The sequence below is a fragment of the Arhodomonas aquaeolei DSM 8974 genome (assembly GCF_000374645.1).
Lineage (GTDB): Bacteria > Pseudomonadota > Gammaproteobacteria > Nitrococcales > Nitrococcaceae > Arhodomonas > Arhodomonas aquaeolei.
Window position 1 is genome coordinate 1 of the sequence record NZ_KB894807.1, and the last position, 55851, is coordinate 55851.

Genomic DNA, 55851 nt, shown 5'->3' on the forward strand with positions numbered 1-55851 from the left:
TCATGGCCACATGCCACTTCGTGGTGCTGCCACGATGCTCGGCGCGCTTGCTCACGCCCTGATAGGCCGAGTCGCCGAAGGCGTGTTGCTCGGCGCCATGGAGCAGGTGGTGCGCCTGGGTGATGTCGGCGGCATTGGCGGGCGTGGCGACCATCGAGTGCACCAGCCCCGAGCCGGCGTCCACGCCGATATGCGCCTTCATGCCGAAGTAGTACTGCTTGCCTTTCTTCGTCTGATGCATCTCGGGGTCGCGCGCCTTGTCCCTGTTCTTCGTCGACGGCGGTGCAGCAATGAGTGTGGCATCGACGATGGTGCCCTCGCGCAGCATCAACCCCTGCTCGGCGAGGTGGGCGTTGATCGCCTCAAAGATCCGCCGCGTGAGCCCGTGGCGCTCCAGGAGCCGGCGGAACTTCAACAGCGTGGTCGCATCCGGCGCCGCCTCCCGCGCAAGGTCGATGCCCACAAACCGCCGGATCGCCTGGCTGTCGTAGATCGCATCCTCGATGCCCTCGCCGGAGAGCCCGAAGCACTACCCCCGCCCGGTACAGCCGGGAGGGAATAAATCAGTGTTTCCTTAGGGCTCGATCAACGTAGTATTTTCTTAGCACCTGTTAAATATTTTGCTTACGCCAGTTACCCACTGCAATTGACAGGCGTTTATCCTTGGCGGGCTGTTGCCATTCATCCCAAAAGTCGACCGTGCCGCTGTTTGGTTTATTGTGAGGCTCGCCGACTCTGATCCGGCTTGGTAGCAAGCTAGCATCACCAACAACAAGCGCTTCACCCGTATCGAGGGTCGGCAGAATGTCGCTAAATCCGCCTAGACTATCCGGAAGGAGACGCTTTATAACGCCCTGATCCTCGGCGTTGGTCAACCTCATGGATACGAAGTTGCTGCATTGGCTGAGCATAGTTTTATTTACCTCAGACGGACGCTGACTGATCACCACCAAACTCACGCCGTATTTACGCCCCTCCTTCGCGATTCGCTCGAAAATATCGAGTGAGATGTCGTCAGCAGATTCAGCCATGTTGCGTTGAGGCATGTAGAGATGCGCCTCGTCACACAAAAGCGCTATAGGATGACGTAACTCCGATGGCGTCCACTGTTGGACGGAGAACGTGACCCGCGCAACCAGAGATACGATCAGGGGCAGAACGTCAGAAGGCACTTCAGAGAAGTTAATTATCTTTATGCCTGCCTTGCCATTCTCGTCGGTACTCCCAAGTACCGCCGTGACGAATTTATCGAGCCAAGTGAAGTCCAGGACGTCGGCACCACCATTGAACATAAAGCCAAGACGTCTATCGGAGATCTTGTTCTCAAGGCGAGAAATCATACGGGCGAGTTTTCCGTAGAATTCACCTTGCTTCTCGCTGCCAGATCTTGCTCCAGGAACCATTTCGACGTTGATTTCATTCAGGCGTGCCATCAGGACATCCAGCTCGAATGGGACCGGACTATCAACCGTGAAGTGCTTCAACACATCGTTCTGACTATTTTCTTCGAGGTACCTTTGCTTCGCCTGATTGATTTCGCGAGCCATGATCATGGCTTGGTTGGGAGCATTTTGGTCGCTTCGATCGACGAACATAGATACCAGCGCCTCGTACGAAAGAAGCCAGTATGGTAGGTAGAACACACCGTCGGCGATAGTTTTCTTGTCCTCAACGTCTGCTGGCCCAGCGACTTTAAAGTGCTGGATGCCTTCCCCTACCAAGGGCGAATATTCGCCATGGAGGTCGAATACGATGGCATTAGCTGAAGAAAGCGCCGACATCTGCTCGATGATTTTGGCAGTCGTCCAGGATTTACCCGAGCCGGTGCTTCCACCAACAAAAGCATGGCGCTGGAAAAACTTGTTACCGTTGAGATAAGCAACCGCGTTTTCATCCAGAGTATATTTACCGAGGGTCAAGGCATTTCCATCGGCCGAGATACTGGAGAGCGTGCGCATAAACCCAGTGAGGTTTTCGCCTTCGAGTGAGAAACAATTCGCGTCGATTTCGGGAACGCTTTCTAGAGTGCGGCGGAATACATTTTCCTTTTCACCATCACGATCCAGCATAGTGCCAATCAGAGCTATACGACACATATTTAGCTCTGATGCTTGGTCGTTGATACCGTCACCAACAACTTCCTCAATGCCACGCTTACGGGTGACTTGCGTGATAACACCGATGAGGTGTTGCCCCGGTTTGCTACTTTGGAGCACGGCTAGATGGTTAACCTGCAACCTTTTTAGCTGGTCAACATTCTCAACCTCTACGATCACATTTGTTGTGTCGACGGAAGCTACTTTCCCAAGTGTCTCCTCATCGCTAAAGTTAAATATCGCCATATCTTCTTCCTACATAATGAGTGATAGGTAGCCTTCAAGAGTCCAGAGATTCTCTTCTACCTTCAGCGGATTATTATCCAGAGAGGAATAGACGATGGATTGATCGTCTGTTTCGCCCCGTTCTATCGCCAAGTAGTTCTGTGCTTTTCCCTCAATAATTAGCTTCTTGGCAGAATCAGAAAGGGCGTATGTGATGATGGTGATCGGAACATTCTTCCGGAGGCAATTTACCATCAGTTTCGGCTGAATGTGCTCGTCATTAAAACCGTAACCAACACAAAGATAAGAGCCCGCCTCGTTGAGAGCTTGATCAGCGTTACGAATAATGGAACGGAATGGCTCAAGATGGGTTTTTTGGTATTTTTGTGTTCCAGGAGTTACGATCTGCGGCTGGTAGTTATCAGGTACGTCATTGATACTTGAGAGAGCAACAGTATCTCCCAAAGGGGACTGAAACCAATCCAGAGACCCATGGACTTTCCAAATGTTAGCTCTACGGGCTGAGGTTATTTCTGTAGGGTCGGCCAACTGACGAAAGAAGCCGTGGGTAAACCCGGTAAAATGGTGGATCCGCCCTTGATCGCAGGCATACTCTGCTAGACGATCATAGTTTGTAGTGACAATGTTCACAGTTTTAAGGCTGCTTTTGAACATATGCTGAATAAGGCGAGTCAATGGAAACATCGCATTATCTTCAAGGCCATTTCTAAATATTCCGTTATCTTCAGATTTAATCAGTACCCAGGTCGACTTGACTATTCTTGATGTCAGCTCTTCAGAAGCTGTTACGCGATATAAGGCAGATTCCAAGTCAACATCATCTTTTAACAACTGGCAGAATTCGTCCCATGTCTTGATATCGGTACTATTTAGCCCCGAAATTTCAGTATTCTCAACCAGATGGTTAGCCAGTGCCGACATTCCAGACATGCCGTGCGCAGCCGAGGCACCACTGCCCAAAATGAGGACAGGTGCTTTTCCATAGAAGTCCTGAGCTTGTTTTTGGTAGTTCAAACCAGACATATCACTCTCTCAATTATTGCACCTGTATCCTTCGTTTTAACGTACGGCATGTCGAAAGCCCCAGTAGCCCTAACGCTAATGCTCAGCCGACGCGAAACCGCGTAGCGGTTGAGCGGTCGGCTGCAGCGCGTGGTTGGGCCAAATCACGTCGATCCGGCACCCCATGCCCAGTCGCCGCCAACAACGACGAAAATCTCAGAGCTAAAACCTCTCCGCTTAAAAGCAGCCTGCACTTGATTTCTGATGTCGTCTCGAACCGACGTCGAACTGTTTCCGTTGAAGGTTCCCATGACTGATGTCGTCGGAATCACAACATCCCCTCCCTGGTCCGATTTTATGACCTTTTTCAGGCCGATAGTTGCCAAATCGGAGTACGCGTTCTCGTAATCCTGCCTAGACGCGTTCTCTAAATCGAACATGCAAAACACTAGGTAACTCATGAGGGATCTCCACGTACGGCCTAACGCCGAAGCTGAGAGGCGTTTGTGGAGTGGAGCGCGAAGCGCGTAACGGAACAAACGTCCCTCTCCAGCGATTTGTTATGCCTCATCAATATCGATAACTCGGGCATTGTTTCGTTGCACCCAAGGCTCAACTTCGCTTTCGATCCAAGAGAGAACCACGATTGCTGACGCTAACCTACAAGCATCGACTTTTTTTAGCATTTTGTCGCCGCCCCAAAGAGCCAGAACAACTCCTCGCTCCGATAGCGGATTTACCGTCTGCATTGATTTGATGTTTACGGGGCGATCATGGAACGTGCAATGCTGGCCCTTAACCATGTTCTTAACGAATTTTTCCCCAAGAACATCCGCAAGCACCGTGTTTTCGCAATGCTTAAGCGCGGGAACCAGAAGCGTGATGTTGAGGGAGCGATCTTCTGCGAGTACGGCAGCAGCACCCAGGGCGGTATTTAGCTTCGCCTTATCTGGACCATAAGCAAGTACTGCGAATAAATCACGCATAAGATTTCCTTGTGGCATAACGCTTGGCTTTGCGGCACACCGGAGCGCAGCGTAGGCGTGTCCGACAACAGCCACTGGTTATGCGGGTACATGCACCGAATTTATGGGGACAATTCTCTCATGATCGACAAGAATCTCTCTCCCAGACCATACAAGCGCACCGATGCCATGGTTTGATAACACCTTCATTATCTGCTTATCCACTCTGGGTCTGACAACATCACCAACCTTTTGGGAAAGCTCTAGAAGACAATCATCCCCAATATCCACCATCACAATATCGTCCTTTGCAAAAAACTCCGTGCAGTGAATTTCAAACTTACCCTGACACCTTGAAAAGTTTCTATACTTGTACGACTCCTCAAGTAAATCGCTAACCCACATTGGTCGATCAAGGGTATGCAGGTGACAAGCATAGACTCCGTAGTGGTGAAGTTTGGTGCTCTTGGCGATGATTTCTCGTGGTCTAGTTTGTAAATCCAAAAATCTTTCGATTATTTCGAGCGCTTCCACAATTTCCTCTACGTATAACGCCCGCAACAGCGGAAAATTAGGAGCGCCAGCGAGTAATTTGTCCGACTGCTTGCGCTGGTTAAATTCATCTATAGATCTGGCAGGACAGTTGGGTCAAAGCCCCACATATGATCAGGATTTCGTGTACACCTAACCACTGTAGTTTTATTGTTTTTTGGGCCTATCGATCTAAGCTTGAGCCTGCCCGTGCACTTAGGGCAGCTGCCTTCTATTTTAGTGACGTATATTTCGCCCTTAGAACCAGATTCAAGGTTGAAAAACGGCGGAAAGCTTATGTGCTTGGTTTGCACTAACACCATGCCAATAGGAAATAAAATCGCGCCTATTGCCATAGATACAATAAAGAAGAACTGATATCCAGTACCTATAAACCCAAGAATACTCGCGACACTACCAAAAAAACCAATTAAGCCGGAAATAACCAGCCACGAAGCTTTCAGCTGGGTCCCTGCCAGGGACAGGGGTCTGACTTTTGTACGATCGATATACGCTTTTTCGGAACCATCTTGATTCGAATTAATATTAATCGTATTGCCAGTAACCCGGTTTTTATTGCCGAAGTTTACTGAATTATCTCCAGTCGATATTTTAACGCTACCGGCAGCATTCAAAGTGTGACCACATTCGGAGCAAAACTTTGCTTGTTCAGTAGCTTCCGTTCCACATTCAGTACAGTGCATCGTTACTATTTCTCCTCAAATTTAACAGTGATTAGGTAGCGCGCACGGATATTCAATAAACGTGCGCGCACGATATTGCAGGCTGCGGGCTTGCGTTTTCCACTGTAACCTACTGATTTTATAGACCATCCGTCTCCGCGCCGCCAGGCCTGCCGCAATATCGTGCGCGCAGTTTGAGTCCGCGTCATTGATACTGTATATATATACAGTATTCAACATGGAGGTGATGTCATGGACTCGACACGCAAGCGCCGGCTGATGGATCAGGTCCGCCGGGCGTTGCGGGTGTTCCTCGAATACCTGGCGGTGGAGCGCAAGGTGGCCGCGGCGACTGCGTCGGTGATAGCGGATTCGGGAGACACCCTCTCCCCCAGCCCCTCTCCCGTGAAGGGAGAGGGGTGAACAGTGGGTCGCGCCTTGCTGGGGCGGGCCGGTCGTTCGGCTGCCGGGTGAGTGTGTGCGGATTCGGGCGACACCCTCTCCCCCAGCCCCTCTCCCGTGGAGGGAGAGGGGTGAACAGTGGGTCGCGCCTCGCTGGGGCGGGCGGGTCGCTCGGCTGTCGGGTGAGTGCCTGCGGATTTCGGGGACGCCCGCTCCCCTGGCCTCTCTCCCTTGCAGGGAGGGGGGTGAACGGCGGATCGCGCTCTGGTGGGGCGGACGGGCTGATCGGCTGCCGGGTGGGTGGGTGCGGATTTCGGAGAGCCCCTCTCCACCGGCCCCTCTCCCTGAAGGGAGCGGTGAGCGGCTGCTCGGCAGTCTGTCCACCGGGGACTGGCGTCCCCCGGCTAGTTGTGCGCGCTGCCGTCCGTGGCTGGTGTCCATTCCCTCATCCCCTCACCCCTCGGCGTGCCGGCGCACGCCCGGTTAGCTCAAGGCTGCCCCGGCCGGCATGGTGTTGTCCAGTCGGCCGGGGCGATCCCGCGCGGGATCGTCACCCGCACTTGCTGTCGCCGCAGTTGAGGCAGGTCAGGCAGCCGTCCATGACGACCATGGCCTTGGTGTGGCACTTGCCGCAGAGCTGGGCGCCCTCGGGGTAGGCGTCGGTGCTGTCGTCGCAGTCGGCGGCGGTCGGCTCCGGGGCGGCCTTGGCCTCGGCCTCGGCGCGCTTCTGCTCGATGAACGCCTTCTGGTGCTCGTCGAGGCCGTCCTGCTCCATCATGCCGATCTTCTTGAGGTGCTGGTCGATGACGTCGCCGATCTCGGCCACCAGCGAGGGCATGAACCGGCCGCCGCGCTTGAAGTAGCCGCCGCGGGGATCGAATACGCTCTTGAGCTCCTCGACGAGGAAGGTGCAGTCGCCGCCCTTGCGGAACACGGCGGAGACGATGCGCGTGAGCGCGACGATCCACTGGAAGTGGTCCATGTTCTTGGAGTTGATGAAGATCTCGAACGGCCGCCGGATCTCGTGCTCCGTGCCCTGGTTGAGCACCACGTCGTTGATGGTGACGTAGAGTGCGTGCTCGGACAGCGGGGTCTTGATCTTGTAGGTCGACCCCTCGAGCATTTCCGGCCGCTCGATACGCTCGTGCATGTGCTGGATCGACGACTCCGCCGGCGCTTCGGACTGCTGTCCCTGAGTCTGGTTCGCCGCCTCGGGTTTCACCACCTCGTAGTCAACGATCTTGCTGCCGATGTGGATCGCCATGGTCTCTTCCCCGTCGGGCGCGTCCGCGCCGATGTTGTCCTGTCGTGCTGCCATCGTACTCGCTCGCTCGGTTGGCCCGCACCCAGCGGGGGCGGGCCGTATGTGCGTCAGAAACGGCCGTAGTAGCCTTCCTTGAGGGCGTCGTAGAGGTTCGCCGCGGTGTGGATCTCGCCGTCGTACTCCACCTCGTCGCCGCCCTTGGCCTCGACGACGCTGCCGTCATCGAGCACGAAGCGGTAGGTGGTGTTGGCGAGGTCGCTGTCCTTGACGAGCACGCCCTGGAACGCCTCCGGGTTGAAGCGGAAGGTGGTGCAGCCCTTCAGCCCCTGCTCGTAGGCGTAGCGGTAGATGTCCTTGAAGTCCTGGTACGGGTAGTCCGTGGGGACATTGGCCGTCTTGGAGATCGAGGAGTCGATCCAGCGCTGCGCGGCGGCCTGGATGTCGACGTGCTGCTTGGGCGTGACGTCGTCCGCGGTGATGAAGTAGTCCGGGAGATTGCGCGTCTCCGGATCGGTGCTCGGCAGCGCCTCCGGGTCAACGAAGTAGCGGTACGCGAGCAGCTCGAAGCTGTAGACGCCCACGCTTTCCTTGGACTTTTTGCCCTCGCGGATGACGTTGCGCGTGTAGTGATGCGCGAAGCTCGGCTCGATGCCGTTGGCGGCGTTATTCGCCAGCGACAGCGAGATCGTGCCCGTGGGCGCGATGGAGCTGTGGTGGGTGAAACGCGCGCCGCGCTCGGCGAGCTCGTCGACGAGCTCCGGCTCGGCCTCGGCCACGCGCTGCATGTAGCGGCTGTAGCGCGCCCACAGGACCTTGCCGGCGATGGTGTCGCCCGGGGCGTAGCCGTCCTTCTCCATCTCCGGGCGCTTGGCGAGCATTTCCCTGGTGACGGTGAACTCCTCGTCCATGAGCGGCGCCGCACCCTTCTCGTCCGCCAGCGACAGGCCGGTGCGCCAGCCCTCCAGCGCCATCTCCTTGGCGGCGCGCTCGGTGAACTCCAGCGAGGCCTCGTCGCCGTAGCGCATGCGCAGCATGGTCAGTGTCGAACCCAGGCCGAGGAAGCCCATGCCGTGGCGGCGCTTGCGCATGATCTCCTCCTGCTGCCTGGGCAGCGGGAGGCCGTTGATCTCCACCACGTTGTCGAGCAGCCGCGTGAAGATGCTCACCACCCGGCGATACTCCTCCCAGTCGAAGTGAGCCTTCTCGGTGAAGGGCTCGCGCACGAACTTGGTGAGGTTGATCGAGCCGAGCAGGCAGGCGCCGTAGGGCGGCAGCGGCTGCTCGCCGCAGTTGTGGGCGTGCAGGCCGTTGGCATCGAAGGTGTTAATCCCCGGCACCTGGACGTCATAGACGTCCTCCACGCCGTCGTCCTCGACACCCGTGACGCGGGCGACGAAGCGCTCCCGGTTCAGCCGCCGCGAGTAACTGTCGAGCAGCGCGTCGAGGCGGCTCATCTTGTCGCTGTCAGAAAAACCGATCCGCTCGCGGAACCGGGCGATGCCCTCGCCGGCGAGGACCAGCTCATGCTGCGGCCGGATGGCGTAGTCCGCGTGGCCGCCACGGCCGTCGGGCATGCGCGCCGCGTTGGCACGGCGGCGGTCGCGGTAGATCGTCGCCGTAATGCCCAGGCGCAGGAGCATCCGCTGAACGGCCTCGAGACGCGAGAGATCGGACTGGGCGAGCCGCACGCTCACACCCTTCGCCTGGGTGCCCTGCACGGAACCATCCGCGTCGAACAGGCCGCGCAGGAAACCGCGATAGCCATCGCTCGATGCCTGCTCGAGCGCCGGGGTGATCGCCTTGTCGCCGGGAGACATGCCGAGCGACTCCGCGAGCTGCTTGAGTGCACCGAGCGCAAGGCGATACTCGCCACGGCCGGCGACCTGCTGCCAGCCCGCGAAGTCCGCGCGGTGCGGGAGCGTCCCGGCGGCGCGCATGCCGGCGTCCATCACGGCACGGGCGCCGGCGCTCAGCCCGCCCTCATCGCCGTTGCCGACGGCGGCCGACTCCCACACGGAAAGCACGGCCTTGTCCGCCTTGAGCGTGCCGTCGCCCACGAGCAGGCCAAGGAGGTAACCCTCGTCCTCGTTGACGGCACCGCCCCACTCGGCATTGTCGCGGTGATCGTTGAGCAGCACCCGGTCGCCGGCACGGAGCTCGCCGGCGGCGCACCATTCCGTCTCGGTGGTGTAGCGGGTGAAGCGGCTCACGCGGCGCACGCGGTGGTCCTCGGTGAGCCGAAGGCTGTAGCCCTCTGCGGTCTGCAGCCGCACGACCGGTTTGGTGGCCGTGCGGAAGAAGCCCTCCTCGCCGGAGGCATGTGCCTGTCCGTCGACCCGGGCGACGAACGAGCGGCCGATGAGATTGCGCACCTGGCGCGGCCCCTCATCGGTCTGCACCCAGGTATCCGCCGTCACGCACGGGTTGGTGGCGCGGATCTCCTCGCAGAACCAGTTGTTGTTCATCTCGTTGACGCGGTCGATGAGGATGAACCCGGGCTCGGCGTAGTCGTAGGTGGAGGTCATGATCATGTCCCAGATGCGCTGGGCCTTGATCCGCTTGTAGATCCGGCAGGCGACGAGGCCGTCCTCGCGGGTGATGTAGCCCTCGCGCCGCGGCCACTCGCGCCAGACCACCTGCTCCGGGTCGTTGAGGTCGACGCCGTCCATCTCCGCCTCCTTGGGCGAGAGCGGGAAGGCGAGCGGCCACATCTCGCCGTTCTCCACGGCCTTCATGAAGCCGTCGGTGATCAGCAGCGAGAGGTTGAACTGGCGCAGGCGCCCGTCCTCGCGCTTGGCGCGGATGAAGTCGAGCACGTCCGGGTGGCCGACGTCGAAGGTGGCCATCTGCGCGCCGCGCCGCCCGCCCGCGGAGGAGACGGTGAAGCACATGCGGTCGTAGATGTCCATGAACGACAGCGGCCCGGAGGTGTAGGCGCCGGCGCCGGAGACGTACGCCCCGCGCGGGCGCAGGGTGGAAAACTCGTAGCCGATGCCGCAGCCGGCCTTCAGCGTCAGCCCCGCCTCGTGGACCTTGTCGAGGATGTCGTCCATCGAGTCGCCGATGGTCGAGGACACGGTGCAGTTGATCGTGGAGGTGGCCGGCTTGTGGTCCCAGGCGCCGGCGTTGGAGGTGATCCGCCCGGCGGGGATCGCGCCGTGACGCAGCGCCCAGAGGAAGTTCTCGTACCACTCGTCCCGCTTCTCGGGCACCTCGACCTCGGCGATCGCGCGCGCGATGCGCTTGTAGGTGTCGTCCACGGTCTCGTCCAGGACGGTGCCGTCCTTGGTCTTGAGCCGATACTTCTTGTCCCAGATGTCCTGGGAGGCGGGCTGTATCGGGATCTCGTTAACGCTCTTGGGCAGCACGCGCACCTTCGCAGCGGAACTCATGTGGCCATTCCCCCTGAATCGGGTTGACAGATTCGAACAGTGGAGTAGTCAACGGCTTATGCCGTTTTTCCACAACATATAAACACGGCCATCCCCAGTCGGCCCCATATGTTGTGGTTGGTACCGAAATGGTATACCAGAAATCGTCGCTGTCAACGCCGCGCCGGATGGCGGTGATGTGACGTTTGTGTACAGGTATTTGACAGTAATAAACAAACCCTATACGCTTTGTACAACCTTACGGACGGGGTTGCGTTCAGAACGGTTGTCTCTTCCCTTCCTCGACAACGACGAGGAGCCGCGCAAGCGGCGTGGCCGGGCCTTCGGACCCGGCCGTTTTTTTTGGTTCAGCGCAAAGCGGCGGGAGGCCCCGACCACGACCGGCGCCGCCATTCAGCCGGCAGGTTGTGCGCCGAAGGCATGCAACGTTTCGTGCTTTGCCAGAGGAACGCCGCATACGGCCTGGTGGCTGTGCCCGACCTACGCGGCAACGGGCAATGCGTACGGACCGGGGCGCTGCGGCAACCCGGTCCTGTCGGTTGCCAGGAGCAACCGATCTACCGGAACGAGACAGCGGGCATAACCGCACAGCCGTGACGTCGGGTAGGTCGGTTGCTCGAAGGCAACCGACAGCCAAGTGGCGGTATCGCCCGGTGTACCGTGGCGACACCCGCGCACGACCTCCGGCGTAACACCGCCCACGCGGCGTCATACCCCGAACAATGCCCACGGACCGGGGCGCTGCGGCAATCCGGTCCTGTCGGTTGCCAGGAGCAACCGACCTACCGGAACGAGACAGTGGGCATAACCGCACAGCCGTGACGTCGGGTAGGTCGGTTGCTCGAAGGCAACCGACAGCCGAAGCGGCATATCGCCCGGCATACCGGCGCGGCAGCCCGTGCACGCCATCCCGGCGCGACACCCGCGGCCGCAGGCGTTACCCTTGCGCCTCAGCGAACTAGGGAGGGCGACGCCTTGGCAGGCACCACGCAGACCACGGCACACGAGCACTGGGGCTCCAGGCTGGCATTCGTTCTCGCCGCGGTGGGATCCGCGGTCGGACTCGGCAACGTCTGGAAATTCCCCTACATCACCGGCGAGAACGGCGGCGGCGCCTTCGTGGTGGTGTACCTGGCATGCATCGCGCTGATCGGCCTGCCCATCCTGATCGCCGAGATCCTGCTCGGGCGCCGCGGCCGCATGAGCCCGATCAACGCCGTGGCGGCGACCGCCCGCCGCGAGGGCCGCTCGCCGGCCTGGGCCGGGGTCGGCCTGCTCGGCATGGCCGGCTCGTTCGTCATCCTCTCGTTCTACAGCGTCATTGCCGGCTGGGCCCTCGCCTACGTCGGCCGCACGGCCACGGGCACCTTCGCCGGGGCCGACGCCGCGACGGTGAAGGCCGCCTTCGACGCGCTCAAGGCGAGCCCGTGGCAGCTCGTGCTCTGGCACACGGCGTTCATGGCGCTGACGGCGGTGGTGGTGGGCCGCGGGGTGCGCCACGGCCTGGAGCGCGCCGCCAAGATACTCATGCCCGGACTGGCGCTGCTGCTGGTGATCCTGATCGGCTACGCCGCCACCACGTCCGGCTTCAGCGCCGGCGTGGACTTCCTATTCACCCCGGACTTCTCGAAGCTCAGTACCCATTCCGTGCTGATCGCGCTGGGCCACGCCTTCTTCACCCTGAGCCTGGGCATGGGGATCATGATCGCCTACGGCTCCTACCTCGCTCCGGGGACCTCCATCGCCGGCACGGCGCTGTCCGTGGTGGTGCTCGACACGGTCATCGCGCTGATGGCGGGCACCGCGATCTTTCCGGTGGTGTTCGCCAACGGCCTGGAGCCCGCCGTAGGCCCGGGCCTGATCTTCCAGACCCTGCCCCTGGCCTTCGGGTCGATGCCCGGCGGTGCGCTGTTCGGGGCGCTGTTCTTCCTGCTGCTGACCTTCGCGGCGTGGACGTCCACGATCTCGCTGCTGGAGCCCACGGTGGAGTGGCTGCAGGAGCGCGGCCAGGGCCGCTGGCCGGCGACGATCAAGGCGGCGGTGACGATCTGGGCCCTGGGCGTGGCCTCGGCGCTGTCGTTCAACGTGTGGTCCGGCTACACGGTGTTCGGCCAGAACCTGTTTGGCGCGCTCGATTTCCTCACCGCGAACGTCATGCTGCCCCTCACCGGGCTCGGCGTCGCGCTGTTCGTGGGCTGGGGCATGTCCACGGCCAGCGCCAGCGAGGAGCTGGGCCTGGGTGAGACCCTGGGCTTCCGGCTCTGGCACCTGGCGATCCGCTTCGTCGCGCCGGTCGCGGTGGTGGTGGTGTTCGTCTACAACCTGCTCTAACACCGTTCCGCCGGCGAGTGGGCGGCGGGGCGGACGACGTGATCGCCCCGGCCGGGACCGCCCGCCCCCCGTGGGGCGGGCCCGCCCGCCGGGGCACCATGGATGCCGGGCGGCGCGTTGCCCGGTTTCCCCCGCCGTCGCTATAATCGCTAGCCGAGAATCGGAGGAAGCTGCGGCCCAGGGAAATGGGCTTCACCCGCCGTGCCCCCGGAAACGCGCTTTCCCGAAGGTCGCGTCGGGCCTCGCAGGCTGTCCTTCCGTCCCCATCAGGGACTGATCTCTCCCGGCTCATAGAGCTGCAATGGACGCTGCAACGGGGAAACAATGACGTCAGTCCCTTCTTCGGGCCCATCGCTCACACGCCCGGCCTCTACCCAGCCGATACCGGAAACTGCGGGTGTCGCCGGCGACACCTCGACATGGGCCGCCGATCGCAATCCGTCGCCGTTACCGCCCACCGCCGGATTCAACCGGGCAATTCAGGATTTCGGGTCGCGCCTTCAGCGTATTATCCCGACGACCGCACATCGCGCGCCACGCATGGACACCCTGTCGGGCCCGCTCGCCGGTGTGGCGGGCCCGTGGCGCATTGACTCCCGTCGGGACCAGGGCAACGGACACCCCATTGCCCGTTTCGCGGGTCTCACCAACGCCGCTTAGCCGGCCCCTTTACCTGTTCCGGAGTTCTTCGTGTCTACCAGAACCATCGTGCTGTCCGTGCTCTCGGTCGCCGTGCTCATCGGCGTCGGCACCACCATCGTGGAGCTGTCCGCACCGGACGAGATCCGCTTCAGCCCCGCCGTCGGCGAGCAGCGCGACTACCGCATCGACGTGAGTGCGGTGATGCGGGAGGACGACAGCCAGTCTTCATCGTCGGACACGCAGGCGGTGACCGTGCAGAGCGTCATGCGTTACCGGGTCGACTCGGCCCGCCCGTCCCTGACGGTGCATCTCGACCCGCGTTTCATTCGGGCCCGGGAAGGCCGGCAAACCTTCTTCTCGAGTGCCCGCTCGGGTGGTCTGTTCCGCGGCCCCGTGCGCGACCTGATCACCGGGGGATTCGACCTGACCATGGAGCCCGACGGCGAAACACGGCTGACCGCCACCAACCACGCCGCCTGGAACCTGATCACCAAACAGTTGACCGGCACGCTGGGCAGGCAGCTGGAACAGCACATGCTCGCACCGTCGGTGCCGTTGAGCCTGCCGGCACGCGAGGGCGCGCAGGTCACGCTGGACGGATTCCAGGGCATGCCGGGGCTGCGTCTGACCGTCGCCGATATCGACGAGGACGGCGTGTTCGTCGACATCACCAGGGCCGAAGACGGGTCCACCAGGGTGGACCCCCTGCGCATCATGGGTCACAACCTGTTCATACAGTTCACCAACGTATCCGGACGCATGCGCCTGGAGCGCGACAGTGGTTGGATCCAGTCGCTGACACTGATCAGCGATCAACGGATCGACGGCTTCGGCACGGCGCTGAACGTTCACACGCAGCTCGCCATGAACGCCGACGATGACCCGACAACCGGCGCCTGGGCGGACAGCCTGGAATGGTTCACCTGGACGAGCGGACTGGCGGGCGTGAGCGATGGCTACTCGCTGTTCCTGCCGCAAACCGACGGCGAGGCCACCGACCTGCCGCTGATCGAACCGGCGGAGGCCCCGCTCGCCGACGCCGGCACCACTTTCCGTATCGACGGCAAGGACAACGCGCTCGCGCTGACCATCGATCACGGCATCAACGGCGACGGGAAGCTCGGCCAACTGACCCTCCAGGAATTGACACTGCGAGACGCCGATGGACAGGCCCTCACGATTCCGCTGGTACTCGAGTCCATCGGCATCGACTACGGCGACGACGACCGGCAGAACACCGTCATCCGGCTACTCCCGCTCGGCTGGGCCGACCCGGGGCTGGAACGCATCGCCAGCGTCGATGCCACCGTTATCTATAGGCCGGCGGAGGAACCCACGCATACACAACTCCCCCTGGCCGACGAACCGACGGAAATCCGCGACGGGTCGGTCTCCGCCCGGGCAGTGCCGGTCGACGGCCAGCCCGGTCACTGGCGCATCCTGTTCGCCGGCAAAGACAACCGTTACTACACCTACGACAGGACGCGGAACTACGCTGGTCTCTCCGGACGCCTCATCGACCAGGCCGTCGACGGCGGCCTGTCGGCCTCCGACCGGACGCTCATGCAGCGCGTGGACGATCCCGACCGCTGGTTTCAGCAGTACGCTGTCGAGGGGGACGGGGACACCTTCGGCCTGGCGCTGTTCACCGAAAGCACCGAGAGCAGCAGGCACATCCTCCATTTCACCAGCCGCGCCCTGCGGTTCTCCAATCGCGATATGCCGCCCCCTGAAACCCGTTACCTGGACCGGTCCACGACGCCGGGCAAGGCACCGCTGAACCTGGACGATCTCGCCGTCCGCGACGCAGACCGGAATCAGCTCCGCCTGACGCTGCCGCGCGGTATCGGTTCGGCCTGTGAGCTCACCGCCAGCGCGCCGCCGCTGGAGGGGCACGAACTGGTCTGGCAGCCCGCCTTTCAGCGCCACCCGGATTTCATCAGCGAGACCTGGACCCCGGACGGCGAGACCACGGACTGGCTGTTGATGACCGACGACGGCGTGCGCGTGTTCTTCTACGGGATCGAGGTGGACACCCGCCTGAGCTGCCCCGGCCAGCCGGCGTGGCACACGGAACCAGCCCCCACACCGCCGGACAGGCCCTGGCTGGTGGACATCGCCGCCGCCGTCGGCGATGACGTCGACCCCGAAACCCCGGCCGCGCTCTTCTTCCGCGGCACGCGTTTCCTTGACGCCAGCGGCCGGCCACTACGTCCCATGCCGCTGGATGCCTCCCCCGATGCCCCGTCCACCCCGTGGTCCAGGGAGCAGATGCAGACCACGCTTGCCGACTACCTGGCCGACGACGGCACGATCCGTTTCTGGGGGAAAGTGACGGCGGTTGAGACCATTACGTTCTCCGGCGAGCCCATCGAGCGGACCTGGCACAATCGGCTGGAAGGCCTGCAGGAATGACGTATCCCCGGTTCAGATTCCGACTGCTCGGCCCGCTGGCCGTCGTTGCGCTGTGCCACGGCGGCGTCGCGGTCGCCGCACAACGGCCCGCCGCCGAGGGGGCGGCCAACGCTAACCCGGCGGCGGCACCCACCGCCGGAACAGGGGCCGTTCACGACGCCGCGGCGCCGCGCTCGCGTATACGCACCGTCGGTACCGGCAGCGACCGCCGCGAGATCCACGAGGAGATCGACGGCTACGGCTACGTAAACGCGCGGCACACGGTCTTCCCCGGACTGGCGCGCGAGATCGACGTGCGCTTCGCGCCCAACGGGCGGGTCAGCCATCGCCGCGAGCGCCGCGACGGCCATCGGGTGGGCCTGTTCATCGAGACCGTTTCACCGGGGCACTACGTCCGCCGCCACTACGACGCGCAGGGTCGCCGCCATGGCACCGAGACCGAGGTCATCGATGGCCGCACGGTCACCTCGGTGACCTACGTCCACGGCAGTCCTGTCGGTCCATTTCACCGGACCGACACCGAGGGGCGTCGCACTGAAGGCCACTACGTCGACGGTGAGCTGGATGGTGCCTACCGAATCACCAGGGACGGCCGCACCGTCGAGCGCAGTCACTATGACCACGGCGTCAAAGACGGCCCCCACGTGCGCTACGACAGCGAGGGCAACATCCTCGAGAAGGGCCGTTACGTCGACGGCGACCGGGAAGGCCCCTGGATCGAGCCGGCCCGGCTCGGCGATCACTGGCGGGGCGACTACCGCCACGGCAAGCGTCGCGGCCGCTGGCGGATCGTCGATGCCCGGGGCTATCCGGTGGAGGAAGGCGTATACGACGACGCCGGCCGACGCACCGGTCTGTGGGCCGTCTACCGCGACAACGGTGAACTCCGGGACTGCCCGCTATACCGCGACGACGAGCGGGTCGAACACCCCGACTACGATTACGATTCCGGGCAGACCGCCATCGAATACTGCAACGGTCAGCTCGAGGCCGCGCCGGAACGCTAGACCGCGGTAGCGCGGGGCACGGCTACCAGAGGTCCGGCGGCACCGCGCCGCCGGGCCCGCGGCTGACGGCGGGCTCGTAGCCGAGGAAGCGCATGATCTCCGCCTCGCGCGCGAGTGCATCGCTGTAGCCCAGGCGAATGGCCGCACGGCAGAAGCCGGCCTCGAAGAGCAGGTAGCTCATCACCACCGACCCCGGGTCGTCCGCACCGCTGCCGCGGAGGTAGAAGCGCATCGCCCGCGGCAGCTCGGCGGCATGGGCGGCGGCCAGGCCGGTGAGCGAGGTGCTGGGCTGGATCACCAGCGTCTCCACCGGGCGCAGGCCGGTTTCGCCGTGGCGCCGCGCCCGGCCGGGCACCAGCGAGAGGGTGCGGTTGATGCGTTCCAGGCGCTCGACATCCGCCGCCAGTGAGTCCAGGAAGGCGCTGTCGAGCATGTGGCCGGCGATCTCCGCCACCGACGGCGGATGCGACGCCACCGTCTGTGCCGGCGCGGCCGCCTCGTTGTCCGCCACGCCCACGACCAGGATCCGGTCCGCGCCCAGGTGCAGTGCCGGGCTAAGCGGCGCGAGCTGACGCACCGCACCGTCGCCGTAGTACTGCGTGCCGATGCGCACCGGCGGGAAGATCGCGGGGATGGCGCTGGAGGCCATCAGGTGAGCGACGCCGATGTGCGCCGGCCGCCCCTCCCGCCGGGCCCGCCGCCAGCCCGCCAGGTCCGGCGCGCCCTGGAAGAAGGCCACGGACTCCCCGGTCGTGTACGACGAGCAGGTGATGCTGAGCGCGCGCAGATCGCCGCGGTCGATGGCCTCGCGCAGCCACGAGAACCGGATGGTCCGCGCCAGCAGCCCGCGCAGCGGGGCGTTGTCCAGCAGCGCGTCCGGGCGCTGCGTGCCCAGCCCGGAGAAGAACAGCGCCGCGAGCCAGCGCGCCGCGCTGCGGGTCAGCCGCATGCCGCCGGCCTCGTAGACCTGGCCCACACGGAAGTGCCGCCACACACGCTCCAGCCCCCGGGCACCGGTGGAGAAGCGCCGGGCGTGGGTGGCGATGGCGGCGGCATTGATCGCCCCGGCGGAGGTCCCGGAGATCACCGGGAACGGGGACGGCGCCCGCGGCGGAAGCATGTCCGCGATCGCACGCAGCACCCCCACCTGGTAGGCGGCGCGGGCACCACCCCCGGTGAGCACCAGCCCCGCGGTGGGGCGCTCCGTCGAGTGACGGCGGCCGATCACCGTCAGCGGCGGATGAACAGCAGCGCACCCGCGACGATGGCCAGCGCGCCCATGGCGAGGTCGTCGTAGCGGAACGTGAGGTGGATGATGTCGCGCAGGCCGTGAACGATCAGCCAGACGCCGAGGAGTATCGAGCCGAGATGTCGCATGTCATCCCCACGGTTGCGACGGGTTTGTGATTGTCTCCGTGGGGATTATACCGGTGTCGAACGCGCCTGCGGGGCTTCAGACGTGTTCGTGCAGGCCGCACTCGCGCTTGAGCCCGAAGAAGCGCGTCTGCTCCTCGGTGAGGTCATCGCTGAGCGGGCGGCTGGTGTGCCAGTCGCCGATGGACACGTACCCCTCGTGCCACAGCGGGTGGTACGGCAGCCCGTGGCGGCGGAGGTAGTAGTAGACGTCCCGGTCGCTCCAGTCGATGATCGGGTGGACCTTGTAGCGCCCGTTCTGCACCGCGACCACGTCCAGCTCCGCGCGGGAGCTCGCCTGCTGGCGGCGCAGGCCGGCGAGCCAGGCATCCGCGCCAAGCTCGCTGAGCGCGCGCTGCATGGGCTCGACCTTGTTCATGCGGTTATAGCGCTCTATGCCCTCGACCCCCTGCTCCCAGAGACGGCCGTATCGCGCCTCCTGCCAGGCCGCGCTCAGCGGGCTGCGGTAGACGTGCAGGTTGAGCGCCAGCCGCTCGGTGAGCTCGTCTACGAAACGGTAGGTCTCGGCAAAGAGATAACCCGTGTCGATCAGCACCACCGGGATGTCCGGGCGCTGGCGGGTGACCAGGTGCAGCATGACCGCCGCCTGGGCGCCGAAGCTCGACGAGAGCACCAGTCGGCCGGGGAAGTGCGCAAGGGCCCAGGCGACCCGCGCGGTGGCGTCCGCACCGGCGAGCTCCCGGTTGAGCGCCTCCAGCTCGTCCGCCCCGGGGGCGTCGTGGCGGGTGTGCGTATCGATGGCCGTTGCTGCCGTCATCCTGATCCTCCGCATCGCCTGAAGGGGCGGTTCGCGTGAGGGTCACGATAAGCAACGGCCCTTAATCGATAAAGGAATCAATACCTCTATATTCAAACTATATCGTTATAAACCTCACCGCACCGGCTTCACCGGCAACGCCCCCCAGGACTGGCTGACAGGCATGATCTCCATGCTGTTGATGTTCACGTGGGGCGGCAGGTGCACCACCCAGTGAATGATCTCGGCGAGGTCGTCGGCCACGATGGGGTCGTTGCCGCGGTACAGTGAGGCCGCGCGCTCGGCATCACCGCGGAAGCGCTGGATGGAGAACTCGGTCTCGCACAGCCCCGGCTCCAGGTTGGTCACCCGTACCCGCGTGCCCAGCAGGTCCGCGCGCAGGTTGCCCGAGAACTGTGCGACGAACGCCTTGGTCGCGCCGTAGACGTTGCCGCCGGGATAGGGCCAGCGCCCGGCGATGGAGCCGAGGTCGACGACATGGCCGCGATTGCGCTCCACCATCCCGGGCAGCACCGCACGGGTGGCGTACATCAGCCCCTTCACGTTGGTGTCGACCATCGCCTCCCACTCGTCCACATCGGACTCCCAGGCGGGCTCCAGTCCGCGCCCGATGCCGGCGTTGTTCACCAGCACGTCCGGCTCGTCGAAGGGCGCGGGCAGCGCGCCGAGGCGCTCCATCACCGCCTCGCGGTCACGCATGTCGAGCTCGACGGCGTGCACATGCTCGGGCCCGCCGAGCTCCTCGGTGAGCCGCGCCAGGCGCTCGCGCCGGCGGGCCGTGGCGACGACGCGCCAGCCCTCGGCGGCAAAGCGCCGGGCGGTGGCCTCGCCGAAACCGGACGACGCCCCGGTGATCAGAATGGTCCGTGTCATCCGCCTCTCCTCAGCATTCGATCTCGTCCTCGAGCACGGGCTGGAAGCGCGTGCCGTCGAGCTCCGGCTGCAGCACCACGATGTCGCCCTTGGCGAACACCCCGGGCCCGAGCCCCTGGCTGGCATGGGACAGGGCCTCGGCGGTGGCGCTCTCGTCCTCCACCCCGGGCGGCAGGACGATGAAGAACCCGACCACCTTGTCGTCCGCGCCGGCGAGGGCCCAGCGGGCCTCGCGGCGGGCACGGTCGACCTCGCGCTGGAGGTCGCGGTCGTCGGGGTGACGCATGGCGCCGGCCCGTAACGCGCGGATCAGCCGCTCGCCGAGCGCCCGGGCCTCGTCCCCGGCGTCCGGCCGGCCGGGGATCTGCACCCCGCCGGCGCCCACGAACGCCCGCGCAAACGCGAGCACGCCGCCCTCCGGGTCGGCGCGCACCGCGTCGCGCCCGGACGCGACGGCATCTCGGATCGTCGCGATCTGCCGGGCCCGGTAGTGGCCCGCGCCGGTATCACTCGAAATGGTCGTACTCGTTCATGTAGCTCGTGGAGTAGGCCTGCTGCACACGGATCTTGGCCGCGATGAAGTCGCGGTGCTGGACGTGCAGCAGCTCGGCGATCTTGCGCACGAGCTGTTCCTCGTAGCGGTTCATGTCCTCGTCGGCGAGGCACACGCGCCAGAGCAGCTCGACCACGCCGCACTTGCGCTCGTAGTCGAAGTTCTCGTTGATCAGGCGGGTGAACTCGAAATGATCCGTCGCCTCGTGGGCCTCGTGGTCGGCCAGCTCGATGAGGGCGGTGGTGTCCTCGTCGGACAGGCCGAACACCTCGCGGATGCCCTCGTGGATGGCCTGGAATTCCATGCTGTGCCGCTCGTTGTCCTCCTGCGCCATCTCGATGAGCAGCGCGGCGGTGGCGAGCTGCAGGCGGTGCTGAGGGTCGTTTTCGGGGTGGTCGTTGAGCTGGATCCGCTCCTGGTAGAAGCGCTTGATGGCCTCGAGCATGTCGGCTCCCGGTTTCCGTGCATGCACGGCCTGCCCCGTGTGCCACCACGGGCGGCAAGCCGCCGGGCCAGCTTTCTGGCCCTTCGCCCCCCGGCGGACCGGCCACCGGGGCCTGGGAGTCCGGGCAGCGGGACTCCTGACTCTAATATCGGACGCCGGTTTGCTCAGTGCAAGTCATGGAACCGCCCCGCCGGCGCAGAACCGGCGGGGCGGGAAGGGCGGACGGCCCGGGCGGGAGACCCGCGTGACGCCGTCGGCTCCCGCCGCGCGGCCTAGTAGTTACCGGCAACCCGCGTCGGCAGCGGGGCCTCGCGGACCACAAGCTCCTGGCCGGGCCGGATCAGGTCGGGATCGCCGATATCGTTGGTGGCGATCAGGTCGTCGACACCCATGTCGTAGCGCCGGGCGATGGCGGCCAGGGTGTCGCCGCTCTGCACGGTATAGACCGCGCCGCCCTCGTCCACCGAGAGCTTCGACAGCGGCTTCGGCGGCTTGCCGGCCATGGGTACGCGCAGGCGCTGGCCGATGCGGATGTGGTCGGGCCGGGTAATGCCGTTGACCGCCGCCAGCGCCAGGGTGGAGACGTCGTGCCGCGCGGCGATCGCCGACAGGCTCTCGCCGGAGCGCACGCGGTGGTGCTGATCCGGCCACTGCTCGGCGTAGCGCTGGTCCAGGGATACCCCGGCCAGGGCCTGGCGCACATCGCCGGGCTCGCGGGCGGGCACGCGCAGGGGATAGCCCTCGGGGACGAACTTCTCGCCGGCCCAGATCCCCCGGCCCAGGCCGAGGTTATAGCGGCGCAGGGTATCCTCGTCGATATCCAGGGCGCTGGCGATGGCCTTGGCGGGCATGAAGTCCGGCACCTTGACGATCACCGGCTCCCAGGCGGACTCCGGCTTCACGTCCGCGAAGTAGCGCCCGGGCGCCTGGGCGACGTCCACGGCGGCCAGGATCGCCGGATAGAAATTACGCGAGGCGAAGCCGAAATACGGGCCGTCGTACTGGTGGATGATGGCGCCGATATCACTGCTGCCGACCGTCTCCACCGCACGCTGCATGCCGTTGGCGCCGTGGTTGTAGGCGGTGACGGCCAGCGGCCAGCTGCCCAGGCGGGCATAGTTGTCGGCGAGCAGCCGGGCGGCCGCCTCGGAGGCGCTCCAGGGATCGAGGCGCTCGTCGATGACGCCGTCGATGCGCAGATACTGGCGGCCCGTGCCCCGGGTGAACTGCCACATGCCGGCGGCACCCGCGTGGGAGCGGGCCGCCGGGTTGAACGAGGACTCCACGTGGGGCATCGCCGCCAGCGCTTCGGGCACCCCGTGCTCGCGCAGGGTCCGGCGGATGTAGCCACGCCAGCGCCCGGAGCGGACCAGTCCCTCGCGGAAGCGGTCGCGCAGACCGCCCTGCACCCGGAGGCGGTCCGCGGCCTCGCGGAAATCATCGGCGACGGCATCGCGGGGGAAGACCGCCCGCACCCGCCGTTCCAGCGCCGAGTCCGGGGCATCCGGGTGCGCCGCCAGGCGTTCGAGCACGCCGCGGTATACCGACACCGCCGCCTTCACCGCATCACGCCGGGGCTCCGGCTCGCTGCGCGGCGGCAGATCGATAACGGCATAGATGCGCCCGAGCTCGCGCCGGTCGTGGATTATCGCCTGATCACCGGACACCTGGGTGTAGACGCGTTTCCAGAAGGCGATCTCCGGCGCGAGGTTGTCCGGCCGCGGCAGCTCCGTGGCCGACACCCGCAAAGCCAGCCCCATCAAGGCGGTCACCACCGCCGTCACAAGGACCCTTCTCATCGCCCCCTCCCCCAGGACGTGCACCATTTCGCAAGCATAACCGCGATTTAGCGCTACGCCTACAAGTTCTGTCATAGCTGTGACGCCGATCACGACAGCCCTGCGACCGGGCGCTGTGCTACCGTCGCGCCATGACCGAGACCGTCAGCCCTGGCCTTGCCGGCTGGCTGGTGATCATCGCCTCCGGGCTGATCGCCACCGCCGCCGCCCTGCACGCGCTGCTGCACAAGCGCGATCCGGCCGCCGCATTCGGGTGGGTGGCGGTGTGCCTGCTCTTCCCGCTGGCCGGGCCGGTGCTCTATTTCCTCTTCGGAGTCAACCGCATACGTACCCGGGCGCGGGTCCTGCGCGCCGAGCAGCTGCCGCCGGCAAGCGGCGTACCGGCGGACGAGCATCTCGCCGTGCATCCCGAGTTCACCCAGCAGGCGCGCATCTCCGGGGCGGTCACCGGCGTGCCGCTGACCGCGGGCAACGCAGTGACCGTCCTCCACGACGGCGAGGAGGCCTACCCCGCCATGCTCGAGGCCATCGAGCAGGCCCGCGATCGGATCTACCTCGCCACCTATATCTTTGAGAGCAACCGCACCGGCATACGCTTCGTCCGGGCACTGGCCCGGGCGGTCGAGCGCGGCGTGGACGTGCGCGTGCTGCTCGACGGCGCCGGGGAATGGTACTCCTGGCCGCGCATCCGTCACCGGCTGCGCCGCGAGGGGGTGCCGGTGGCGCGGTTCCTGCCACCCGGGCTGCTGCCGCCACGGCCGTTCGTGAACCTGCGCAATCACCGCAAGATACTGGTGGTGGACGGTGTGACCGCCTTTGTCGGCGGCATGAACATCGGCGACCGCCACCTGGCCCGCAGCCGCGGCGGCACCCGCGACGCCCACTTCCGCCTGCGCGGCGCGGTGGTGGAGCAGATCGAGACGGTGTTCCTGGACGACTGGCAGTTCACGACCGGTGACCGCCGGCGGCCCCCGCCGCGGCCCGCCGCCGAGGAAGGCGAGGCCATGTGCCGCACCCTCATCGACGGCCCCAACGAGGACCTGGACCGCCTGAGCATGGTGCTGGTGGGCGCCATCGCGGCCGCCCGCCAGCGCGTGCTGATCATGACGCCCTACTTCCTGCCGCCGCGGGAGCTCACCGCCGCGCTGCAGGCGGCCGCGATCCGCGGCGTGCACGTCGACATCGTGCTGCCCGGACACAACAACCTGCCGTTCATGCACTGGGCGACACGCAACGTGCTCTGGGAGCTGGTCAAGTGGGGCGTGCACGTGCACTACCAGCGCGGGCCGTTTGCGCACACCAAGCTGCTGGTCGTGGACGACCACTACGCCCAGATCGGCTCGGCGAACCTCGACCCGCGGAGCCTGCGGCTGAACTTCGAGCTGGTGGTGGAGGTGTTCGACGCCGCCTTCGCCCGGCGCATCGCCGCCCATATCAGGCACGCCGTGGAACACGGCCACAACATCACGCTCACGGAGCTCTCGGGACGGCCGTTCCTCGCCCGGGTGCGCGACGCCTTCTTCTGGCTGTTCACGCCCTACCTTTGAAAACCCTCGCCCCGCCCCCATCCCGGGGCAGGTCGATCATACAGCCAACGACTCAAGGAGGACTGCATGTCCCGTCACTTCGAGCAGGCCCCGGGACTGTGCGAGAGCCCGGACCCGGAGACGCAGCAGTACGTATTCAACCAGACCATGGTGCGCATCAAGTCGCCGGAGCGCTCACTGGACTTCTACACCCGGGTGCTGGGCATGCGCCTGGTCCGCAAGCTCGACTTCCCGGAGATGCGCTTCACGCTGTACTTCCTGGGCTACGTGGACGGCAACGACGCGGCCGGCGTGCCCGCCAACGACGACGCGCGCACCACCTGGACCTTCGGGCGCGAGGCGATGCTCGAGCTCACCCACAACTGGGGCACCGAGGACGACCCGGAGTTCAGCTACCACAACGGTAACGACGAACCCCAGGGGTACGGGCACATCGGCATTACCGTGCCGGACGTTTATCAGGCGGCCGAGCGGCTCGAGCGCCTGGACGTGCCGTTCGTCAAGCGCCCGGACGACGGCCGGATGAAGGGCCTGGCGTTCATCAAGGACCCGGACGGCTACTGGATCGAGATCCTCCAGGCCGACATGATGGAGCGCCAGAAGCGCGGCGGCTGAACGGATCACCGGGTCCCCGGGCGTCAGGAGGGACGGAACCGCCCGGGGCACCCCGGTGCCCGGTTACCCATCGACCCGCGCAGGGCTCAGGCCACCATGGCCGGGGGGCCGCCGGTCTCCCGGCGGGCGCGGTGACGCTCCCAGAGCTTCTCGTGGAAGAAGAACGCCACGGTATTGCACATCGGCTCGATCAGGCCCACCAGCCCGCCGACGGCGAGGCTGCCCGTCAGCATGTAGACGACGCTGACGGCGATACTGAAGTGCATCATGGCGAAGGTCAGCGTCTTGATCATGGCATTACCCTCCGGGACGGGTGTTCGATGCGTTCATTTAAATATTAGTGATTCGCATTTATATTTACAATCGAAGTTCCCTTCCCTTTCGATAGCCACCATCTATTCAACCCGGTTCGGGCCGCCCGCTGCGCTCAGGCCAGCCCTATCCCGACCGCCCCCAGCATCAGCGAGACCACCGCGCCGGCGGTAAGGTGATCGCGCAGCCGGCGGAACCAGCCCGGGAAACCGTCATCACCCCAGCCAAGACGCTCCACCGCCCGCCAGCCCGCGAGGGCCGCGGCCAGTACCACCATCCCGGGGAGCGGCGGCAGGAGCACGCCCGGCCAGGCCAGCAACGCGGGGACCACGGAGAGCGCCATCCTCGGCGGCGACGGCGCCGGTGCGGCCACCGCCATGCCCCAGTGGACCGCGCCGACGAAGCTCAGGATCACCGCGGCGTAGCCGAGCAGCGCCGCCGCCACCGTCGGCCCGCCCCCGGCGAGCAGCGCGATCGCCCCGGCCGCGAAGGGGATGAGGCCGCCGTAGCCGCACGCCGCGGCCACCGCCGGCATCCGCGTGTCCAGCGTACGCAGTCGCGCCGCCGCCTCGATGCCGCCGGCGAACCGCCGGTCCACGAACACCAGCGGCAGCGTGGGATGGTCCACCGCCTCGCGCAGGGCGCGGTAGCGGGCCCTCGCCGTCTCGTCGCCCATGCCCAGGACCACCTCCGCGCAGTCCGGCCCCAGCCGGGCGGCGGCGTCCCCCAGCGGGCCCAGGTCCGTTATCGGCGAGCGCACCACCACGACCCGGGCCCTGCCGGTGATCTCGTCCATCCACGCCGTGTCGTTCATCGTTCCGGCCTCGTCACTGCCCGATTACTGTCCTATCATACCTATACATTACCGATACAAATATGGAACACGCCATGCAGCGACGTGCCGCCCTCCTCGCCATCATCATGTCTGCGCTGCTCGTCACCGCCTGCGCCGGGCCGCAGCCGCGGGACTACGCCGACACCGGGCCCCGTTTCGACCTCGCCGCGTTCTTCACCGGCCCGGTGCGGGCCTGGGGGATCTTCCAGGGCCGCGACGGTGAGGTCCGCCGGCGCTTCACCGTGGACATCGAGGGCCGGATGGAGGGCGACACGCTGGTGCTCGACGAGCGCTTCCGCTACGCCGACGGCGAACGCCAGCAACGGGTGTGGCGCATCGAGCGCGTGGACGCGCACCACTGGCAGGGCGAGGCCGGGGACATCGTGGGCACCGCCGCGGGCTCGGAATACGGCTTCGCGCTCAACTGGCGCTACACCCTGAAGCTGGCGGTCGATGGCACGGAGTGGCAGCTCGCCTTCGACGACTGGATGTACCGCATCGACGAGGACACGGTCATCAACCGCGCGCAGGTGTCGAAATGGGGCTTCAACGTGGGCGAGGTCACGCTGTTCTTCAGAAAGGGGGCGTCGTCGTGACGCGGCTCGCGGCGTTCTGCCTGGCGCTGGCGCTCGCCGTCCCGTTCGCCAACGCGGCGCCGGTGCTCGAGCACGGCGCGCGGTTCGAGCGCACGCAGCAGACCGAGGCGGGGCGGCTGCGCCTGGCGGGCACCGGCGTGGCGACCTACCGGGTGCTGTTCACCGTCTACGCGGCGGCGCTCTACGTCCCGCCGGGGACGCCGTCGTCACAGGTACTGGACGACGACACCCCGCGGCAGCTCGCCATCGAGTACTTCTACGACATCAGCACGGCCGACCTGGTGCGCGCGGCCAATACCGTGCTGGAGCGCCAGCTGGACGACGCCACCCGCCGCGAGCTGGCACCGGCGATCCGGCGTTTCCACGCCCTGTACAAACCGGTCAGGGAAGGCGACCGCTACACCATGACCTACCGCCCCGGGCACGGCACGCGCCTGGCGCTCAACGGCCGGACCCTCGGCAGCGTGCCGGGGGCGGCGTTCGCCCGGGTCTACTTCGGTATCTGGCTGGCCGACGGGGCGCTGTCGGCGTCACTGCGCGCGGACCTCACCTCACGCCTGCCGCCCTCCGGCTGAGACGGACACCGGGGGGCGGTCACCCCCGCCCGGAGGCGGCATCCCCGCTGCTGCCGGTGTCCTCCTCCCCGTCCCCGCCCTCGTCCTCTTCATCCGCACCCGCATCGGCCACCAGGTCCGCGTTGAGGCGCTTGCGGGGATTGAGGCCGAGGCGGCGGAGCTGCTCGACCTGGCGTACGAGGTTGCCGCGCCCGTCCACGAGGCGCCCGCGGGCGGTGTGATAGCTCTGCTCGGCGCGCTGCAGGTGGGTGCCGACCTCGTCCAGGGCCTCGACGAAACCCACGAACTTGTCGTGGAGCTGGCCGGCGCGCTCGATGATGCGCTCGACATTGCGGTTTTGGCGCTCGTACTGCCAGATCCGCTCGATGGTCTTGAGCACGGCGAGCAGCGTGGTCGCGCACACCGGGATGACCCGGCGCTCCATGGCCCGGTCCACCAGGCCGGGATCCGCCTCCATGGCCGCGAAGTACGCCGGCTCCACCGGCACCCACATGAGGATGTAGTCCAGGGTACGGTTCTCCGGCAGGCGCTCGTAGCCCTTGCCGGCGAGCTCATCGATGTGGCGGCGCACCGAGCTCACGTGGGCACGCAGCTGCTCCTCCCGCGTCGACTCGTCCTCCGCGTTCGCATAGCGCTCGTAGGCGGTCAGCGAGACCTTGGAGTCGATGATCACGTCGCGCTGCTCCGGCAGGTGGATGACCACGTCCGGGCGCAGGCGGCGACCGTCGCCGTCGGTGTACTGGGGCTGGATCTCGTACTCCTCGCCCCGGCGCAGTCCGGCGGTCTCCAGCAGCCGCTCCAGGACCAGCTCGCCCCAGTCGCCCTGGTACTTGGTGTCACCGCGCAGGGCGTTGGTGAGGGCGCTGGTCTCGCTGACGATGCGCGAGATCTCGTCGCGCAGGGTGTGGCGCTCCTTGCTGGCCTCGCGCACGTCCCGGTGCAGGCCCTCGATCTGCTCGCGGAACGGGCGTAGCAGGTGGGTGAGCTGCTCGCTGCTGGTCTGGCGGAAGGCCTCGCTCTTGTGCTCGAAGATGCGGTTGGCGAGGTTTTCGAACTGTTCGCTCAGGCGCTTCTCCGCGTCCGCCAGGCTGCGCTCGCGCTCGGCGAAGGCCCTCTGGCGCTCCTCCGCTTCGGTCTCCATGCGGCCGATGCGCTCGCGCAGCTCGCCGGCCTCGCGGGCGTGGCGGTCACGCTCGCGGACGGTCTCGTCGTAGCCCTCGCGCAGCTCGGCGACACGCTGCTCCAGCGCCTCGGCCCGGCTGGCCAGCGCCGCGTGCTCGCGCTGCAGGCGGTCGCGCTCTGCCACGTAGGGCTGCAGACGCTCGCACTCCCGCTCCAGGGCCTGGCGTTCACCCTCGCGGGCCGCGAGATCCTCCCGCAGGGCGTGCTCGCGGGCCTCCGCCTCGGCCAGCGCGCGGCGTGCCCGGCGCCCCCCGAGCAACGCGGCGGGCAGCACGAGCATCGCCGCGGCCACCGCGGCGGCGACGGCCGCCACCGTCCACTGCGCTGGCGTCCACGAGGCGATCCCGGCGAACAGGGCGTCGACGCTCATGCGTCGTCCCCGCGGTCAGCGGCGTCGCCGCTGTGTGCCTCGCCGGCCTCGGAGCACACCCGCCGGGGCTTGCCCCCCGGGCCGCGCCGGATCTCCTGGGGCGCCCCGCAGACCGGGCAGACCAGCGAATGCGAGCCACCACCGGCGACCCGGCCCGCACCGCGGCCGTGCCCGCCGCGGCGGTTGTAGACGGCCCCGCCGGCGGCGGCGATCAGCCAGAGCACCAGCCACACCGGGGCCAGGCGCGCCAGCACGCCCAGCACCGCACCGGCGTCGCCACCGGGGTCCGGCAGGCCCTCGTGACCGAAGACCAGGAAGAGGTAGCCGGCGACGCCGACGATCACGAAGGTGTACACCGGCACGCGCACGCGTCGTTCGCTCATGTCATCCCGCTTTCAAGATTCATCCCGTAACATACTAACCGGTTCACGGGAGACGCCACCGTCAGGGCACCCGTGACCGCACGATACGCCCCACGCCCGCACCGGAGGAACGCAATGACCGCCACCACCACCGTCGACGCCCTGCTCGAGCGCTACGACGCGGTGCTGCTGGACGCCTACGGCGTGCTCGTCACCGGCGACGGCGCCCTGCCCGGCGCACCGGCCCTGGTCGGGCGACTGACCCGCGAGGGTCGGCCGTGGTACGTGGTCACCAACGCCGCCTCCCACGTGCCTGAGCACCTGGCGGAGCGCTTCGCGCGCCTGGGCGTGCCGGTGCCCGCGGAACGGATCATCAGCTCCGGGGCGATGCTGGCGCACCACCTCGTGAGCAACGGCCTCGCGGGACGGCGCTGTGCGGTGCTCGGCCCCGCCGGGAGCGCGGATTACGTGCGCCGCGGCGGCGGCGACGTCGTCGCCCTGGAGGACGACTTCGACGTACTCTGCGTCTGCGACGAGGCCGGCGGCGACTTCCTCGCCGACGCGGAGGCCGCCCTGAGTGGGGTCTGCCGGGCCGTGGACACCGGGCGCGACGTCACCCTGCTGCTGACCAACCCGGACGTGATCTACCCCACCGCCCCTGGGCGTTTCGGCTTCACCGCCGGTGCCCTGGCGCTGCTCATCCAGCGCGGCCTGGAGCTGCGCTACGCCGCGCCGCCCCGGTTCACGCCCCTGGGCAAGCCGGAGCCGGTCATGTTCCGGCGTGCGCTGGAGCTCGCGGGCACGGCCAACGCCGTGATGATCGGCGACCAGCGCCATACCGATATCCTCGGCGCCCACCGCGCCGGTATCGACAATGCCCTGGTCGCCAGCGGCGTCGCCTCGGCGGACGCCCACGATGACCTGCCGGCACCGGACTGGCTGCTAGCCGGGCTCAGCTGAGCCCCGGCAGGCGCATCAGCACCAGCGCGATCACCACGGCACCGGCGAGCACCGGCAGCGACCAGGCATGAAAGCGCCACCACAGCCCGGGCGCTCGCGCGAGCCGCAGGGCAATGAGGTTGGCCATCGAGCCGACGGCCAGCCCGAACCCGCCGACGTTCGCGCCCCAGGCGAGCCGCCCCCAGTCGTCCGTGAACGCCGCCAGGAACAGCGTCGCCGGCACGTTGGACATCCCCTGGGAGGCGGCCACCGCAGCGGTGAACGCGCCGCCGGGCAGTCCGAGCAGCCAGCGCGCGGCGGCCGCCGCCCCCGGCAGGCGCGCCAGGAGCGCGAGGTCGAGGAACATGAGGACGAACACGGCCAGCGTCGCCCAGTCCACCCGCGCCAGCACCCCGGCCCGCGTCACCGCGATCACGGCAATCACCGCCAGCGCGGCGGCCAGCGCGAAGCCCGCATCCACCAGCACCAGGAACACCGGGTAGACGGCCAGCGCCACCGAGAGCAGCGTCCGGTCCACTCCGGCGGCCGGTGGCGTGTGCGCGCCAAGCGCGGCACGGGGAAACGCCAGAGGCACCAGCGCGAGCAGCATCGCGGTGAGCGCGAGCCCGAGCGGTAGCAGGGTGGCCGTGAAGGCGGTGAAGCCCGCGTCGGCGTGCTGCCAGAGGAAGAGGTTCTGCGGGTTGCCCACCGGGCTGGCAGCGGAGCCCGCGTTCACCGCGAGGGCCTCGAAGACCACCAGCCGCGCCACCGGCAGCGGCGTCATCAGGCCGGCGGCGAGGGTCAGCGGCACGACCACGAACAGCGCGATGTCGTTGGTGATCACCGCGGCGAGCAGCGCGGAGACGGCCACCAGCACCGCCGCCAGGCGGCGCTGGTCCCCCGCCCGGGCGAGCAGCCAGCCGCCGGCGCGGGCCAGGCTGCCGCTGTCCTCCAGCGCCCGGCTGAGGACCATGAGCCCGGCGAGCGCGGCAATGGTGTACCAGTCGACAAGCGCCGGGAGACAGGCCGCCGGTATTCCCGTCACGATAACCAGTGCCGGTGCCGCCACGGCGAGCGCCACCAGCAGGCGCTCACGGCGCAGCCACGCCCGGGCGCGGCTCATGCGGGGCTGGAGTCGCGCTCGTCGGTGTCCGCGGCCGCCTCGCCCATGGCGGCGAAGAACGCCTGGACCTGGCGGAAGCTCCGCGTCAGCGGCATCGGCGGGAGGCTGTCGAGGAACACCCGCCCGTAGCCCTTGGTCACGACGCGGTTGTCGCCGATCACCAACACCCCCTTGTCGGAGGCGTCACGGATGAGGCGGCCCACGCCCTGGCGCAGGGCAATCACCGCCTGGGGGAGCTGGAAGTGGGCGAAGGGGTTGCCCTCGCCGGCACGCAGCGCCTCGATGCGCGCCTGGGTGACCGGATCGGAGGGCGAGGCGAAGGGCAGGCGGTCGATGATCACGCAGGACAGCGCCTCGCCACGCACATCCACACCCTCCCAGAAGCTCTGGGTGCCCAGCAGCACCGCATCGCCGGCCTCGCGGAAACGCTCCAGCAGCCGCGCCTGGGCCGCCTCGCCCTGGACCAGCAGCGGATGGTCGGTGCGCTCGCGCAGGTACTCGGCGGCCGCGCGCAGGGCCCGGTGGCTGGTGAACAGCACGAACGCCCGGCCCCGGCTCTCGCGCAGGGTCCACTCCACCATCACCAGGAAGCGCTCGAGGTAGTCCGGGGCGTTCGGCGGCGGCAGCTTGCCCGGCACGTAGAGCAGCGCGTTGTGCTCGTAGTCGAACGGACTCTCCAGTCGCAGGGTCTGCGGCTCGCCGAGCCCGAGCCGGGCAATGTAGTGCTCGAAGCGCCCGCCCACCGACAGCGTCGCCGAGGTGAACACCCAGCTCCCCGGGTGCTTGGCCATCTGCTTGCGGAACGTGCCGGCCACCTCCAGCGGCGTGAGCCGCAGGATGAACGACTGCTGGTGGGTCTCGAACCACTGCACCTGCTCGTCGTCGTCACCGCCTTCGAGGAAGCTCCCGAGGGCGTCCTGGAGCTCCGCGGCCCGGCGCCACACGCTCTCCACCCCCTTGCCGCGCTGGGCGTGGGGCGCGAGGTGCTCGTGGAGCCCGGCCAGGCGCTCGCGCACGGTGGCGACCGCGTCGGTGACCGTCTCCTCGCCGGCGATGCCCGCCCAGGGCTCACGCCGGCCGGCGCTGCCGAGGGTGAGGCGGAAGTCCAGCACCGCCTTCTGCAGCGCTTCGGCGGCATCGGCGATGTCCGTGGCCTCCTTCGCCTCGCGAACCTGCTCCACGCGGGCGTCACGGGCCAGCTCCACGAGCTGGCGGCTGCTCACGGACAGGCCGAAGAACTGGGCCGCGGTGTCCGGGAGCTGGTGCGCCTCGTCGAGGATCCAGGCGTCGGCGGCGGGGAGCACCTCGCCGAAGCCGCCGTCGCGGACCGCCCAGTCCGCCATCAGCAGGTGGTGGTTCACCACCACCACGTCCGCCTCCTGGGCCCGGCGGCGTGCCTCCATGAGGTGGCACTCGGCGTGGAACGGGCACTCCTGGCCGAGGCAGTTGTCCGGCGTGGAGGTCACCTTGCCGAGCAGTCCGCCCTCGATCCCGGCAACCGGCGCCTCGGCGAGATCGCCGCTGCGGGTCTGGCCGGCCCACTCACGGATGCGCTGGAACCGCGAGGCCTCCTCGCGGGAGTCGAACCGTCCCTCGGCGGCGGCGGCCTCCATGCGGTAGAGGCAGAGATAGTTGCTGCGGCCCTTGAGCAGCGCGCGGCGCACCGGGTGCTCCAGCGCCCGCGAGACCAGCGGGAGGTCGCGGTGATAGAGCTGATCCTGCAGCGTCCGGGTGCCGGTGGAGACGATCACCTTCTGCCCGGAGAGCAACGCCGGGACGAGATAGGCGAAGGTCTTGCCGGTACCCGTGCCCGCCTCGGCCACGAGCACACCGCCCTCCTCGATCACCCCGCCCACGGCCTCCGCCATGGTCTGCTGCTCGCCGCGGGGCGAGAAGCCGTCGACGGCCCGGGCGAGCGCGCCGTCACCGCCAAGGGCGTCACGGGCGTGGGCGCCGATCACTGCCCGCCCCCGAGCTCACGGGCCCGCGACGCCGCCTCGCTGGCCCCTTCGGTGTCGCCGTTCATGCGCCGGCAGGCGGCGATGAGCCGCCAGTTACGAGCCATGAGCCGGCGATCATCGGTGAGCTCACTGGAGCGCCGGGCGAGCTGGATGGCCTGGTCGCAGCGGTCCTGGCGGTAGCGCACGACGGCGAGGTTCTGCCAGACCGCGGCGTTGTCCGGGGCGAGCCGCACGGCGCGTTCCAGGACATCCGCGGCGCGATCGTTGTCGCCGGCGGCGGAGGCGGACGCCGCCTTCGCCACCAGCCCGCGCACCGCCGGGGGCAGGGTCTGGCCGCCGCCGGCGGGCGGCGGCTGCGCCCGGCGCTGCTCCTTCGGCGGCGGTGCCGGCACGCTCTCGCCCGTGCCGCCGCCCGGCGGCGCGGTGGAACAGGCGGCGAGGAGGACGGCCAGGAGGGCGGCCGCGAGGAGCGCTCTTGCGGACATGTCGGGGTTCTCCCTGCTCGGCGGCGGCGTCAGTCGACCAGCCCGCGCAGCCACGCCCCGGCCCGTTGGACCGCATCGCCGCGGCGCGCGCACGCGGCACGCTCGTCGGGCTCGGCGCCACGCGCGTAGGGCAGTTGCACGGCATCCGGGCAGTCGGCGCTCGCCAGCCGTCCGGTGTCGGGATCGATCCAGACCTGCTCGATCCCGTCTGGCATGCGCGGGTTCAACGGCTTGTAGGGTAACGCAGCGAAGAGCTCGGCCCATACCGTGAGTGCGCCGGTGGCCCCGGTCAGGCCGGTCCGCCCGTTGTCGTCCCGCCCCACCCAGACGACGCCGAGGCGGTCGGCGGAGAACCCGGCGAACCAGCTGTCACGCAGGTCATCGGTGGTCCCGGTCTTGCCCGCGACGCCCGGGCCGGCGCCGAGCCAGCGCTGCACCCCGCGCCCGGTGCCTTCCCGGACCACCCGCTGCATCGCGCGGCGCAGCAGATACATCGGCACGCGCTCGACCGTGCGCTCGACGGTCAGGGGGTAACGGCTGAGGACCGCCCCGTCCCGCGTCATCACCGTGCGTACCGCACGCAGCGGGGTCTCGTAGCCACCGGTGGCGATGGTCTCGTAGACCCCGGCCACCTCCAGCGGCGTGTACGACACGGCACCGAGCAGCAACGAGGGGTAGACGGTGTCCGGCAGCGAGCCGCCGAGGCGCGAGAGCGTGTCCGCGACCGCGCGCAGACCGAGGTTCAGGCCCAGGCGGACGGTGGGTACGTTGTAGGAATGCGCCAGCGCCGCCCACAGCGGGACGTCCCCGTGGCGCTCGCGGTCGTAGTTGCGCGGCGTCCATGTCTGCCCGTCGGCACCCTGCACGGTCACCGGGCGGTCGCGGATCACGCTGCCGAGGCCGTATTGCCCCGGGCGCTCCAGCGCTGTCAGGTACACCGCAGGCTTGACCAGCGAGCCGATCGGCCGGGCGGCATCGAGGGCGCGGTTGAATCCCGGGAAGCGCGGGTCGCGCCCGCCGACCACTGCCTCCACCTCACCGGTATCCACACCGACCACCACGGCCGCGGCCTGGGTATCGTCCTTCCAGTCCCGGGTGCGGCGAATCACCGCCTGCTCGGCGGCGTACTGTACCGACGGCGCCAGGGTGGTGAAGATGCGCAGGCCGTCGCTGTTGAGATCCTCGCGGCGGTAGTCCCGGGAGAGGTCGCGGCGGACCAGATCCATGAACGCCGGGTAGGCCGTGCGCGCCTCCGGCGGGCTCTCGTGGACACCGAGCGGTTGTTTGCGTGCCCGGGCGACGGCGTCGGCGTCGGCGAATCCGCCCTCGGCCATCACGTCCAGCACCAGGTCGCGGCGTTTGCGCGCGCGCTCCGGATGGCGCCGCGGGTCATACCACGACGGTCCCTTCACCATCGCCACGAGCAGCGCCTGCTCGGCGAGGTCGGTGCGCTCCAGCGGCTTGCCGAAGTAGAACCGGCTCGCCAGGCCGAAACCGTGGATGGCGCGGTCGCCGTCCTGACCCAGATAGACCTCGTTGAGGTAGGTTTCGAGGATCGTACGCTTGTCGTAGTGCCATTCCAGCAGCATGGCCATGACGGCCTCGTTGGCCTTGCGCCAGAGGGTACGTTCGTTGCTCAGGAACAGGTTCTTCACCAGCTGCTGGGTGAGCGTGCTGCCGCCCTGCACGATCTCGCCGGCACGGATGTTGGCGACCGCCGCGCGCAGGATCGCCAGCGGCGAGATGCCGAAGTGCTCGGTGAAACGCCGGTCCTCCACCGCGAGCAGTGCGGCAACCAGGCTGCGGGGCATGTCCGAGAGCGCCATCGGCTCGCGGTCCGCGCGCTGGCCCGGGTAGACGCTACCGATGCGTGCCGGGTCCAGCCGGAACAGGTCCAGGGCATTGCCGTCGGCATCGCGCAGCCGGGCGACGCGGCCACCGTCGAAGGTGACACGGATGCGGCGCTCGCCGGCGCGGCCGTCGGGGAAGCGGAAGGCCCGGCGATGGACCTCGAAGGTCGCACCGTTGCGGCTGTAAGAACCCGGCGTCTTCGGCTCGCGCACGCGCTGGTAGTCCGCGGCGGCGAGCTCCCGGGCGAAGGCCTCGGCGTCCAGGGCCCGCCCCTGGTAGAGCTCCAGCGGCCGGGCGTAGACGTCCGCGGGCAGCGCCCACTGGCGGTTCTCGAACTCCGCCACCACCCGCTGGTTGAGCCACCAGGTCCAGCCCGCGCCGGCCACCACGGCCAGCACCACGGCGAGCAGCAGGCCACGCCGGAGCAAACGTGCGACCGGGCCACGCTGCCGACCCCGACGACCGTTGCCGCGGCCGCCCTTGCTGCGCTTGCGCGCCGCCATGCTCAGCGCCGGCGTGCCGGCCAGTTGACCAGCACGCCCCCGACCCCGACCAACACGAAGGCGGCCAGCGTCCAGACCGGGATGCTGACCCCGAGGAAGCGGTCCACCTGCGCACACTCACCGGAGCCGGTGAGCACCATTTGCAGCGCCTGTGTGAGCGGGAAGGTCTCGAGCATGTAGCCCAACCCGGGACCGCAGGCCGGCACCTGGTCCGGCGGCAGTGACTGCAGCCAGAGCTGGCGAAGCGCGAGCCCGACGCCCAGCGCCGCGGCCAGCAGCGCGAGCACGGCGTAGACGCGACCGCCCCAGCGCCGCGGCGCGTGCAGGCCGGCGACGAGCAGCACCAGCCCCAGGGCGACGAAGGCGATGCGCTGGAAGATGCACAGCGGACAGGGCTCCAGGCCCTGCACGTACTCCAGGTAGACGGCGAAGGCTAGCAGCCCGGCGCAGAACGCGAACCCCACGAGGTTGAGGCCGCGGCGGTGATCGACGAGTGTTGTGGTCATGGACGGCAACCGGATCCGACAGTGGTGACGAGGTCCGCATGGTAGCAGACCGCCGCCTCACGACGTTCCTCGGGCGGCCGCCATACGCTAGAGTATGGTTGCGACGTCGCCCCCCGGCGACAGCCCTCGGACAACACGGCAACGGAGGCGGGCATGATCCCGGTATTCTGGCTCCTGGCGTTCCTGGCACTGCTCGGCACACTCGCCTATCGGCGTGCGTCCCTGAGAGCGGCCACGGCGGCCGTCGCCGCCTACCTCGTGGTGTTCACCCTCCTCGGCCGCCACGCACCGGGCTGGGACGTCCTCGCGTGGGCCGTGTTCGCGGCGGTGGCGGCGACGCTGAACAGCGTCCGACTACGGCGGCGGCTGATCAGCGAGCCGGCATTCGCGCGGGCGGCCACCGCGATGCCGACGATCTCCGAGACCGAGCGCATCGCGCTGGATGCGGGCACGGTATGGTGGGACGCGGTGCTGTTCACCGGCAGGCCGGACTGGGACCGCCTGCTGGACTACCCGGCACCGTCGCTGAGCACCGAGGAGCGGGCGTTCCTCGACGGCCCCTGCGAGACCCTGTGCGCGATGGTGGACGACTGGGAGGTGACCCACGAGCGCATGGACCTGCCGCCGCAGACCTGGGCATACATCCGCGAGCAGGGCTTTTTCGGGCTCATCATCCCCCGCGCCTACGGCGGCAAGGGCTTCTCCGCCCAGGCCCACTCGGCGGTCGCCATGAAGCTCGCCAGCCGCAGCGGCGACCTGGGCTCCACGGTGATGGTGCCGAACTCCCTCGGTCCCGCCGAGCTGCTGCTGCGCTACGGCAGCGACACCCAGCGCGATTACTACCTGCCGCGGCTCGCCCGCGGCGAGGAGATCCCCTGCTTCGCCCTGACCGGGCCGCTCGCCGGCTCCGACGCCGGCGCCATCCCCGATACCGGCGTGGTCTGCCACGGCGAAGTCAACGGCGAGCAGGTGCTCGGCCTGCGCCTCAACTGGGAGAAGCGCTACATCACCCTCGGCCCGGTGGCGACCCTGCTGGGCCTGGCCTTCCGGGCCCGCGACCCCGAGGGCCTGCTCGGCGCGCCCGGCGAGCTCGGCATCACCCTGGCACTGATCCCCACGGACACCCCCGGGGTGGAGATCGGCCGGCGCCACTTCCCGCTGAACGCGGCGTTCATGAACGGACCCAACCGCGGCCACGACGTGTTCATCCCGCTGGGACAGGTGATCGGCGGGCGTGAGGGCATCGGCGAGGGCTGGCGCATGCTGATGAACTGCCTCTCCGTGGGGCGCTCCATCAGCCTGCCGTCGGCGGGCACCGCGCAGGCGCGCATGGCCGCGTGGACCACCGGTGCCTATGCCCGGGTGCGCGTACAGTTCGGTCTGCCCATCGGCGAGTTCGAGGGCGTTCAGGAGGCGCTCGCACGGATCACCGGCAACGCCTACCTCACTGAGGCCGCCCGCGCCCTGACCGCCACCGCGGTGGACCAGGGCGAGGCGCCGGCGGTGCTCTCGGCAGTGGTGAAGTACCACCTCACCGAGCGCGCCCGGGCCTCGGTCACCGACGCCATGGACGTCCACGGCGGCAAGGGGATCTGCCTCGGCCCGAACAACTACCTCGGCCGCGCCTGGCAGACCGCGCCCATCCCCATCACCGTGGAGGGCAGCAACATCCTCACGCGCAACATGATGATCTTCGGCCAGGGCGCGATCCGCTGCCATCCCCACGTCCTCGCCGAGATGCGCGCGCTGCACGACGGCGACCGCGCGGGCTTCGACCGCGAGCTCTTCGCCCACGCCGGCTTCACCCTGTCCAACGCCGCACGCTCGCTGATCCTCGGGCTCACCGGCGCCCGCATCGCCGGGACCCCGGAGAGCGCCGAGACCACCCGCGACGAGTTCCGCGCCCTGTCCCGCTACGCCGCCGCCTTCGCCCTGTGCGCGGACGCCGCCATGCTCTCGCTGGGGGGCACACTCAAGCGCCGCGAGCGGCTTTCGGCGCGGCTCGGCGACGTGCTCTCGCTGCTCTACCTGGGCTCGGCGACCCTCAAGCACTTCCACGACGACGGCTCGCACCGCAGCGACCTGCCGGTGGTCCGGTGGGTCATGGCGGAGACCCTGGCGCTGATCGAAGCCCGCCTGGACGCGGTGATCGCCAACCTCCCCGCTCGGCCGCTCGCCTGGCTACTGCGGGGACTGCTCTTCCCGCTGGGCCGACGTCGGCGCGGGCCGGACGACGCCCTGGGGCGTACTGTGGCCGCGGTGCCGATGCAGCCCGGCGGCGCGCGGGACCGCCTGCTCCGCGGCATCTACCGCAGTGCCGACCCCGGCGAGGCCACCGGCGCGCTGGAGGACGCCCTGCAGCGCACGGTGGCGGCCGCGCCGCTGGAGCGGCGACTGCACGACGCCCTGCGCGCCGGGACCCTCAGGGTCGACACGGACGGCGACGATATCGCCGCGGCACGGGCCGCGGGACTGGTGGACGACGCCGAGGCAGAGAAGCTGAGAACCGCCCGGCGGGCCCGCCGGACGGTGATCGACGTGGACGACTTCGATCCCGGGGCGTTAGGGAAACGCTGAACCGTTCCCGCGTGCCCGACGGCATCAGTCGGTGCAGGGGCGGCCGGCGGCCGCCCCTGCGGCTCACCAGCCGCCGTGCATCCCGCCCCAGGGCATCGGGGCCTCGCGCAGCTGCTCGCGCTGCTCGTCGGTGAGCAGGCCGGTGAGCTCGTTGCGCAGGCGCACCGCCTGGGCGATCTGCTCGCCCTGGAGATCGGCCATCTGGTCGTGGAGATCACGGATCCGGGCGGGATCGGGCTTGTCCCCGGCCATTGCGGCGCGGAACTCGTCCATCAGCGTGCCCATCTTCGCCATCCGCTCGTAGGCGGCCTCCCGGTAGGTACGGCGCAGCTCGAGCATACGCTCGCGCTGCTCGTCGCTGAGGTCCAGGGCCTGCAGCCAGTAGCCCATGCCACCGGCCATGCCGCCACCGCCCATCATCGGGCCGCCGTACATCATACCCATTCCGGCGCCGTAACCGCCCATCATCATGCCCGGGCCGCCGTGCATCATGCCCATGCCGGGGCCATAACCGCCATACGGGGCGGCACCGCCCATCATGCCGGGACCGTAGCCGGCACCCGGGGCGCCACGCCCGCCCATCATGGAGGGCATACCGCCGGCGCCGTTGTGCCACATGGGCATATCATCGTCAGAGCCGCCGTGGCCGGCGGCAACGCCGGCCACACCGAGGGCCGCGGCCATCGTCACAGCAAGCAGTGGTGTCTTGTATCTCATCGGTGTATTCCTCCTGAAAACCGAGCCATTCGATCAGCGTTGGCCATGGGTGGCGTACACCCGGGTACCACCCGCCCCGTCGAGCGCCAGTACCTGATAACGCTCGGAACGGCCGGGCACGTCCATCCCCGGGGCGCTGAGCGGCATCCCCGGGACGGTGAGACCGCGCACGCCGTCGGGCGCGTCCGCCAGGACCCGCCGCACGTCCCGCGCCGGCACGTGCCCCTCGATCACATAATCGTTGATAAACGCCGTATGGCAAGAGGCCGCCTCCCGGCCGATGCCGGCGGCCTGCTTGATCTCGTAGAGGCGGGCCTGGGTGACGTCTTTCGCCGCCACCTCGAAGCCCGATTCGCGCATGTGGGTTACCCACGCCTCGCAGCAGCCGCAGGTGGCGGTCTTGTAGACGGTGACGGGTGCGGCCACGGCGGCCGAGCTCCCCAGCACCGCGGTGACGAAGGCCATGGCAGACAGCATCCGGCGTGCACGCCCGCGCACCCGTACGATTCGATGATTCATGTTGAAGACTCCGTTTCGATTCGCTGAACGGCGACACCGGCACCTGGAACGGCGGCGACCGGGTCGGATAATCCGGGAGGAATCAGCCGCGGAGCGCGGGGGGACGGTAGTGGGGATCGGTCCAGGCCGCACGCAGCGCCGGGACCGGCGCCCGGACGGGCGCCACCGCCCGCGCGAACGCCGTCAGGGCGGAAACGGGGGAACGGGAGATGACCGCGGCCTGCGGGCACGTCGGGCATTGCTCCGGGGCAACGGTCATGCAGCCGCCGGTATCGGCGTCCGCAACGCTCCGTGCACAGGGCGCCTCGTTGGCGGGCACCCGCACCGACGCGACGCCGACGCCGCCGGAGGCAAGCGCCAGAACGAGCATCACGAGCAGTGAACGCAGCAGGACGGTCATGGCAGCAAGGTTACCACCGGGGACAGGGCGCGCCCATCCCCTCGGCAGCACGACCGGCACCGGCCCGGCAGCCGGCCTGTCTATCCGTCACCCTCGCGCCTGGAGGGACACGGCGCACCACAGGGCGCGCAGGCGCTCTCATCGAGCTGGGAATAGCTGGTTTCCACCCCGCCCTGCCCGCTGTTGAGCGCGAACGTCGCCGAGTTGATATGGTCGGCAAGGATGAGCACGAGCAGCCCGAAGAGGACCGCGAGCACCCGCCACCGGCTGTAGTCGCGTCGCTGTGTCATCACCGCCCCCTCAGTTCTCGAGACCCATCCGGGGCCGCAGCCGGATACCCAACAGCGAACCCGCGAAGGCGCAGGCGAACCAGATCCAGCCGTGCAGGCTGGCCGAGGCGATGCCGCTGAACATCGCACCGATGTTGCAGCCAAAGCCGAGCCGTGCCCCGTAGCCCATCGCCAGACCGCCGAGCACCGCGGAGGCCACCGGCCCGGCGGACAACCGCCGCCGGCTGGCGCGGTTGAAGCGCCCGGCCATGCCGGCGGCGAGCATCGCGCCGAGAAGCAGCCCGAAGTCCATCACCGAGACGATGTTCACCAGCAGGCTGTCTTTCAGCGCCAGCGATGGGTAATCCCAGGTCCAGAATTCCCAGTGGGCCATGTCCACGCCCACCGCCTGGAGGATCTTCGCCCCCCACAGGCCGAAGGCGAAGGTGATGCCCCAGGGGTAGCCGGCGACCACCAGGGTCGCGAGGTTGAGCACCGCCAGCGCCACCGCGCCCCAGAGCAGCGGCCAGCTGCCCTTGAACAGGGTCGCCGCCCAGCCGTTCTCCGGCCGGCGCAGGATCACCCGGTCCACCGCGCCGTGATGACGGCGCTCGATGCGCGCGAACCACCACGCCAGCGCGGCCAGCACGGCAAGCTGCAACGCCACCGCGGGGACCACGCCCAGGCCGGTGACCAGGTTCACCGGGTCGAACCCGGGCTGGTCCAGCCACCAGGGCAGGTGCATGGTGCCGAGTACGGAGCCGGCGATGAACGCCGCCAGCGTGATCACCATGCGCACATTCCCCGCGCCCACCGTAAACAGCGTCCCGGAGCCGCAGCCGCCGCCGAGCTGCATGCCGAAACCGAACAGGAACGAGCCCACGACCAGCGACGTGCCCACCGGCGCGAGGGTGCCGCTGATACCGGCGAGCCCGAGCTCCCCGGCGAAGCCGAGCACCGGCACGATCAGCACGGTGGCGATGCCGAGCAGCAGCATCTGCGCACGCATGCCGCCGCTGCGGCGCTTGGTTACCAGGTTGCGCCAGCCGGCGGTGAAGCCGAAGGCCGCGTGGTAGAGCGCGACGCCCAGGCCGGCACCGATGAGCAGCAGCCAGAGCCGGTCGATCGGGGCCTCGAGCCAGATCAGCGCGCCGAGCAGTGCCAGGCCGGCGAGCGCGGTGGCAACGACGAAGCCATCCACCCGGCGGGCGCCGTCGACGGCGGCGGCCCCCGGTGAGGTGGTGGCGGAGGTTGGATTGACGCTGGCCATGGTCAGCCGCCGAAGAAGTCGAGGATCCGCGCCAGGCCCTGCTTGGCGACCTGCACCGGGTGCGACTCGTCAGCGGTCCACTCCACCATGGAACCGTCGTAGAGGCCGACGTTGTCTTCGCCGCGGACCTCGGAGAGCGCAAACCAGGTCGTCGACGCCCAGTGGCCGGTGTTGCAGAAGCTCACCGGGCGGCGGTCGCCATCCAGGGAGACGTCACCGAGCACCGCGTCCACGCGGTCCTGGTCGAAGCGCCAGACGTCGCCGCCGGAGAGGAAACGCTGGTGCTGGATGTTGACCGCGTCCGGGATGGTGCCGGCCACCCGTGCCTCGGGATGCTTCTTGTCACCCTTGAAGTAGTCCGACGGCCGCGCGTCCACGAGCTGGATTCCGCGGGTCTCCGCGTTCTCCACGTCCCGCGTGGACACGACCATGCCCTCGCGGAAATCCGCATCGAAATAACCCGGCTGGGGAGAGACGGTACCGGTCGCCACCTCGTTGCCCGCCGCGACCCAGCCGCGATAGCCGCCGTTGAGAATGGTCACGCGGTCGTGCCCGAGCACGCGGAAGGTCCAGTACACGCGGGCGGCGCTGCCGAAGTCCGTCGGGCCCGTGCCGGCAGGGACGATCACCACCGTATCGCCGTTGTCCACGCCCAGCCCCCCGACCAGGGACTCCAGCTCGCTGACGGGCGGCAGCTTGCCGACAACGCCGTCCTTCGTCACCCGCCAGGGATGGCTGGTGTAGCCGGCGTCCACCGAGCCCGGGATGTGGCCGTCGGCGAAGGCGACCTCGTCACCGCCGTCGATCGGGCTGCGCACGTCCAGCACCGCGACGTCCGCGTCGCCCCGGTGACCGGCGAGCCAGTCCGGACCGACCAGCGGCGGCACTGCCGCGGCCGCCACGCCGCCGGCGAGCAGTACGGCAAGGGCCACGCCGGCCCTGAACATGTTCCTGATCATTGCAGTGACTCCACGAAACCGGTATCTGGATGCGCGTATTCAAATATACTCAAAGGGATTAAGCAACCCCATTTTTATACCCAATACGCATTATCCGTGTCCGCGGGTCATGGGATGGCGCAATGCCCACCCCTCAAATTTTTCTTATGGTGCCGATAACATGTGCGTATAGGAATAGAACATACGCCGGGATCGGCGACACTGATGAGGAAGGGGACAGGCATGCGCTGGTTGCGTCGAAACGATGCGGCGGAAGCCGCAGAGGAACGCCCGGGAGAAGGCGGCGAGCAGGAGCTGATGCAAAGGATTGCCGAGCGGACCGGCCGTCTCGGCATCGAGCTGGTGGATATCGCCGGCTCGGTGGAGAGCGTCAGCGCCCATGTCGATCATGAGGCCGGGGAATTCTCGCGCCTGCGCGAGCTCGCCGACCGCCTCGCGGAGAACAATGAGACCGTGCGCACGGCCGCACACACCACGCAGGAGCTCGCCAGCAACGCAGCCTCCGAGATGGAGGATTCGCGGGCGACCATCGAGCGCTCCATCGATGACATTCAGGAGCTCGCAGGCACGGTCACGGAGACCAGCAGCGAGCTCTCCAGCCTCGACGAGGCCCTGAACCGGATCAGCGAGGTCGCCCGGGGGATAGCGGCCATCGCCAAGCAGACCAACCTGCTGGCGCTGAACGCCACCATCGAGGCGAGCCGCGCCGGGGAGGCCGGCCGCGGCTTCGCCGTGGTCGCCGAACAGGTCAAGCAGCTCGCGGACCAGACCGGCGATGCCACCGGCGAGATCGACCACACCCTCTCCGACCTGGGCGAACGGGTACGCAACCTCGTCGCCCGCGGTGAGGCGAGCCATACCCAGGCCGAGCGGGTGACCGAGGGCGCCCAGACCATCCGCCAGGTCATCAACACGATGACTGACACGGTAAGCAACGTCGATGCCCACGCGCGCGAGATCAGCACGGCGGTCGGAGCCATCGACGAACACTGCGGCGAGACCGTCTCCGGGCTCAACGCGCTGACCGACGAGGTCAACGGTTCCGCGGAGAACCTGCGCCAGACCAACGAGCGGGTCCAGCGGCTCCTCGGCATTACCGAGGAGATCGTCAATATCACCTGCGAGAGCGAGGCGGAGACCCCGGACCACCCCTACATCACCACGGCGCAGGAGACCGCCGACGCGGTGAGCCGCGCCTTCGAGGCGGCCGTCGCCGCGGGGGAGATCAGCGAGCGGGACCTCTTCGACCGGGACTACCGGCCTATCGACGGGACCGACCCGCAGCAGTACCTCAGCCGCTACACGGAGTTCACGGACCGGGTGCTGCCGCCGATCCAGGAACCGGTGCACAACGGCGACGAGCACATCAGCGCGTGCTGCACCACGGACGACCACGGCTACATCGCCACCCACGCGCTGCACGTCTCCCACGCGCAGCGCCCGGGCGAGCCCCAGTGGAACGCGGCCAATGCGCGGAACCGCCGGATCTTCAGCGACCGGGTCGGTCTCGCCGCGGCCCGCAACCGCAAGCCGTTCCTGCTGCAGGTCTACCGCCGGGACATGGGCGGCGGCGAGTTCCGGCTGGTGCGCGACGCCTCCGCGCCGGTGACGGTCAACGGCCGCCACTGGGGCGCGGTTCGCGTCATCTATCGCCTGTAGCGGCCGCCACCGTAGCTTCGCGGCTCACTCCTCCGCCGGGATGACCTCCAGCGGCGTGGTGGCGATGATCCGCCGGCCTTCGTGCTGGATATAGCGCAGCTCATAGGCGCCCGGCTCCGCCGGCGTGGACAGGGATAACGGGTTGCCATCACGGGTGTAGGTGTAGCTCTCGTAGTCCCGCGGCCCGTCGTCCGGGCGCGCCAGGGTGACGTAGTCGTCCCGGTAGTCCGGTCCCTGCCAGCGCACCTGGATCGACCCACCGGCGGCTGCCCTGGCCGGCGCGTCGAGGCTCGCCTCCACGGGCTCGACGGTGATCCGGCGCTGCGCGAGGACCTTCCGGCCCTCGTGCTGGATGTAGCGCAGCTCGTAGGTGCCCGCCTCCGGCGGCATGGTCAGCCTCAGCGGGTTGCCGTCGCGGGTGTAGGTATAGCCCTCGTAATCCCGCGCCCCGTCATCCGGGCGGGCAACGGTGACGTAGTCGTCCTGGTAGTCCGGACCCTGCCAGGTAACCAGGACGGGCTCCGCGGCCTTCGCCGTCTCCGGGGCATCCAGGCCGGCCTCTACCGCCTCCACGATGATCTCACGCCGCGCCAGGACCTTCCGGCCCTCGTGCTGGATGTAACGCAGCTCGTAGGTGCCCGCCTCCGGCGGCATGGTCAGCCTCAGCGGGTTGCCGTCGCGGGTGTAGGTATAGCCCTCGTAATCCCGCGCCCCATCATCCGGGCGGGCGACGGTCACGTAGTCGTCCTGGTAGTCCGGGCCCTGCCAGCGCACCTGCACCGGCGCGGCGGCCTTCGCGGTCTCCGGGGCATCCAGGCTCGCCGACACCGCCTCGACGGTAATATCGCGCCGGGCCAGGACCTTGCGGCCCTCGTGCTGGATGTAGCGCAGCTCGTAGGTGCCCGGCTCCGGCGGCATGGTGAGGGTCAGCGGGTTGCCCTTCCGGGTATAGGTGTAACCCTCGTAGTCCCGGGCATCGGCATCCGGACGGGCGACGGTCACATAGTCGTCCTGGTAGTCCGGGCCCTGCCAGCGCACCTGCACCGGCGCGGCGACGTTCGCCGTCTCCGGCGCGTCCAGGCTCGCCTCCACGGGCTCGACGGTGATCTCCCGACGCGCGAGGATCCTGTGGCCCTCTTGCTGGATGTAGCGCAACTCGTAGGTCCCCGCCTCCGGCGGCATGGTGAGGGTCACCGGATCCCCGTCACGGGTGTAGCTGTAGTTGATCGAGTCCCGGGCCTCTGCCTCGGGGCGCGCCACGGCGACATAGTCGTCTTTGCCGTCAGGGCCGTCCCACCCGACCTGGACGCTCGACGCCGCCAGGGCCGAGGCCGGGCCGTCCAGGCTCGCCGGGGGACGCAGCGGCGGCAGCACCACGGTGACGGTACGCTGGCCGCTGCCCTCCTCGATGACGACGTCCCGCCCGGCACTGGCCTCATCCTCGATACGGAGCACTTCCGCGTGATAACGGCCGGGGTCCAGGGCCATGTTCACCGCCGCCATGCCCTCGTTGTCGAGGAGCCGCTCGCCGTCGCCATCCCGGGTCAGGCCCCAGCGCAGACCGTGGCCGATCACCGGACCGCCCTCGCCGTCCACGGCCTCGATACGCACGTCCACGGTGGCCGGTGCGGCACTGACCGTCTCCAGCGCCCGGGAGAGCTCGTTGGCAGTGTCGGCGGTGAGGTAACGCCCGCCGGTGGACTCGGCGAGACAGGCGAGCTGACTGCGGGTGTTCTTCTCCTCGATGCCGAAGCCGATCACATGGGCGGTGAAGCCCACGCCGGTCTCCTCCAGCCGCCGCCCCACCTCGCAGGGATCGAGGTCGCAGGTCTCGCGCCCGTCGGAGATCAGGATCACGCTGGCGCGGTCCTCTCGGTACTTGAGCGTCTCCGCCGCCTGCCGGACGGCCGCACTGAGCGGTGTCTTGCCCTTGGGCGAGAGCCCCTCGACCGCCTTGCGGATCGCCGCCCCCGTCCCTGCCCCTGGCTCGACGAGGACCTCGATATCGCTGCAGTCGCCCTTGCGGCGATGGCCGTAGGCAACGAGGCCGAGCACATCCGCCGGGTCCCGGGCCTCGATCAGGTCACCGAGCACGCGCCGGGCGATGGCGATCTTGGGCTCGCCGTCGATCCGGCCCCACATGGACCCGGAGGCGTCGAGGACGAACACGGTATTGGGTGCGGCCGGCGGGGCCCGGTCCGCAGCCGGGGCCACCGCGGAGGCGGCGAGCGTCACGACGGCGGCGCACGCCGCGCGGCAGCAGGTTCGCAGCAGGGACATGGCAGGATGGCTCCCCTGTCGGGCACGTGCAGACGCCACATGGCCGTGACGGCTGCCGTGCAGTTCTCATGATTTTCCGACAGGATTGCCCAAGGCGTGGTGGGACTCAACCCCCACGCCGGGCGTCACAGAGGATCAGAAGAAGCCGAGCTGCAGCCGCGCGACCTCGGACATGCGCGCCTGAGTCCACGCCGGCTCCCAGGTCAGCTCCACCTCAGCGGCCACCACGCCCTCCACCTGCTCTACCGCGGCCTTGACCATGCCGGGCATCTGCCCGGCCACCGGGCAGGACGGGGCAGTGAGGGTCATGATGACGTCCACGAAGCCGTCCGCGTCGGCACGGATCTCGTAGATCAGCCCGAGCTCGTAGATGTCGACGGGGATCTCCGGGTCGAAGACGCAGCGCAGGGCCTCGACGATACGCCCGCACAGCCCCTCGGGCCCCTCGATGACGGTTGCCTGTTCGCTCATGGTTCTCCGTCGTTCGCTACGCGCGGGACGGCCCGCGGCGCCGTGCGCTCACTCCGCGGTGAATTCGCCCGCCTCCCGGATCGCCGCGTCGAAGGTGTGCCACGCCAGCGTGGCGCATTTCACGCGCATGGGGAATTCGCGCACGCCGGCGAGCACGGCCACCTTGCCCATGGACGGGTCCACCTCGGCGTCGTCCTCGGTCACCAGGTGGCGGAAGCGCTCGAACAGTGCCTTCGCCTCCTCGACCGTGTGGCCCTTGAGCGCCTCGGTCATGATCGAGGCGGAGGCGGTGGAGATGGCACAGCCGTCGCCCTGGAACCCGATGGACTCGATCACCCCGTTGTCGTCGACCTGCAGCTCCAGGTGGACGCGGTCGCCGCACAGCGGGTTGTAACCGTCCGCCTCGTGGGAGTGCGGATCCACCGGATGGAAGTTCCGGGGGTGCTTGTTGTGGTCGAGGATGACCTCCTGATACAGATCGCGCAGCTCAGACATTCAGCCGAAGAACTCCTTGACTCGATGGAGGGCGTTGACCAGCGCGTCAACGTCTTCCCGGCTATTGTACAGGCCGAAGGAGGCGCGCACCGTCGCCGGCACGCCGAAGCGGTCCATCACCGGCTGGGCGCAGTGGTGCCCCGCACGCACGGCGACCCCTTCCTGGTCCAGGATGGTGCCGATATCGTGGGGATGGACGCCGTCGAGGACGAAGGAGATCACCCCCGCCTTGTGCGTGGCGTTGCCGATGATGCGCAGCCCCTCGATGGCCTCCAGGCGCTCGGTGGCATAGGCCAGCAGCGCCTGCTCGTGGGCACCGATGCGCTCCAGCCCGATGCCGCGCACGTAGTCCACGGCCTCGCCCAGGGCGATGGCACCGGCGATGTTCGGCGTGCCCGCCTCGAAGCGCTGGGGCGGCGGCGCGAAATCGGACTTCTCGAAGGTCACGTAGCGGATCATCTCGCCGCCGCCCTGGTAGGGCCGCATGCCGCGCAGCAGCTCGAAACGCCCCCACAGGGCGCCGACGCCCGAGGGGCCGTAGAGCTTGTGCCCCGAGAAGCAGTAGAAATCGCAGCCCAGAGCCTGCACGTCCACCGCCATGTGGGGCACGCCCTGGGCACCGTCCACCAGCGTCGGCACGTCGGCCTCCCGGGCGGCCGCGATCATCTCGGCAACGGGATTGATCGTACCCAGGGCATTGGAGACGTGGGCGATGCTCGCGAACCGGGTCCGCGGGCCGAGCCGGCCGCGGAAGTCCTCGAGGTCCACCTCGCCGGTGTCGGTCACCGGCGAAACCACCAGCTTCGCCCCGGTCTCCTCGCAGATGAGCTGCCACGGCACGATGTTGGAGTGGTGCTCCATGCCGGTGATCAGGATCTCGTCACCCGGCTGCAGCTGCGGGCGCACGAAGCTGTGGGCGACGAGGTTGATCGCCTCGGTGGTGCCCCGCACGAACGCGACCTCGCGGTGGTCCGGGGCGTTGAGCAGCTCCGCCACGCGTTTGCGCGCGCCCTCGTAGGCGTCCGTCGAGCGCTGCGAGAGCTGATAGACGCCGCGGTGGATGTTCGCGTAGTACTCGCGGTAGCACCGGGCCTCGGCGTCGATCACGCACGCCGGCTTCTGCGCACTCGCCGCGCTGTCGAGGAACGCCAGCGGCCGGCCGTTCATCGGCCGGGCAAGGATCGGGAAGTCCTCGCGATGGGCCGACACCGGCGCCTGATGCTCCGTCACGGGCTCCACGGTGCTCATATCACGCTCCTCACCGTCTCGTCGCCGGGCAGCCACTCGAGCAGCCGTCCCCGCACGTGATCGTGAACCGCCTGCAGCCGGATGGGCTGCAGCATCTCGCTGGCGTAGGCCAGGGTCAGCATGGCCCGGGCGTCCGCCGGGCCGATGCCCCGGGAGCGCAGGTAGAACAGCGCCTCGTCGTCGAGCTCGCCCACCGTCGAGCCGTGGGCGCACTTGACGTCGTCGGCGTAGATCTCGAGCCGCGGATTGGAGTGCGCCAGCGCCAGCTTGTCGAGCAGCAGGTTGCGGTTCTGCTGCTGGGCGTCGGTCTTCTGGGCACCCTCGGCCACCCGCACCACGCCGTCGAACACCGTCTCGGAGCGGCCCTGGAGCACGCCCTTGAACAGCTGGTGACTGGTGCCGTGCTCGGCGTTGTGGTTCACCCAGGTGTGGAAGTCGCAGAACTGCCGCCCGCGGGTGAGATACAGGCCGTTGAGGGTGACGTCGGCGCCCGGGCCGTTGATGTCCGCGTGGACGTCGGTGCGCGCCAGACGCGCCCCGGTGGCGAAGGCATGCAGTGCCACCTGCGCGTCGCGGGCCGCGGCGACGTGGACCGTGCCCACGTGGAGATCGCCGTCTCCGGCCTCCTGCAGGCGGTAGCCGGTGACGATGGCGCCGTCATCGGCGATGACCTCGGTGACCGGCGCGGTCAGCGTGTTGGCGCCGTCGGCGCCGATGAAGTGCTCGATGAACTGCACCTCCGCGGCCGGCTCCGCGTGCACCAGGACACGGGGGTAGACGGCGCGGTCGTCGGCCTCGCCGGTATCCACGTGCACGACGACCACCGGACGCGCCACCGCCTGACCGCGGGCGACGTGCACGAACGCGCCGTCACGGAAGAAGGCGGTATTGAGCGCCGCGAACGGCTGTTCGGCGATGGGTGCACCGCTGCCGAGGCGATCGGTGACCGCCGCCGGGGCGTCGTCGCCGTACTCGGACAGCGGCACCACGGTGAGCCCGCGGCCGGGCTCGCCGAGGTTCGACAGCCCGGTGTCCAGGGTGCCGTCAACGAAGACCAGCAGGTGCGCCTCGCCGGCGAGCTCGCCGACACGCCGCGCCAGCTCCGGCGATACCGAACCACCGCCATCGGCGACCGGAAAGCTCTGCCCGGTCAGCGGCGCCAGCGGCGTCTTCCGCCAGGGCTCCTGCTTGGGACCGGGCAGGCCGCGGGCCTCAAAGGCCTCGATGGCACGCCGGCGCAGCGGCGCGAGCCAGGCCGGGCGACCACCGTCGCCGGCATCGAAGGCCTGCCGGTAGACGCTCTGGGTTTCAGCCACTGCTTCCATGGGACCCCCTTACGCCGCCTCGTCGTCGAACAGCGCATAGCCGGAGCGCTCGAGCTCCTCGGCCAGCTCCTTGCCACCGGTCTGCACGATCCGGCCGTTGACCAGCACGTGCACGGTGTCCGGCACGATGTGCTCGAGCAGCCGCTGGTAGTGGGTGATCACCAGGAAGCCGCGCTCGTCGTCGCGCATGGCATTGACGCCGTCGGCGACGGTGCGCAGCGCGTCGATGTCGAGCCCGGAGTCGGTCTCGTCGAGGATCGCGAGCATGGGCTCGAGCACGGCGAGCTGGAAGACCTCGTTGCGCTTCTTCTCGCCGCCGGAGAAGCCCTCGTTGACCGGGCGCTGGAGCAGCGACTCGTCGAGCTTCACGGTCTTGGCGCGCTCGCGGATGAGCTGCAGGAACTCCATCGCGTCGAGCTCCTCCTGGCCGCGGTACTTGCGGATCGCGTTGAGCGCGGCCTTGAGGAAGTAGGTGTTGGACACCCCGGGGATCTCCACCGGGTACTGGAAGCCGAGGAAGATACCCTCCCGGGCGCGCTCCTCCGGCGCGAGCTCCAGAAGGTTGCGGCCACGGTAGCGGATCTCGCCGGCGGTGACCTCGTAGCGCTCGTCACCGGCGAGCACCTTGGAGAGCGTGCTCTTGCCCGAGCCGTTCGGGCCCATGATGGCGTGCACCTTCCCCGGCTCGATGTCGAGGTCGATGCCCTTGAGGATCTCGGTGCCGTCCACCGAGGCGTGCAGGTTCCTGATCTCCAGCAGTGCCATGTCTGGCCTCCAGCGAATTCTTGCGGGTCCGGTTCGGCGGCGCGCCCTCGTCGCGGGGCGCTGCCACGGTGTCTCGTGCGCGGTTCAGCCCACGCTGTCCTCGAGGGTGACCTCGAGGAGCTTCTGCGCCTCCACGGCGAACTCCATGGGCAGGGTGCGGAACACCTCCTTGCAGAAGCCGTTGACGATCAGCGAGACGGCGTCCTCGGTGTCGATACCGCGCTGGTTGCAGTAGAACACCTGGTCGTCGCTGATCTTCGAGGTCGTCGCCTCGTGCTCCACCTGCGCGGTGGGGTTCTGCACGTCGATGTACGGGAAGGTATGCGCCCCGCAGGTCGAGCTCATCAGCATGGAGTCGCACTGCGAGTAGTTGCGCGCGCCCTGCGCCTTGGGCGTGATCCGCACCAGGCCACGGTAGCTCTGCTGGCCGTGGCCGGCGGAGATGCCCTTGGAGACGATGGTGCTGCGGGTGTTCCGCCCCATGTGGATCATCTTGGTGCCCGTGTCCGCCTGCTGGCGGTGGCGGGTCACGGCCACGGAGTAGAACTCGCCCACCGAGTCGTCGCCGCGAAGCACGCAGCTCGGGTACTTCCAGGTCACCGAGGAGCCGGTCTCCACCTGGGTCCACGAGATCTTGGAGCGGTCGCCGGCGCACAGGCCGCGCTTGGTGACGAAGTTGTAGATCCCGCCCTTGCCGTTCTCGTCGCCCGGGTACCAGTTCTGGACCGTGGAGTACTTGATCTGGGCGTCGTCCAGCGCCACCAGCTCGACCACCGCGGCATGGAGCTGGTTCTCGTCGCGCATGGGCGCGGTGCAGCCCTCGAGGTAGGAGACCGACGCCCCCTCCTCGGCCACGATGAGCGTGCGCTCGAACTGCCCGGTGTGGCCGGCGTTCATGCGGAAGTACGTGGACAGCTCCATCGGGCACTTCACGCCCTTGGGGATGAACACGAACGAGCCGTCCGAGAACACCGCCGAGTTCAGCGCAGCGAAGAAGTTGTCGCCCTGGGGCACGACGGTGCCGAGGTACTTGCGCACCAGCTCCGGATGCTCGCGGATCGCCTCGGACATCGAGCAGAACACGATGCCGTGCTCGGCGAGCTTGTCCTTGTAGGTGGTGGCCACGGACACCGAGTCGAACACCGCGTCCACCGCCACGCCGGCGAGCATCTCGCGCTCGTGCATGGGGATGCCGAGCTTCTCGTAGGTCTCGAGGAGCTTCGGGTCCACCTCGTCGAGGCTCTCCGGGCGCTCCTTCGGCGCGGCATAGTACGAGATCGCCTGGAAGTCGATCGGCTCGAAGTTGACCTTGGCCCAGTCCGGCTCCGGCATCTGCTGCCACTGCCGGTAGGCCTCCAGGCGCCACTCCAGCATCCACTCCGGCTCCTCCTTCTTGGCGGAGATGAAGCGGATGATCTCCTCGTTCAGGCCCGGCGGTGCCGACTCCTGCTCGATGTCAGTGATGAAGCCCGCCTCGTAGCCGCGGGTGGTCACTTCTTCCAGGGTCTTAGACGTCGCTGACATAGCGGACTCCGGAAAACTCAATGGGAAATTCGTCACGGGCACCCGGCCCGGCGGTGCCGGGCATGTCGGGCTCCGGGGCACTCATCTCGGCGAGGGTGATGCGCGAGAGCGCCTCGTGCACCACCCGGTTGATTCGGGTCCAGTTGCCGCTGACCGTGCAGTAGTTGCTGTACTGGCAGGCCTCGACCCCTTCCTCCACGCACTCGGTGAGCGAAATGGGGCCTTCCAGCGCGGCAATGATCTCCGCCACCGTGATCTCCTCCGGGCGCCGGGCGAGGCCGTAGCCACCCTTGGCACCACGGTACGAGACCAGGATGCCGGCCCGTGCCAGGTGCTTGAGGATCTTGCTGACCATCGGCTGCGGCAGCCCACGCCGGTCCGCGAGCGTCGCCGCGGTCACCCGCGCGTCGTCATCGCGTGCCAGCATCGAGAGGATGCCGATGCCATAGTCGGTTTCACGGTTAATTCGTATCATCGCAGTCCGGATTCTAACTCAAAACGGACTCTTTTGGTACAGATTAAACCGATGACCGGTCCGGCAGCGGGGTTCACCGCGGCGAGCGGACCTGGAGATGGGGCGGGAATGGCGGGGACGCCCCGGGACGGGACACCCCCGCAACGAAGAGGCAGGCGCCTCAGAGGGTGTCGAGGACCTCACGACGCTTGCGGCTGTACTCCTCATCGGTGATCAGGCCGTCCTCGTGGAGGGACTTCAGCAGCTTCAGCCGGTCCCGCGCGGTGCGCGACGGTGCCGGGGTATCGGCCGCCGCCGGCGCCGGCTGCTCCGCCGGATCGGTCCCGGCCTTCGCCCCGGCCTCGGGCAGCGCCGGAAGCTCCCCCTCCGTGGTCTTCACCGCGAGAACGACCCAGTCGTCCCGCTCCATACGCGACTCCCAGCCACGGCTCCAGACGGTGCCGCCCTCGTTGATCACCTCTTCGCGGGTGCCCACGCGGGCATCGGCGACGAACCCGCGCACCTCGTCCTCGGGCAACGGCTCGGAGACCGTGCCGAAGAGCACGTTGAGCCGGCCGTCCTCGACGAAGACCCGCGCCGTGGTCAGCCGCACCGGATCGAAGAAGGTGAAGCCGCCGCGCCGGGCCGCGGTGGCGAAGGCGACCGCCTGGTCCGGACCCGCCTCGGCAAGCCCGCGCACCAGGGTCGGCACCAGAACGTCGAGCTGCGCGACACTGAAGAGCCGGATGGCACGCTCGTTGTCTCCGTCGCGCTCGACGCGCAGCTTGATGTCATAGAGCGCCTGTCGCAGCCACTGGGGATCGACGTGCACCGGCTGATCATAGCCGCCGCCGCGGGGCTCGGCGGCCACGAGCTTCACCCAGCCCCGGTCCGCGTCCGACCAGATGGTCTTCTGGCCGACGACCTCGCCCGGCTGTGCCTGCTCCTGCCCGGCGCCGGGCGGCGGTGCGGTGGTGCTGCAGCCGGTAACCGCCACGGCCAGCAGCAGGCTCGCGGCAACCCCCGTGATTCCCTTGGTCAGCGTGCCCATGGTCACTCCGTGTTCCTGTATCGTGATTGGCGTTTCTCCGTGGACGAAGACTATCACCGCCGCCCCGGTGACGTCCGCATCGCCCCGTGACGGAAACGTTACACTCGACGGGGAACCCACTCCGGGGAGGCACCCCCACTATGGCGACGGCCCATCACGGCACACCCTGGCTGATCGCCGACATCGGCGGCACCCGGGCCCGCTTCGCACTCGCCGACCCGGACGACGGCGCTATCCACCACGTCCGCGAACTGGTCACCGCCGACTTCACCGACCTGGCCACCGCCGCGAATCACTACCTGGACGGTCTCCCCGCCGCCCCGCGACCACGCCGGGCGCTGTGCGCCGTCGCCGGCCCGGTGGCGGGAGACCGGATCGCGCTGACCAACGGGCCGTGGCGTTTCTCCACGACACAGGCCCGGGACCGGCTGGGGCTGGAAGGACTGGAGATCGTCAACGACTTCGTGGCCCAGGCGCTGGCGGTGCCGGGCCTGTCACGGTCGGAATGTACACCGGTGAATCCGGGCGCCGCGGGGCCCGCGGCGCCGATTGCCGTGCTCGGCCCGGGTACCGGGCTGGGCATATCGGTGCTCGTCCCCTGCCCTGGCGGCGGACACCACGCCGTCGGCGGCGAAGGCGGACACGCCAGCTTCGCCCCCTGCGACGCCCGCGAGGAGGCCGTCGCACAGGCGCTGCGGCAGCGCTTCGGCCACTGCAGTGCCGAACGCGTTGCCTCCGGGATGGGGCTGACCGCGGTCCACGACGCCCTCGCCGAACTCGACGGCGCGCCGCCGGAGGCGCTCGCGCCCGCGGCCATCATCGCCGCCGCCGACGCGGGCGGCACCCGCGCCGCGGAGACGCTCACGCTGTTCACCCGGGCACTCGCGACCGTCGCCGCGGGGGTCGCTCTGACCACCGGGGCCCGCGGCGGCGTCTACCTGGGCGGGGGCATCCTGCCCCGTCTGGGCAGCCGCTTCGACCACGCCACGTTCATGGCCCGGTTCACGGCCAAGGGGCGGATGCACGACTACCTCGCCGGCATCCCCGTATGGCGTATCGACGCACCGTTACCCGCCCTTGCGGGCCTCGCCCGTGCCGTCACGGACCGCCCCTGAGCGGCAAGGCCGGCACGCGGCGGCATGCCCGTGTTACGATTGCGGGCTGACCGAAAGACGACAGGCACGGTCCATGACCCGTTCCCCACAGACCGACGCGGCGGATATCGACCACCTCGGGCTCATGCTCGCGGAGACCGCCCAGCAGTGGCGC

General features: G+C 68.1%; 52 protein-coding genes and 1 pseudogene (1 of these 53 only partly in view). 13 read left to right on the top strand and 40 right to left on the bottom strand.

Features of this window, described 5'->3' with window-relative positions; genetic code table 11:
• The 7 genes and pseudogenes from C516_RS19170 to C516_RS20490 form a co-directional block, all read right to left on the bottom strand.
• Positions 1-526, bottom strand: a pseudogene (locus C516_RS19170) (IS5 family transposase); the annotation flags it as partial.
• Between the two features lie 85 nt (positions 527-611).
• Positions 612-2342, bottom strand: a complete 1731-nt coding sequence (locus C516_RS19175; RefSeq protein ID WP_040409434.1) for an ATP-binding protein — start codon at positions 2340-2342, stop codon at positions 612-614.
• 9 nt (positions 2343-2351) lie between these two features.
• On the bottom strand, positions 2352-3365 hold the full coding sequence (locus C516_RS19180; protein ID WP_040409435.1) for an SIR2 family protein: 1014 nt from the start codon (positions 3363-3365) through the stop codon (positions 2352-2354).
• A 143-nt stretch (positions 3366-3508) separates the two neighbouring features.
• Positions 3509-3805: a hypothetical protein gene (locus C516_RS20485; RefSeq protein ID WP_051088216.1), complete on the bottom strand. Its 297-nt coding sequence runs from the start codon at positions 3803-3805 to the stop codon at positions 3509-3511.
• 99 nt (positions 3806-3904) lie between these two features.
• On the bottom strand, positions 3905-4330 hold the full coding sequence (locus C516_RS21015; protein WP_156831187.1) for a hypothetical protein: 426 nt from the start codon (positions 4328-4330) through the stop codon (positions 3905-3907).
• Between the two features lie 78 nt (positions 4331-4408).
• On the bottom strand, positions 4409-4843 hold the full coding sequence (locus C516_RS21020) for a hypothetical protein (protein WP_156831188.1): 435 nt from the start codon (positions 4841-4843) through the stop codon (positions 4409-4411).
• 89 nt (positions 4844-4932) lie between these two features.
• Positions 4933-5544 (bottom strand): zinc ribbon domain-containing protein, encoded by a 612-nt coding sequence (locus C516_RS20490; RefSeq protein ID WP_051088217.1) that lies wholly within the window; start codon positions 5542-5544, stop codon positions 4933-4935.
• 231 nt (positions 5545-5775) lie between these two features.
• Between C516_RS20490 and C516_RS21025 the strand changes: the two genes are divergently transcribed.
• Entirely contained in the window at positions 5776-5946 is a 171-nt protein-coding gene (locus tag C516_RS21025; RefSeq protein ID WP_018718129.1) for a hypothetical protein, read from the top strand.
• Positions 5947-6475: 529 nt separating this feature from the next.
• Here C516_RS21025 and C516_RS0109425 read toward each other — a convergent pair.
• Positions 6476-7189, bottom strand: a complete 714-nt coding sequence (locus tag C516_RS0109425) for a TSCPD domain-containing protein (RefSeq protein ID WP_026321073.1) — start codon at positions 7187-7189, stop codon at positions 6476-6478.
• A gap of 107 nt (positions 7190-7296) precedes the next feature.
• Complete coding sequence (locus C516_RS0109430; protein ID WP_018718131.1) at positions 7297-10581, bottom strand: LAGLIDADG family homing endonuclease; 3285 nt, start codon at positions 10579-10581, stop codon at positions 7297-7299.
• Between the two features lie 975 nt (positions 10582-11556).
• On the opposite strand from C516_RS0109430, the gene C516_RS0109435 reads away from it, so the two are divergent.
• The 3 genes from C516_RS0109435 (at position 11557) to C516_RS0109445 (ending at position 16976) form a co-directional block, all read left to right on the top strand.
• A complete protein-coding gene (locus tag C516_RS0109435) occupies positions 11557-12912 on the top strand; it encodes a sodium-dependent transporter (protein WP_018718132.1) in 1356 nt (451 codons plus the stop codon).
• Between the two features lie 690 nt (positions 12913-13602).
• Complete coding sequence (locus C516_RS0109440; RefSeq protein ID WP_156831189.1) at positions 13603-15969, top strand: hypothetical protein; 2367 nt, start codon at positions 13603-13605, stop codon at positions 15967-15969.
• A complete protein-coding gene (locus C516_RS0109445; protein ID WP_018718134.1) occupies positions 15966-16976 on the top strand; it encodes a toxin-antitoxin system YwqK family antitoxin in 1011 nt (336 codons plus the stop codon). Before C516_RS0109440 ends, C516_RS0109445 begins: the two co-directional genes overlap by 4 nt.
• A gap of 22 nt (positions 16977-16998) precedes the next feature.
• On the opposite strand, the gene C516_RS0109450 is transcribed toward C516_RS0109445, so the two are convergent.
• From C516_RS0109450 to C516_RS19185, 7 genes are all read right to left on the bottom strand, one after another.
• Entirely contained in the window at positions 16999-18204 is a 1206-nt protein-coding gene (locus tag C516_RS0109450; RefSeq protein WP_018718135.1) for a patatin-like phospholipase family protein, read from the bottom strand.
• 2 nt (positions 18205-18206) lie between these two features.
• On the bottom strand, positions 18207-18353 hold the full coding sequence (locus C516_RS21310) for a hypothetical protein (protein ID WP_018718136.1): 147 nt from the start codon (positions 18351-18353) through the stop codon (positions 18207-18209).
• 76 nt (positions 18354-18429) lie between these two features.
• A complete protein-coding gene (locus C516_RS0109460) occupies positions 18430-19167 on the bottom strand; it encodes a phosphoadenylyl-sulfate reductase (RefSeq protein WP_018718137.1) in 738 nt (245 codons plus the stop codon).
• A gap of 114 nt (positions 19168-19281) precedes the next feature.
• A complete protein-coding gene (locus tag C516_RS0109465) occupies positions 19282-20040 on the bottom strand; it encodes an SDR family NAD(P)-dependent oxidoreductase (protein WP_018718138.1) in 759 nt (252 codons plus the stop codon).
• 10 nt (positions 20041-20050) lie between these two features.
• Complete coding sequence (locus tag C516_RS0109470) at positions 20051-20449, bottom strand: hypothetical protein (protein WP_169509139.1); 399 nt, start codon at positions 20447-20449, stop codon at positions 20051-20053.
• A 97-nt stretch (positions 20450-20546) separates the two neighbouring features.
• A complete protein-coding gene (locus C516_RS0109475; RefSeq protein ID WP_018718140.1) occupies positions 20547-21038 on the bottom strand; it encodes a tellurite resistance TerB family protein in 492 nt (163 codons plus the stop codon).
• 272 nt (positions 21039-21310) lie between these two features.
• Positions 21311-22837 (bottom strand): lytic transglycosylase domain-containing protein, encoded by a 1527-nt coding sequence (locus C516_RS19185; RefSeq protein WP_169509140.1) that lies wholly within the window; start codon positions 22835-22837, stop codon positions 21311-21313.
• 131 nt (positions 22838-22968) lie between these two features.
• Here C516_RS19185 and C516_RS0109485 point away from each other — a divergent pair, with 131 nt between their 5' ends.
• Together C516_RS0109485 and gloA are read left to right on the top strand one after the other, a co-directional pair.
• The gene (locus C516_RS0109485) at positions 22969-24384 is read left to right on the top strand and encodes a phospholipase D-like domain-containing protein (RefSeq protein ID WP_018718142.1); all 1416 of its coding nucleotides are present in this window, start codon (positions 22969-22971) and stop codon (positions 24382-24384) included.
• 66 nt (positions 24385-24450) lie between these two features.
• Positions 24451-24999 carry a lactoylglutathione lyase gene (gene gloA, locus C516_RS0109490; RefSeq protein ID WP_018718143.1) on the top strand — a complete coding sequence of 183 codons (549 nt, stop codon included), beginning with the start codon at positions 24451-24453 and terminating at the stop codon, positions 24997-24999.
• An 86-nt stretch (positions 25000-25085) separates the two neighbouring features.
• Here gloA and C516_RS0109495 read toward each other — a convergent pair whose 3' ends face one another.
• Positions 25086-25292: a DUF2061 domain-containing protein gene (locus tag C516_RS0109495; protein WP_018718144.1), complete on the bottom strand. Its 207-nt coding sequence runs from the start codon at positions 25290-25292 to the stop codon at positions 25086-25088.
• A 134-nt stretch (positions 25293-25426) separates the two neighbouring features.
• Positions 25427-26125 (bottom strand): DUF3429 domain-containing protein, encoded by a 699-nt coding sequence (locus tag C516_RS20495; RefSeq protein WP_018718145.1) that lies wholly within the window; start codon positions 26123-26125, stop codon positions 25427-25429.
• Positions 26126-26199: 74 nt separating this feature from the next.
• Here C516_RS20495 and C516_RS0109505 point away from each other — a divergent pair, with 74 nt between their 5' ends.
• Together C516_RS0109505 and C516_RS19190 are read left to right on the top strand one after the other, a co-directional pair.
• Positions 26200-26742, top strand: a complete 543-nt coding sequence (locus C516_RS0109505; protein WP_018718146.1) for a DUF3833 domain-containing protein — start codon at positions 26200-26202, stop codon at positions 26740-26742.
• Positions 26739-27317, top strand: coding sequence for a chalcone isomerase family protein (locus tag C516_RS19190; protein WP_018718147.1), 579 nt, complete (start codon positions 26739-26741; stop codon positions 27315-27317). Before C516_RS0109505 ends, C516_RS19190 begins: the two co-directional genes overlap by 4 nt.
• A gap of 19 nt (positions 27318-27336) precedes the next feature.
• On the opposite strand, the gene C516_RS19195 is transcribed toward C516_RS19190, so the two are convergent.
• The gene (locus tag C516_RS19195; protein WP_018718148.1) at positions 27337-28869 is read right to left on the bottom strand and encodes a DNA recombination protein RmuC; all 1533 of its coding nucleotides are present in this window, start codon (positions 28867-28869) and stop codon (positions 27337-27339) included.
• Positions 28866-29252 (bottom strand): hypothetical protein, encoded by a 387-nt coding sequence (locus C516_RS0109520; protein WP_018718149.1) that lies wholly within the window; start codon positions 29250-29252, stop codon positions 28866-28868. Before C516_RS0109520 ends, C516_RS19195 begins: the two co-directional genes overlap by 4 nt.
• Positions 29253-29366: 114 nt before the next feature.
• Here C516_RS0109520 and C516_RS19200 point away from each other — a divergent pair, with 114 nt between their 5' ends.
• Positions 29367-30191 (top strand): HAD-IIA family hydrolase, encoded by an 825-nt coding sequence (locus C516_RS19200; protein ID WP_018718150.1) that lies wholly within the window; start codon positions 29367-29369, stop codon positions 30189-30191.
• Here C516_RS19200 and C516_RS0109530 read toward each other — a convergent pair.
• From C516_RS0109530 to C516_RS19210, 5 genes are read right to left on the bottom strand one after another with little or no spacing between them, the layout of a single operon-like run.
• Positions 30184-31293: an SLC13 family permease gene (locus C516_RS0109530; RefSeq protein WP_018718151.1), complete on the bottom strand. Its 1110-nt coding sequence runs from the start codon at positions 31291-31293 to the stop codon at positions 30184-30186. The two genes, C516_RS19200 and C516_RS0109530, sit on opposite strands and share 8 nt — an antisense overlap.
• The gene (gene yoaA, locus C516_RS0109535) at positions 31290-33254 is read right to left on the bottom strand and encodes a DNA repair helicase YoaA (RefSeq protein ID WP_018718152.1); all 1965 of its coding nucleotides are present in this window, start codon (positions 33252-33254) and stop codon (positions 31290-31292) included. Before yoaA ends, C516_RS0109530 begins: the two co-directional genes overlap by 4 nt.
• Complete coding sequence (locus tag C516_RS19205) at positions 33251-33739, bottom strand: tetratricopeptide repeat protein (RefSeq protein WP_018718153.1); 489 nt, start codon at positions 33737-33739, stop codon at positions 33251-33253. Before C516_RS19205 ends, yoaA begins: the two co-directional genes overlap by 4 nt.
• Before the next feature lie 29 nt (positions 33740-33768).
• A complete protein-coding gene (mrcB, locus tag C516_RS0109545) occupies positions 33769-36093 on the bottom strand; it encodes a penicillin-binding protein 1B (RefSeq protein ID WP_018718154.1) in 2325 nt (774 codons plus the stop codon).
• 2 nt (positions 36094-36095) lie between these two features.
• Entirely contained in the window at positions 36096-36599 is a 504-nt protein-coding gene (locus C516_RS19210) for a disulfide bond formation protein B (RefSeq protein WP_018718155.1), read from the bottom strand.
• Between the two features lie 153 nt (positions 36600-36752).
• On the opposite strand from C516_RS19210, the gene C516_RS0109555 reads away from it, so the two are divergent.
• Positions 36753-39176 (top strand): acyl-CoA dehydrogenase, encoded by a 2424-nt coding sequence (locus C516_RS0109555; RefSeq protein ID WP_018718156.1) that lies wholly within the window; start codon positions 36753-36755, stop codon positions 39174-39176.
• A 63-nt stretch (positions 39177-39239) separates the two neighbouring features.
• On the opposite strand, the gene C516_RS19215 is transcribed toward C516_RS0109555, so the two are convergent.
• From C516_RS19215 to C516_RS0109585, 6 genes are all read right to left on the bottom strand, one after another.
• A complete protein-coding gene (locus C516_RS19215; protein WP_084594159.1) occupies positions 39240-39893 on the bottom strand; it encodes a Spy/CpxP family protein refolding chaperone in 654 nt (217 codons plus the stop codon).
• Between the two features lie 33 nt (positions 39894-39926).
• Positions 39927-40412, bottom strand: coding sequence for a DUF411 domain-containing protein (locus C516_RS0109565; RefSeq protein ID WP_018718158.1), 486 nt, complete (start codon positions 40410-40412; stop codon positions 39927-39929).
• 82 nt (positions 40413-40494) lie between these two features.
• Positions 40495-40812: a hypothetical protein gene (locus tag C516_RS0109570; protein ID WP_018718159.1), complete on the bottom strand. Its 318-nt coding sequence runs from the start codon at positions 40810-40812 to the stop codon at positions 40495-40497.
• Between the two features lie 80 nt (positions 40813-40892).
• Positions 40893-41102, bottom strand: coding sequence for a hypothetical protein (locus C516_RS0109575; RefSeq protein ID WP_018718160.1), 210 nt, complete (start codon positions 41100-41102; stop codon positions 40893-40895).
• Positions 41103-41112: 10 nt separating this feature from the next.
• Complete coding sequence (locus C516_RS0109580) at positions 41113-42351, bottom strand: YeeE/YedE family protein (RefSeq protein WP_018718161.1); 1239 nt, start codon at positions 42349-42351, stop codon at positions 41113-41115.
• A gap of 2 nt (positions 42352-42353) precedes the next feature.
• Positions 42354-43310 (bottom strand): sulfurtransferase, encoded by a 957-nt coding sequence (locus tag C516_RS0109585; protein ID WP_018718162.1) that lies wholly within the window; start codon positions 43308-43310, stop codon positions 42354-42356.
• Between the two features lie 204 nt (positions 43311-43514).
• Between C516_RS0109585 and C516_RS0109590 the strand changes: the two genes are divergently transcribed.
• Positions 43515-44969, top strand: coding sequence for a methyl-accepting chemotaxis protein (locus C516_RS0109590; RefSeq protein ID WP_156831192.1), 1455 nt, complete (start codon positions 43515-43517; stop codon positions 44967-44969).
• A gap of 24 nt (positions 44970-44993) precedes the next feature.
• Here C516_RS0109590 and C516_RS21400 read toward each other — a convergent pair whose 3' ends face one another.
• The 9 genes from C516_RS21400 to C516_RS0109635 form a co-directional block, all read right to left on the bottom strand.
• Entirely contained in the window at positions 44994-47249 is a 2256-nt protein-coding gene (locus C516_RS21400) for a VWA domain-containing protein (protein ID WP_018718164.1), read from the bottom strand.
• 135 nt (positions 47250-47384) lie between these two features.
• Positions 47385-47720, bottom strand: a complete 336-nt coding sequence (locus tag C516_RS0109600) for a DUF59 domain-containing protein (protein WP_018718165.1) — start codon at positions 47718-47720, stop codon at positions 47385-47387.
• 48 nt (positions 47721-47768) lie between these two features.
• Positions 47769-48215, bottom strand: coding sequence for a Fe-S cluster assembly sulfur transfer protein SufU (sufU, locus tag C516_RS0109605; RefSeq protein ID WP_018718166.1), 447 nt, complete (start codon positions 48213-48215; stop codon positions 47769-47771).
• Positions 48216-49463 carry an aminotransferase class V-fold PLP-dependent enzyme gene (locus tag C516_RS0109610; RefSeq protein WP_018718167.1) on the bottom strand — a complete coding sequence of 416 codons (1248 nt, stop codon included), beginning with the start codon at positions 49461-49463 and terminating at the stop codon, positions 48216-48218. It abuts the gene before it with no gap.
• On the bottom strand, positions 49460-50788 hold the full coding sequence (sufD, locus tag C516_RS0109615; RefSeq protein WP_018718168.1) for a Fe-S cluster assembly protein SufD: 1329 nt from the start codon (positions 50786-50788) through the stop codon (positions 49460-49462). The genes C516_RS0109610 and sufD overlap by 4 nt, the downstream gene beginning before the upstream one ends.
• 9 nt (positions 50789-50797) lie before the next feature.
• Entirely contained in the window at positions 50798-51553 is a 756-nt protein-coding gene (sufC, locus tag C516_RS0109620; protein WP_018718169.1) for a Fe-S cluster assembly ATPase SufC, read from the bottom strand.
• 84 nt (positions 51554-51637) lie between these two features.
• Positions 51638-53077: a Fe-S cluster assembly protein SufB gene (gene sufB, locus C516_RS0109625; protein WP_026321080.1), complete on the bottom strand. Its 1440-nt coding sequence runs from the start codon at positions 53075-53077 to the stop codon at positions 51638-51640.
• On the bottom strand, positions 53061-53552 hold the full coding sequence (locus tag C516_RS0109630; RefSeq protein ID WP_018718171.1) for an SUF system Fe-S cluster assembly regulator: 492 nt from the start codon (positions 53550-53552) through the stop codon (positions 53061-53063). Before C516_RS0109630 ends, sufB begins: the two co-directional genes overlap by 17 nt.
• Before the next feature lie 160 nt (positions 53553-53712).
• Complete coding sequence (locus C516_RS0109635) at positions 53713-54582, bottom strand: SHOCT domain-containing protein (protein WP_018718172.1); 870 nt, start codon at positions 54580-54582, stop codon at positions 53713-53715.
• Positions 54583-54722: 140 nt separating this feature from the next.
• Between C516_RS0109635 and glk the strand changes: the two genes are divergently transcribed.
• Together glk and C516_RS0109645 are read left to right on the top strand one after the other, a co-directional pair.
• Positions 54723-55697: a glucokinase gene (gene glk, locus C516_RS0109640; RefSeq protein ID WP_018718173.1), complete on the top strand. Its 975-nt coding sequence runs from the start codon at positions 54723-54725 to the stop codon at positions 55695-55697.
• A 73-nt stretch (positions 55698-55770) separates the two neighbouring features.
• Positions 55771-55851: the 5' end (the start) of a MarR family transcriptional regulator gene (locus C516_RS0109645; protein WP_018718174.1), read on the top strand. The gene runs 396 nt beyond the window's last position; the window shows 81 of its 477 coding nt (coding positions 1-81); it begins with the start codon at positions 55771-55773; its stop codon lies beyond the right edge, outside the window.

What these genes read in the sequence shown, in the direction of transcription:
- C516_RS19175 (WP_040409434.1), bottom strand. Translation starts at nt 2,342, where the DNA reads ATGGCGATATTTAACTTTAGCGATGAGGAGACACTTGGGAAAGTAGCT.
- C516_RS19180 (WP_040409435.1), bottom strand. Translation starts at nt 3,365, where the DNA reads ATGTCTGGTTTGAACTACCAAAAACAAGCTCAGGACTTCTATGGAAAA.
- C516_RS20485 (WP_051088216.1), bottom strand. Translation starts at nt 3,805, where the DNA reads ATGAGTTACCTAGTGTTTTGCATGTTCGATTTAGAGAACGCGTCTAGG.
- C516_RS21015 (WP_156831187.1), bottom strand. Translation starts at nt 4,330, where the DNA reads ATGCGTGATTTATTCGCAGTACTTGCTTATGGTCCAGATAAGGCGAAG.
- C516_RS20490 (WP_051088217.1), bottom strand. Translation starts at nt 5,544, where the DNA reads ATGCACTGTACTGAATGTGGAACGGAAGCTACTGAACAAGCAAAGTTT.
- C516_RS21025 (WP_018718129.1), top strand. Translation starts at nt 5,776, where the DNA reads ATGGACTCGACACGCAAGCGCCGGCTGATGGATCAGGTCCGCCGGGCG.
- C516_RS0109425 (WP_026321073.1), bottom strand. Translation starts at nt 7,189, where the DNA reads ATGGCGATCCACATCGGCAGCAAGATCGTTGACTACGAGGTGGTGAAA.
- C516_RS0109430 (WP_018718131.1), bottom strand. Translation starts at nt 10,581, where the DNA reads ATGAGTTCCGCTGCGAAGGTGCGCGTGCTGCCCAAGAGCGTTAACGAG.
- C516_RS0109445 (WP_018718134.1), top strand. Translation starts at nt 15,966, where the DNA reads ATGACGTATCCCCGGTTCAGATTCCGACTGCTCGGCCCGCTGGCCGTC.
- C516_RS21310 (WP_018718136.1), bottom strand. Translation starts at nt 18,353, where the DNA reads ATGCGACATCTCGGCTCGATACTCCTCGGCGTCTGGCTGATCGTTCAC.
- C516_RS0109460 (WP_018718137.1), bottom strand. Translation starts at nt 19,167, where the DNA reads ATGACGGCAGCAACGGCCATCGATACGCACACCCGCCACGACGCCCCC.
- C516_RS0109465 (WP_018718138.1), bottom strand. Translation starts at nt 20,040, where the DNA reads ATGACACGGACCATTCTGATCACCGGGGCGTCGTCCGGTTTCGGCGAG.
- C516_RS0109475 (WP_018718140.1), bottom strand. Translation starts at nt 21,038, where the DNA reads ATGCTCGAGGCCATCAAGCGCTTCTACCAGGAGCGGATCCAGCTCAAC.
- C516_RS19185 (WP_169509140.1), bottom strand. Translation starts at nt 22,837, where the DNA reads ATGAGAAGGGTCCTTGTGACGGCGGTGGTGACCGCCTTGATGGGGCTG.
- C516_RS0109485 (WP_018718142.1), top strand. Translation starts at nt 22,969, where the DNA reads ATGACCGAGACCGTCAGCCCTGGCCTTGCCGGCTGGCTGGTGATCATC.
- gloA (WP_018718143.1), top strand. Translation starts at nt 24,451, where the DNA reads ATGTCCCGTCACTTCGAGCAGGCCCCGGGACTGTGCGAGAGCCCGGAC.
- C516_RS0109495 (WP_018718144.1), bottom strand. Translation starts at nt 25,292, where the DNA reads ATGATCAAGACGCTGACCTTCGCCATGATGCACTTCAGTATCGCCGTC.
- C516_RS20495 (WP_018718145.1), bottom strand. Translation starts at nt 26,125, where the DNA reads ATGAACGACACGGCGTGGATGGACGAGATCACCGGCAGGGCCCGGGTC.
- C516_RS0109505 (WP_018718146.1), top strand. Translation starts at nt 26,200, where the DNA reads ATGCAGCGACGTGCCGCCCTCCTCGCCATCATCATGTCTGCGCTGCTC.
- C516_RS19195 (WP_018718148.1), bottom strand. Translation starts at nt 28,869, where the DNA reads ATGAGCGTCGACGCCCTGTTCGCCGGGATCGCCTCGTGGACGCCAGCG.
- C516_RS0109520 (WP_018718149.1), bottom strand. Translation starts at nt 29,252, where the DNA reads ATGAGCGAACGACGCGTGCGCGTGCCGGTGTACACCTTCGTGATCGTC.
- C516_RS19200 (WP_018718150.1), top strand. Translation starts at nt 29,367, where the DNA reads ATGACCGCCACCACCACCGTCGACGCCCTGCTCGAGCGCTACGACGCG.
- C516_RS0109530 (WP_018718151.1), bottom strand. Translation starts at nt 31,293, where the DNA reads ATGAGCCGCGCCCGGGCGTGGCTGCGCCGTGAGCGCCTGCTGGTGGCG.
- C516_RS19205 (WP_018718153.1), bottom strand. Translation starts at nt 33,739, where the DNA reads ATGTCCGCAAGAGCGCTCCTCGCGGCCGCCCTCCTGGCCGTCCTCCTC.
- mrcB (WP_018718154.1), bottom strand. Translation starts at nt 36,093, where the DNA reads ATGGCGGCGCGCAAGCGCAGCAAGGGCGGCCGCGGCAACGGTCGTCGG.
- C516_RS19210 (WP_018718155.1), bottom strand. Translation starts at nt 36,599, where the DNA reads ATGACCACAACACTCGTCGATCACCGCCGCGGCCTCAACCTCGTGGGG.
- C516_RS0109555 (WP_018718156.1), top strand. Translation starts at nt 36,753, where the DNA reads ATGATCCCGGTATTCTGGCTCCTGGCGTTCCTGGCACTGCTCGGCACA.
- C516_RS19215 (WP_084594159.1), bottom strand. Translation starts at nt 39,893, where the DNA reads ATGAGATACAAGACACCACTGCTTGCTGTGACGATGGCCGCGGCCCTC.
- C516_RS0109565 (WP_018718158.1), bottom strand. Translation starts at nt 40,412, where the DNA reads ATGAATCATCGAATCGTACGGGTGCGCGGGCGTGCACGCCGGATGCTG.
- C516_RS0109570 (WP_018718159.1), bottom strand. Translation starts at nt 40,812, where the DNA reads ATGACCGTCCTGCTGCGTTCACTGCTCGTGATGCTCGTTCTGGCGCTT.
- C516_RS0109575 (WP_018718160.1), bottom strand. Translation starts at nt 41,102, where the DNA reads ATGACACAGCGACGCGACTACAGCCGGTGGCGGGTGCTCGCGGTCCTC.
- C516_RS0109580 (WP_018718161.1), bottom strand. Translation starts at nt 42,351, where the DNA reads ATGGCCAGCGTCAATCCAACCTCCGCCACCACCTCACCGGGGGCCGCC.
- C516_RS0109585 (WP_018718162.1), bottom strand. Translation starts at nt 43,310, where the DNA reads ATGATCAGGAACATGTTCAGGGCCGGCGTGGCCCTTGCCGTACTGCTC.
- C516_RS0109590 (WP_156831192.1), top strand. Translation starts at nt 43,515, where the DNA reads ATGAGGAAGGGGACAGGCATGCGCTGGTTGCGTCGAAACGATGCGGCG.
- C516_RS21400 (WP_018718164.1), bottom strand. Translation starts at nt 47,249, where the DNA reads ATGTCCCTGCTGCGAACCTGCTGCCGCGCGGCGTGCGCCGCCGTCGTG.
- C516_RS0109600 (WP_018718165.1), bottom strand. Translation starts at nt 47,720, where the DNA reads ATGAGCGAACAGGCAACCGTCATCGAGGGGCCCGAGGGGCTGTGCGGG.
- sufU (WP_018718166.1), bottom strand. Translation starts at nt 48,215, where the DNA reads ATGTCTGAGCTGCGCGATCTGTATCAGGAGGTCATCCTCGACCACAAC.
- C516_RS0109610 (WP_018718167.1), bottom strand. Translation starts at nt 49,463, where the DNA reads ATGAGCACCGTGGAGCCCGTGACGGAGCATCAGGCGCCGGTGTCGGCC.
- sufD (WP_018718168.1), bottom strand. Translation starts at nt 50,788, where the DNA reads ATGGAAGCAGTGGCTGAAACCCAGAGCGTCTACCGGCAGGCCTTCGAT.
- sufC (WP_018718169.1), bottom strand. Translation starts at nt 51,553, where the DNA reads ATGGCACTGCTGGAGATCAGGAACCTGCACGCCTCGGTGGACGGCACC.
- sufB (WP_026321080.1), bottom strand. Translation starts at nt 53,077, where the DNA reads ATGTCAGCGACGTCTAAGACCCTGGAAGAAGTGACCACCCGCGGCTAC.
- C516_RS0109630 (WP_018718171.1), bottom strand. Translation starts at nt 53,552, where the DNA reads ATGATACGAATTAACCGTGAAACCGACTATGGCATCGGCATCCTCTCG.
- C516_RS0109635 (WP_018718172.1), bottom strand. Translation starts at nt 54,582, where the DNA reads ATGGGCACGCTGACCAAGGGAATCACGGGGGTTGCCGCGAGCCTGCTG.
- glk (WP_018718173.1), top strand. Translation starts at nt 54,723, where the DNA reads ATGGCGACGGCCCATCACGGCACACCCTGGCTGATCGCCGACATCGGC.